This window comes from Pseudomonas sp. B424 (assembly GCF_055408345.1).
The window spans coordinates 1-57,398 of record NZ_JBUZTL010000013.1; the positions used below are offsets into that span (position 1 = coordinate 1).

A 57,398-nucleotide genomic window follows, 5' to 3' on the forward strand; every position below is an offset into this window, starting at 1 on the left:
TACGGGTTCCGCCCTTACGGCGGCTCACTTTTGTCAAACAGCCACAAAAGTAAGCAAAAAGGCCTTGCCCCGGCGTACGGCCTTCGCTGCGCTCAGGTGCCCCTCGTTCCGGTCCCGCTCCGTGGGCACGCCGTGACGGGCCATCCTTGGCCCAACACGGCTCTCCCGGCATCCATGCCGGGAGACCCACTGCGCAGAACCTCCACTCGGCCTCCCGAAGGGGCGGGCAGGTCAAAAGCAATGCCCGCCGAGGCGGCCGACCGGCCGGCCTGTTTGTCGGCGAGGTCTGCGAGACTCACACATCTCCTCTGTGGGAGCGGGCTTGCTCGCGATGCAAGCGGCGCGGTATTTGAGTTGAATCGCGCCGATGCCATCGCGAGCAAGCCCGCTCCCACATGGGGTTGTGCAGTTTCAAGCCTTAACCTTTGCTTTTGCTGTAGCCACGGGATTAATCAAGCGACGCGAATGCCCCTCACAGAAGGCTGAACGCAGGTGCTGTTCTGGGGGTGGCGCGGCAGGACGCCGCGCCAGCCGCGATGGGCCATGGATGGCCCGTCGCGGCGTGCCCCCATAACAGTGCCGGAGTGAGGGCACCGGGGAGCCTGGGCGACCTCGGCCGTATGGCAGGGCAAGGACTTTTTGGTTCCTTTTGGGTCCTTCCAAAAGGGACTCGCTGTAAGAGCGAAACCTGTATTTCAGTTAAACGCGAATGCCGGATATGTACCCGGTATCGCAGTTACTGACACGGCGTACATGTCCATTCGATGTGCCACGGCTATCTACGGGTTTCGCCCTTACGGCGAGGCACTTTTTTGTGACCCGTGTGGGTGACCCGTACAGCGGTTTGCCAGGATGACCGCGGTGCTGCCATCGCCAGCAAACCAGCTGCCACAGTCATCATGCTGTCGAACTTGTCTGTCAGCGCTCGGCCCGCCGCGACAGGCTGTTGATGACCTGGCTGAGTACATCATTCGATACCGGCACTTCACTTCGGCGCAGCAGTCGATAATCACTGGGCGTGCAGCCCGAATATTGTTTGAACGCACGTGCGAAGTAGGAAGGGTCTTTGAAACCGACCTCGTAGCCGATGCTGGTGATGGGCATCTGGCTGTTGTCGAGCAGGTCCTTGGCGCTGTCCATGCGTTTGCGCAATACGTAGTCCATGAACCCCAGCCCGTACACTTCCTTGAACAGGCGGCTGAAGCGGAAGGTGGTCATGCCGCAGCGCTTGGCCAGGTCTTTTTGGTCGATGCTTTCGCAATAGTTTTGATCGATAAACTGCAACACGTTATGCAGCGCCTTGTGCTTCTGGTGGTCAGTGGTCAGGCGGATGCTGTCAGGCAACGAAGGGCCATGCTCGATCGGCGCTGACTTGCTGCTGAACCCCGCGTTTCGTCGCAGCTCGCACAGTTGCTCCAGAGCGTGCAGGTATCGCTGGATTTCGCCGGCACACAGGGGGAGCACCACATACTCCCAGACCCGCGAACGCATGGCCCAGATCGCAAGCTCTTCTGAGTGCTGGACCGTGAACATGGTGACCGGGATGGAGGGGAACCGCAGTTTGATCTCCTGCAACAGGGTGAGCCCCGGCAAGTCGGGGCAGTCATAGTGAATGCAGATCATGTCCGGCATCGGCTCGCGCTGGGCTGCAAGCCATTCAGCGGGCGATTGCAGCAGGCAGCGGCAGGCGGTGTTGAAAGGCAGGATAAGTGCTTCAGTCGCGTGATTGCGCGTGAGATCGAACCATAAAAGCAGGGGCCTGTGGGCAGCTGCGGATTTCATTCCGTTAATCCTTTCTTCTGCCGTAAGCGGCTTCTTTATCGGATCCAAAATGCGTAACTGCGCAATACTCATTCCAGTGTATTTGTAAGTGCTTCTTGTTTGGATTGGTCATTGCAAAAAAGTCCTGCTGGTCGGCAATAAACTCCTAACGGCTCTTGTGAGGGCTGGCTAGTATTCAATCAAGCGGTGCCCCAAGTAGATCGCTCTGGATCCAACACTCAAGCGAGGTGATTAATATGAACTTTCAAGCTATTAAGACTTCTATTCGTACATTTATCAAAGATGAGGATGGTCTCACTATTGTCGAGTACGCGGTGGCCGGAGGTCTGATTACACTAGGGGCCGTTGCAGCGTTCATAACCCTGGGCGGAAACGTCAGTACCGCCATCACCAGTCTTGGGTGTGCGGTTCAGGGCAAAACGTGCTAGCGGGTTAATAAACACTGGGGGTTTTACTCCTCACATGCAGTTTTTGCTGGCCAGTATGCAGCGCTTTCGACACGATCCTGCAGAGAAGTATCGTCGCTGTATTATCGGCGTGCAGAATAAATCCTGATATGCAAACCCCGGCTTAGTCTGTTGCGCTATAAGTCCCCTCTAGCCAACACACTAAGCCGGTTTTTTATTGGCTTTTTAAATACTTTTCTTTCCTGGGGAGTGAGTTGGTGAGTGTGCTTTCTATATAGGCGGTGTTCTTTTTTTGGCGCCGTTATTTATTTGTTTTTGCACCGCGTAGCACCACTGTTTTTAGCCTTGGCAATAAAGTCCTAACAGTCGGCAAAAAACTCCTAACCCTCACATTCCATACTCGCTAACCTCTAATCAAGCCGTGCAACTAGCCCGGCTCCGGGAAGTTAAATATTGAATGAGGTGGACAACATGAACATGCAATCATTTAAGACTTCGGTGCTGAAGTTCATCAACGATGAAGACGGTCTGACCATCGTGGAATATGCAGTGGCGGGTGGCCTGATCACGCTGGGTGCTGTCGCGGCATTTATCACCTTGGGTACCAATGTGAAAACCGCCATCACCAGCCTGGGCTGCGCTGTACAGGGCAAAACCTGCTAGCACGACCATTCCTGTCGAGGGTGCAGCCATGAGCGAGGTACAGATTTCAGCTGTTGCGTTGCTGTTGGGGCTGCTGGGAATTGCGGTGGTGAGCGATCTGCGTAATCACCGCATTCCCAACCTTCTTGTTTTGTTGGGGCTGGTGCTGGGGGTGGTCGGCCAGACCTATGCCTTGGGCTGGGTCGGTTTGGGCCACGCACTGCTGGGCATGTTGATCGGTTTCGCGATTTTCCTGCCCATGTACGTGGTCGGTGGCATGGCTGCCGGCGACGTCAAGCTAATGGCCATGGCAGGCGCTTTTCTCACACCGCACGATGCACTCTGGGCCGCTTTTTTTAGCCTGATCGCCGGTGGTGTATGTGGATTATTGATAGTGCTCGTACGGGGTCAGGCACTGCAGACCATAGGCCGTTACTGGTTGATGCTCAGAGCCAGGGCCTATTTTTCACCGGCGGATGATGAAGTGGCCGGCAAGCCTTTCCCTTATTCGATCGCTGTTTTACTCGGTACGTTAATCAGCGTCTTCTGGCTGCCCCTTGGCCATTAGTTCAGGAGAGCAGCATGTACGCCATCAGCAACAAGCGTGTTTCTCCCCATGAGCGCGAAGGGGTGCAGCAACTGGCTCCACAGCCGCGCACGATTCTTGAAACCGGTCTGGCAGACAACTTTATCGGCGATCTGCTGTGCAAACATTTATACGACGCCGGTGTGCTGGACATGGTGCAGCTGGTCGCGCGACTGGCGTTGACCGGTGCCGTGCTGGAAGAAGTGCTGACGTTTTTGCGCAAGGACCGCCGTGTCGAGGTTCTCGGTCAGGCAGGTGGGCAAGCCCTGCGTTATGGCTTGACGGAGCGCGGCCGCAATAGCGCCCGCGAGGCGCTGGCCCGCAGTGGCTATATAGGCGCGGCCCCTTATCCGGTGAGCGCTTACCGCACTTTGCTCAAGTTGCAGACCATTCACCATGGCCGCATCAGCGCCCATGACATGCATAGCTCTTTCGGTTCGATGGTGCTCGCGCCAAGCATGCTCGATCAATTGGGCGTGGCGCTGAACTCAGGCCGCGCCATCATGATTTACGGGCCGGCGGGTACCGGCAAGACCTATGTCAGCAGCCGCTTGATCCGCCTGTTTGGCGAGGCGATCTGGGTGCCCCATGCCATCGCGATCAACGACGCGGTAATCGAGATTTTCGACCCACAGGTACACAAACGCCTGGACGATGGCGAGCAGCAGAACGGGTTGCTGCTCAACGAAGGTATCGACCGGCGGCTGTTGTGCTGTGAGCGTCCCATTGTCATCACCGGCGGTGAGTTGACGATGGAGCAGCTGGATGTGCGGTATGACCCTTTCATGCGTCAGTACCAGGCGCCGCTGCAGCTCAAGGCCAGCAACGGGCTGCTGATCATCGATGACCTGGGGCGCCAGCGCATGACGCCGGGCGAGTTGCTCAACCGCTGGATTGTGCCGATGGAGGAGCGGCACGACTTTCTCAACCTGGGCGGTGGCCGCCACTGTGAGCTGCCGTTTGACATGATTCTGGTGTTTTCCACCAACCTCAACCCGCTGGAGCTGGCCGATGAAGCGTTTTTGCGGCGCATTGGCTACAAGCTGCAATTTGGCTATCTGAAGCCTGGCGAATACGAACGCATCTGGATCCAGGAGACGCAGCGCCTGGGCATCCATTACGACCCGATGTTGCTCAGTTATGTGCTGCGAGAGCTTTACGACGCTGAAAATATGCCCCTGGTGCCTTGCCATCCTCGCGATCTGCTGAATATGGCGTGTGACCGTCAGCGTTATCTGGAGGGGTCAGGACCGCTAACGGCTCAAGAACTTGAGTGGGCGTGGCGCAACTATTTCGTCCAACTCGATTTTCTTGGGTAAGGAGATACTGACATGAACTCGCGCACGATTACGCTGATTGTCCTGTCCGTGATTTTGGGGCTGGGCGCAACATGGATGGCCAATAACTGGCTCACGGCCCGGCTCAATACCAGCCCCGACGATAACCAGCAAAGCGTGGTGATCGCCACGGTGGAAATTGGCTTCGGGCAGATGATTGAACCCCAGCAAGTGACCGTGGTGCGCATGCCCAAGGATGCCGCACCGGATGACGCATTTGCTTCCACTGACCAGGTGGTGGGCAAGATCGCGACCTTCTCCATGCTGCGCGGCGACATCCTGCGCGGTGCCCGTCTGGCCGAACATCTGGGTGGCAGCACCCTGGCCTCCCTGATCGAACCCAGCAAACGTGCCATTTCGGTACGTGTCGATGATGTGGTCGGCGTTGGCGGGTTCCTGCTGCCGGGCAATCGGGTCGATGTTCTGGCCACCCGCCAGACAGGCAACGACGGTAACGCCGAGTCCAAAACCATTCTGGAAGACCTGCGGGTGCTGGCCGTCGACCAGACCGCCAGTACTGACAAGACACAACCGGTGGTTGTACGCGCTGTCACCCTGGAAATGACCCCCGCTCAGGCGGAAGTCCTGGTCAAGGGGATGGCCGCCGGCAAGCTGCAGCTGGCCCTGCGCAACCCGCTGGATAACAACAAAACGCCGGTGATGGCAGAGGCGGTGGCCGAGGCTGCGCCCGTGCCGGCGCCAGTCATGCCAAGACCGGTGGTACGCCATCGCGCGCCTGCCAACGACGGTAGCGTGACCGTGATCCGCGGTGTCGCGGTGACGGTAGAGAAAGGGATGTAAGCAGTCAGGCGTCGGCAACATATGAAGGTGGAACTCCATGAACGCGCGTATCCAACAGCCCCGCACCGCGTTTGCTCAGAAACAGCGCGGATCAATGATCGTCCTGGTGGTGATTGCCATGGCCTCGCTCTTGCTGATGGGCGCCCTGGCGCTGGACGGCAGCCATATGCTGCTGAACAAGACCCGCCTGCAAAATGCAGTGGATGCGGCGGCATTGAGCGGGGCCAAGACGCTCAGCATGGTTACGGGGGCGACCGGTGCCGCTGGCCTGACCCAAACCGCTGCACTCAATACCATGACCCTTAACGCCAACGCGGCGGGCAATAAGGAACTGGCCACGGCCATCGCCGCCAATGCTTCAGGTTTTGCCAAGGTGGAGCTGGCGAGCAGTGTGTACGGGCCGTTTTCGTTCCCGGGGCCAGCCAATGCGACCTTTGTTCGGGTCACGGTGGCGAATTACCCCCTGAGCAGTTTTTTCTGGGGCGTATTCCAGGCGCTGGATAACGGCAACGCCACCACCAAGGCCGTGGCCGCTGTCGCCACCGCCGGGCCGAGCCCGAGCAGCGCACCCTGTGATCTGACGCCGTTGCTGGTGTGCGGAGATCCGACCCAGAACAACCCGTCTGCCGGGATGTTCTGGGGCTTCCGGTTCGGTGATCTGCAGGTGCTCAAAACTGCAGCCAATAACAGTTCTGCCATTGGCCCGGGGAATTTTCAGCTGCTGGACTTTGGCTCGGGCGGCAAAACCGTCAGGGAAGGGCTGGCAGGCGGGATCAACCAGTGCAACGTGGTCGGCTCGACCGTCCAGACCAAACCGGGCAACACCGTGGGGCCGTCGGCTCAGGGGCTTAATACGCGCTTCAACGATTACAAGGGTGGCCTTAGCGCTTCGGACTACCCGCCGGACCTGGTCACAACAGTCAATGCCAAGTCGTTTACGTACGCCGGGGCGCCGGCGCCGGTTCAGTACGACGGCAAGACGGTGACCTTCTCCAACGGCAACCTGTCCACGTCCAGCGGTGCCTTGTATGACTACAACAACTGGGTACAGGACTCCGCGGCTTGCGTGGGTGGCGGGACGGGCTGCCAGAGCAACGGCGTGTTTGAACGGCGCATCATCAAAATCGTGATCGGCGATTGCTCGGGCAAGAACGATGGCACCTCCGCGATTCCGGTACTGGGCTTTGGCTGCTATTTCGTGTTGCAGCCTGAGTCTCAGCAGGGCAACCAGGCGCAAATTTTCGGTCAGTTCGTGAGTGTGTGCGAAGGCGACAACGTCCCCGGGCCCAACCCGTCAGGTAACGCCGGCCCACAGATTATCCAGCTGTACAAAACCTATATCGACAACAACCAGACGCCCAGTACCGATTCCTAGGAGGTCCCATGAGACGCTGTGGATTCAAGTCGGCACGCGCCCAGCGCGGCCTGGCGATGGTTGAGCTGGCATTGACCCTGCCGCTGCTGGTGTTGCTGATGTTCGCCTTCGCCGAGTTCGGTCGCATGCTGTTCCAGTACAACAGCTTGCAGCAGGCCAGCCGCGATGCCGGGCGTTATGTGGCCGGCAAGGCCTGGAACTCAACCCTGGGCACGGTCCAGCTCAGCTCTGCGCTGATCTCCCAGACCCAGAACGTTGCAGTTTACGGAATACCGGCCAACCCCAATGGTTACCCCGCCGTCGCACCGGGGCTTACCACCGGGAATGTCACGGTGACTGCGGTAGGTACCGATCATGTGCAGGTCAGCATTGCGTACACCTTTATCCCTGTAGTCGGCAGCTCACTGCCAGCACTCTATGGCAGTAGCGTGCCGCTGGGTCTGTCGTTGACCTCAACTGTCGTGATGAGGGCCTTGTGATGAACAGCAAGCGCATGCGCGGTGTGTATATCGTCGAGTTCGCCATCACGGCCCTGGTGCTGTTCACCTTGCTATTTGGCGCGCTGGAAATGGGCCGGCTGTATTTCACGGTCAACGTGCTGACGGAGTCGGTGCGCCGGGGCGCGCGCCTGGCGGCGGTGTGCGATATCCAGGACCCGGTCATCCTGCGCCGTGCGATGTTCAATACGGCCACCAATACCGGGCCGAGCAGCCTGATCGCCAGCCTGAACAACGCCAACCTGAACCTGGTGTATCTGGACGCCAACGGTGCCGTGGTCGCCAGCCCCAATGACCTGGTCAATACCACCGGCTTTCTGGCCATTCGATATGTTCAGTTGCAGCTGACGAATTTCAGTTTCAACCTGTTGATCCCCGGTTTTCGCGGGGTGTTTATTCTGCCGACGTTCAGGTCTACCGCGCCCCGTGAAAGCCTTGGGCGTCAACCTGATGCAACGGTTACACCGGGGATAACGCCATGTTGAGTGTCCGAGAAGCTACTGCGTCGGCGTCAACTGACCGCCAGGGCATGCGCCTGTTGATCAGTTCACGTGATGCAACCGCCTTGACCCATCTCAAAACCTTGAGTCAGGGCATACCCAACCTGCAGGTCAGTACGCGGCTGGTTAGCAATGGCCATACCGACCCGTTGTTCGGGCTGGAACAGATGCCTGATTTTCTGTTGTTGCGGGTCAGCCATTTATGGCGTGAAGAACTGGCGGCCCTGTTGCAGCATCCGGTGAAGGAGCGCCCGCCACTGCTGGTGTGCGGCCCACTGGACGAACACGAAGGCATGCGCCTGGCCATGCAGGCCGGCGCCCGGGATTTTTTGCCGGAGCCGGTAGCGGCAGAGGAGCTGCAGTCGGCCATCAACCGGATGCAGATGGAGCTTCATACCGATAAAGGGGCGACGGGCAAACTGATTGCGGTCATGAATGCCAAGGGCGGGTCCGGGGCTTCAATGCTCGCCTGTAACCTGGCCCATCAGCTGAGTGTGCATGGCGGCACAACCCTGTTGCTGGATCTGGACCTGCAGTTCGGCAGCCTGGCCCATAGCCTGGATGTGCTGCCGACCCACAGCCACACGGATGTGTTGCAACAGATCGACTCGCTGGACAGCGTGGCGTTGCGCGGTTTTTGCAGCCACTTCAGCCCGACCCTGCATGTTTTGGGCGGTCGCACCGATGAGCTGTGCCTGTCCCAGGACATACGCCTGGAGCAACTGGACAGCCTGTTGCGTCTGGCCCGCAACACCTATGACTGGGTGGTGGTGGATTTGCCGCGGCACATCGATCACCTCACGGGCATCACCCTGGAGCAGTCGGACCGGGTCTATATCGTGCTGCAACAGAGCCTGAGCCATTTGCAGGACGCCAATCGGCTGGTGCGCATTCTGCGTGACGACCTGGGCGTGCAGAGCAACCGTTTGCACGTGGTGATCAACCGCTTTGACAAAGCTTCACCCTTCAAGCCCAAGGACATCAGCGATGCCTTGCGCTGCAACGACCTGCAAAAGTTGCCCAATGACTATGCCGTGGTCAGTGAAAGCCAGAACACCGGGGTGCCGCTGGAGCTTCATGCGCCGCGTGCCGCCATCACCTTGAGTTTGCGCGAGCTGAGCCAGAACCTGATCGGTGTCGAGGCCAGTGAAGCAGGCTTGTTCAAACGTACTTTCAACCGTCTGTTCGGAGGATAAGCCATGCTCAGCGACTTTCGTAATCGTCTGCGTCAGCAGGTCGGCAAACTGGCTCCGGTAGAGGGTCTGGGAGTGCCTGTCGAGGGTGCCGACTGCTCCAGCGTCATGATGGCCTGGGAAGCCAGCGTGCCGGATGTCGTCTATGAAACCCGAACCAAGCTCAGCTCCATGGAGGCCGAGTGGCGGGAGAAGATCTACCAGCAATTGCTCAAGGTCATGGACCTGTCACTGCTGGACACCCTGGAGCTGGCCGATGCCGGGCGCCAGATCCGCGAGATCAGCCTGCGCCTGCTGGATGAGTATTCGGCGCCGGTCAGTGCCAGCAGCCGCCAGTTGATCATTAAGCAGATCACTGACGAAGTGCTGGGCCTTGGCCCGCTTGAGCCGCTGCTGACGGACAACAGCGTGTCCGACATTCTGGTCAACGGCTATGCCTCGGTGTACGTCGAGCGCTATGGCAAGTTGCAGAAAACGGATGTGCATTTTCGCGACGATCAGCATTTGCTCAATATCATCGACCGCATCGTTTCCAGCCTGGGGCGGCGCATCGATGAGTCCTCGCCTCTGGTGGACGCACGGCTCAAGGACGGCTCGCGGGTCAACGCGATCATCCCGCCGCTGGCTATCGACGGGCCGAGCATGTCGATCCGGCGCTTTGCCGTGGACCTGCTCAATACCCAGAGCCTGGTGCAGATGGGCACCCTCACGCCGGCGATCGCCCTGATGCTCAAGGCCATCGTGCGCGGGCGGCTCAATGTGCTGATCTCCGGCGGTACGGGCAGTGGCAAGACCACCATGCTCAACGTGCTGTCCAGTTTCATTCCGCACAATGAACGCATCGTCACCATCGAAGACTCTGCCGAGCTGCAGTTGCAGCAGCCCCATGTGGTACGCCTCGAAACGCGCCCGGCCAATATCGAGGGCCGTGGCGAGGTGGGCCAGCGTGAGCTGGTGCGCAACAGCCTGCGGATGCGCCCCGACCGGATCGTGATCGGCGAAGTGCGTGGCGCTGAAGCGCTGGACATGCTGACGGCGATGAACACCGGCCACGACGGTTCCCTGACCACCATCCACGCCAACACGGCGCGCGATGCGCTGGGGCGGATCGAGAACATGGTTTCGATGAGCGGCGCCACGTTTCCGATCAAGGCCATGCGCCAGCAAATTGCCTCGGCCATTGGCGTGGTGATCCAGCTGGAGCGTAATGAGGATGGCACGCGGCGGTTGGTCAGCGTGCAGGAGATTAATGGCATGGAAGGTGATGTCATCACCATGACCGAGATCTTCGCGTTTGTGCGCAGCGGCATGGGCGAGAAAGGGGAGGTGCTGGGCGAGTTTCGCCCAACCGGTATGGTGCCGGCATTTCGTGATGTGCTGGCCAAACGGGGTATTGAGCTGCCGCTCAGCCTGTTCCGGCCGGAATGGATGGAGGGGCAGTCATGAACCAGATCCCTGGTGAGTTTATTCTGGCGTTTCTGGGCATGGTGTTCACCGCCATGTTTCTGCTCAGCCAGGGGCTGACGATACCGGTGTTCGGTGAGGCCAAGCAGGTGCGCAAACGCATTCGCGGTCGCCTCAACCTGCTGGAGCGGGCCAACAATTTGCCGAACATGCAGTCGATCTTGCGCCAGAAATACCTGCGTCGCCTGCCACCGCTCGAGGCGCGCCTGGAGCAGTTGCCGATGATGGAAACCCTGGCCCAGATGATCGAGCAGGCGGGGCATGAATACCGCGCCTATCGGGTGCTGTTGCTGGGGCTGGTGCTGGCCACTGCGGTGGGGCTGGTGTTGTGGTCGTTTCTGCAACTCTGGTGGGTGGCGATCCCGGCCGCAGCGGTGGTTTTCTGGCTGCCGGTCTGGAAGATCGCCCATGACCGTGCCAAGCGCTTCGCCCAGTTCGAGGAAGGGCTGCCGGATGCCCTGGATGGCATGTGCCGCGCGCTGCGTGCGGGGCACCCGTTCAACGAGACCCTGCAACTGGTTGCCGAGGAGCACCAGGGGCCGGTGGCTTACGAGTTCGGCCTGGTCTTCGCCGATATCAACTATGGCAATGACGTGCGCCGGGCCATGTTGGGTCTGCTGGAGCGCGTGCCGAGCATGACGGTGATGATGCTGGTGACCACGGTGCTGATCCACCGCGAAACGGGGGGCAACCTGACCGAGGTGCTGACCCGCCTGAGCAGTTTGATTCGCGGGCGCTTCCGCTTCCAACGCAAGGTCAAGACCCTCTCGGCCGAAGGGCGGATGTCCGGCTGGATACTGGTGTCGATGCCCTTTGTACTGGCGGCGGCCATTTTGATATCGAGCCCGACCTACATGCCTTTGCTGTTCAAGGAACCCTTGGGGCAGAAGCTGATCATGGGGGCTTTTGTGGCGATGCTGATCGGGATCTTCTGGATACGCAAAATCATCCGGATTCAGGTTTGAACACGGGTCGCCCTGGAGGGCAGGAACATGAACTATTTACTAAGTCTGCTCAATCGGATGGTGGGGGACGAGCAGATGACCCGCGAACTGTTCGCCGGTGTCATCGGTCTGAGTGTGGTGTTGCTGGTGGTGGCGCTGGCGGTGCTGGCCAAGGGGTTGCAAAGCCCGGTACAGCGCCGTCTGTTGTCGATCAAACGCGGCCATGCCGGCGAGCACCGGGCGCCGGTAAGCAATCTGCAAATGATGCTGGAGCAGGTGGGTCAACGCTTCAGCTCCGGTGAAAGGGGGCAGGCATCGAAGACCCGGACCCTGCTGATCCATGCCGGTTATCGCTCGGCGGCGGCGGTGCAGGTGTACTGGGCGATTCGCCTGTTACTGCCGCTGCTGCTGACCGGCATTGCGGTCGTGGCGCTGCCGTTCATTCCCAATCTGTCGCTGCTGTTGGGGGCCGGGCTGTTGATGCTGGTGTTCGGTGTGGGCTGGCTGTTACCGGCGATCTATGTCGGCGCACGCAAGGAGGCGAGGATGTCCCGGCTGCTGATTGCTTTCCCGGATGCCCTGGACCTGATGGTGGTGTGCGTGGAGTCCGGGCTTGCCTTGCCCCAGGCCATCGAGCGGGTTGCCGAGGAAATGTCGGTCAGCCAGCCTGATCTTGCGCTGGAGCTGGCGCTGGTCAATGCCGAGGTGCGTGCGGGGATCCCCAGTACCGAAGCGCTCAAGCACCTGGCCGAGCGGACCGGGCTGGATGACATTCGCGGGTTGGTGAGCTTGCTGGCGCAAAGCATTCGCTTTGGTACCAGTGTCGGGACGACGCTGCGTATCTATGCAGAAGAGTTTCGTGACCGGCGTACGCAAATGGCTGAAGAGAAAGCCGCAAAAGTGGGCACAAAGCTGGTTTTTCCGCTGATCTTTTGCCTGTGGCCCAGCTTTTTTCTGGTGGCTATCGGGCCTGCGATCATCAGCGTGTTTAAAGTGTTCGGCAAGATTTGACGGCAGGGGGCGCCGGCCCCACTGGCTAACTCATTGAAAAATTTATGATAAATACCGATCAACAGGTATTCTGTGCGGTCGCAGGCAAAGCCCTGCGCCCGCTGTAGCGCTCCCCCGCGGTTTACCCCTCGCTTTTTTTAGCGCCCGACTTTTTTGGGTGCTGCGAATTTTTTTTAGCCAGAAAACGGAAAAGTAACAATGACTTCAAGCTTGAATCCTCGCAGTTTCTGCGCGCTGGCTATTGCCTGTACGTTACCGCTACAGAGCCATGCCGCCGGTTTTGTCGATGATTCCAGTGTCAATTTGACCCTGCGTAATTTTTTTATTAACCGCGATTTCAGCAACTCTGCCAATCCACAAGACCAGGCCCGGGAATGGACCCAGAGTTTTATTTTTGATGCCAGGTCCGGCTTTACCCAGGGCACTGTCGGCTTCGGCGTCGATGCTTTGGGCATGTACTCGATCAAGCTCGATGGCGGTAAAGGCAGCAGCGGTACTCAGTTGTTGCCGGTGGGCAGCGACGGTCGCCCGGCCGATGATTACGGGCGCCTGGCCGTGGCCGGCAAAATGAAAATCAGCAAAACCGTGCTCAAGGTGGGTGAGTGGATGCCGGTGCTGCCGATTCTGCGCGCCGATGACGGTCGCTCACTGCCGCAAACCTTTGAGGGCGGGCAAATCACGTCGCAGGAAATCGACGGCCTGAGCCTGTATGGCGGCCAGTTCCGCAAGAACAGCCAGCGTAACGATTCGAATCTGGAAGACATGTACATGCAGGGCAAAGGGACGATCACTTCTGATCGCTTCAATTTTGTCGGCGGCGAATACAGCTTCAACGAAAAGCGCACGATGATCGGCTTGTGGAATGCCGAGCTCAAAGACATCTACCAGCAGCAATACCTGCAACTGGTGCACAGCCAGCCGCTGGGCGCCTGGACCCTGGGGGCGAACCTGGGCTACTTCCAGGGCAAGGAAGACGGCAGCGCCAAGGCCGGCGATCTGGATAACCGCGTTTACTCGGCGCTGCTCTCGGCCCGTCATGGCGCCAGCACGTTCTATGCGGGCCTGCAAAAAGTCACCGGCGACAATGCCTGGATGCGGGTCAATGGCACCAGTGGCGGCACCCTGGCCAATGACTCTTACAACTCCAGCTACGACAACGCCCGGGAAAAATCCTGGCAGCTGCGCCACGACTACAACTTCACCGGCCTCGGCGCTCCCGGCCTGACGTTGATGAACCGCTATATCAGCGGCCACAACGTGCACACGGGCAGTGTGACCGACGGCAAGGAGTGGGGGCGTGAAACCGAACTGGCTTACACCCTGCAGAGCGGCACGTTCAAGGACCTCACGATGCGGATCCGCAACTCCACGATCCGCCGCGACTACAGCACCAACTCGTTTGATGAAAACCGCGTAATCGTCAGTTACCCGCTGAATATCTTCTAAGGCCGCAAGGCTGCTGGAGCATGGGGATCGCCTGCCCATGTTCCGGGGCCGGTGCGCACGCCGTCGCAAGCGCAACATTAAACTTTTGAATCCCAAGGATATTCTGTAGCCTTACCGCGCTTCAGTGCTTGTCCGTGCCTGATCACAAACATTCTCCCAGCGGGGCTTGATGTCCGGAGCTGGTGGTACACTCGACTTTCGCGCAGCAGCGCTTGCAGGTCTTGCGAACATGACGCAAATTTCTGAACGACTTCTGGTCCAAGCCCACCTCGATGCCAGGCAACCCAAGGCGTTGACCGAGGCCCAATCCCTCAGCTTGCGCGAGCAGATCGCGGCTGAACTCAAAGCCCGCGACGCGGTGCTGGTGGCGCACTTTTACTGTGATCCGGTGATTCAGGCCCTGGCCGAAGAAACCGGTGGCTGTGTGTCCGACTCACTGGAAATGGCCCGCTTTGGCGCGGCCCACCCGGCCAAAACCATTCTGGTCGCCGGTGTGCGCTTTATGGGCGAGACGGCAAAAATCCTGACCCCTGAAAAACGCGTGCTGATGCCCACGCTGGAGGCCACCTGTTCTCTTGATCTGGGTTGCCCGGTTGAGGAGTTCTCGGCGTTTTGCGACAAGCACCCCGAGCGCACGGTGGTGGTGTATGCCAACACCTCGGCGGCGGTCAAGGCCCGGGCTGACTGGGTGGTGACGTCAAGCTGCGCGCTGGAGATCGTTGAAAGCCTGATGGACAACGGCGAGACGATTATCTGGGGCCCGGACAAGCATCTGGGTCGTTACATCCAGCGCCAGACCGGTGCCGACATGCTGCTGTGGGACGGTGCCTGCATCGTCCATGAGGAGTTCAAGTCCAAGCAGCTTGAAGACATGAAGGCTTTGTATCCGGATGCAGCGATTCTGGTTCACCCTGAGTCGCCCGAGGCGGTGATTGATCTGGCGGATGCGGTGGGGTCCACCAGCCAGTTGATCGCTGCAGCGCAGAACTTGCCGAACAAGACGTTTATCGTGGCCACCGATCGCGGCATCTTCTACAAGATGCAGCAGCTGTGCCCGGACAAGGTCTTTATCGAGGCGCCAACCGCAGGTAATGGTGCGGCGTGCCGCAGTTGCGCCCATTGCCCGTGGATGGCCATGAACACCCTGGAGCGCACCCTTGAGTGTCTGCAACAGGGCACCAACGAAATATTCGTCGACCCGGCCCTGGTGCCCCACGCCATTCGCCCGCTCAAGCGCATGCTGGATTTCACCCAGGCTGCGCGGTTGAAGCTGGCGGGCAATGCCTGAGTAGTCAGCACTCACTCCTGTGGGGGCGAGCAAGCCCGCTCCCACAGAGGCGGTGAGACTTTTATCAGTTCATCATTTCTTTGAGCGCCCGCTCCTGATCCATCAACTCCCGCTTGCGGGCATCCAGGCGCGATGACAGCTGGAAGTTGTTGGTCAGCTTCTGCGCGAAATCCAGTTGCTGGATGGCCTGATGGTAATCACCCACCAACGCAAAGTACTCCGCACGGGCCTGATGCAGGCCGATGATGTTGCCCGACAAGCCTCGCGTTTCGGCAACCGAGTACCAGACATCCGGATCGTCCGGCCGGCTCTTGAGCAGGGCTTCAAGCGCCTTGTCGGCCTCGGCCGGGCGGTTTTGCTTGAGCAGCAGGTCAACCCGGGCCTGGTTGAGCGGGTAATTGCCCGGATACAGGGTGCGCATCCGGTCGATCCGCTGCTGGGCTTCGGGCAGGCGGTTGCTGTCCATGTCCAGCTCAATCTGCGCCAGGTTGTAGGTGATGTCGTTCGGCGCCTTGTCCAGCAACGGCTTGAGGTTCTCGCGGGCTTCGTTGAACTGGCTGCTTTTGATATGGGCAATCGCCAGCCCATAACGGGCTACGTCGTTTTTCGGGTTTTCATCCAGTTGCTGGCGAAAGCGCTTGGCGGCCAGCCCCGGGGTTTCCTCGTAGTTGAGTTGCACCCGGGCGCGGATCAGTTGATAGCGCAGGCTGTCTTCGGTACCGCCTGCTCGGGATTGCTCGGCGCGGTTACGGGTGTCGGCGATACGTGATTCGGTGACCGGGTGAGTCAGCAGGAACTCCGGTGGCCTGCCGTCGAAGCGGTATTGACGCATCAGGCGCTCAAACATGGTGGGCATGGAGCGCGGGTCGTAGCCGGCCTTTTCCAGGTTGAGAATGCCGATCCGGTCAGCTTCCTGTTCATTCTGGCGCGAGAAGCGGCGTTGCTCTTGCAGTGCTGCGGCCTGGGTGCCGGCGATGGCGGCGATCCCGGCGTCACCCGCGCCGGACGCTGCAACGATGATCCCGGCCAGCAGGGCGGCCATCATCGGCAGTTGCATGCGTTGCTGGGCTTCCACGCCACGGGCGAAGTGGCGCTGCGACAAGTGGGCCAGTTCGTGGGCCATTACCGAAGCGTACTCGCCTTCAGTCTGCGCGTTGAGGAACAGACCGCCGTTAACCCCGATGATCCCGCCGGGTGCGGCGAAGGCGTTGAGCTGCGGGCTGTTGATCAGGATGAATTCCAGGCGGCGGTCTTGCACCTGGCTGGTTTCGACCAGCTTGTAGACGCTGGTTTCGACGTAATCCTTGAGTTGCGGGTCGTTGAGTTGCGACACCTGACTGCGCAGCATGCTCAACCAGGCACGGCCCAATTGGTACTCTTGCTGCGGCGAGACAATGGACGAACTGGCGTCACCCAGAGACGGTAAATCGTCGGCGAAACTCGGTGAGGCGAGCAGGCAAGCGAGCGTCAACAGGGTAGGGCGCAGAAAAGTCATGCACAAGGCTCTGGTCGGTAAAGCGCTTACTGTAGCTGGACACTCGTCTGACGACCAGTGGCGACTCCGCTTGGGGTATTCTAGCCAGCCTAAAAATGCCGACCCGGCGCGCCAGAGGAATACGTAATGACGAATGCGTTGGCCCATGATGCTGAACTGGATGCCACGGGTCTCAATTGCCCGTTGCCACTGCTCAAGGCCAAGATGGCGCTGAACAAGATGGCCAGCGGTCAGACCCTCAAGGTGATTGCCACGGACGCGGGCTCACAGCGTGATTTTCGTACCTTCGCACGTTTGGCAGGGCATGAGCTGCTGCGTGAAGAGGATGATGCCGGCACTTATCGCTACTGGTTACGCAAGGCCTGAGTCCTCGCGGCGCTTTCTTCTAAGGAATTTCGATGTTCAAAGTGTTACGTGATTGGGTTCAGCGCTACTTTTCTGATGAAGAGGCCGTGGTGCTGGCGGTGTTGCTGGTGTTGGCCTTTACCGCGGTCCTGACCTTGGGCGGCATGCTGGCGCCGGTACTGGCCGGCATGGTGCTGGCGTACCTGATGCAAGGCCTGGTGGTTGCGCTGGAACGCATGCGGGTGCCGGGTGCGGCGGCGGTTGGCCTGGTGTTTGCGCTGTTTATGGGGCTGTTGCTGGTGTTTATCGTGGTGGTGGTGCCGTTGCTGTGGCATCAGTTGATCACGCTGTTCAATGAGTTGCCGGGCATGCTCGCCAAATGGCAATCGTTGCTGCTGCTGTTGCCCGAGCGTTACCCGCATCTGGTGTCGGATGAGCAGGTGCTGCAAGCCATTGAAGTGGCACGCGGTGAGATCGGCAAGTTCGGGCAGCTTGCACTGACCTTTTCGCTGTCCAGTTTGCCGTTGCTGGTCAACATCATGATCTATCTGGTGCTGGTGCCGATTCTGGTGTTTTTCTTCCTCAAGGACCGTGCGGTGATTGGCCGCTGGGTGCGTGGCTATCTGCCTCGCGAGCGGGCGCTGATTACCCGTGTGGCCGAGGAAATGAACCGCCAGATCGCCAACTACATCCGTGGCAAAGTCATCGAGATCATTATTTGTGGCGGCGTAACCTACATCGCCTTCGTCACCATGGGCCTTAACTACGCGGCGCTGCTGGCACTGCTGGTGGGTATTTCGGTGGTGGTGCCCTATGTGGGCGCCGTGGTGGTGACCGTGCCTGTGCTGTTGATTGCGTTGTTCCAGTGGGGCTGGAGCGACCAGTTCATCTACCTGATGGCAGTGTACGGAATCATCCAGACCCTCGATGGCAATGTGCTGGTGCCGCTGCTGTTTTCGGAGGCTGTGAGCTTGCACCCGGTGGCCATCATTTGCGCGGTACTGTTGTTTGGCGGGTTGTGGGGCTTCTGGGGGATATTCTTTGCGATACCGCTGGCGACCCTGTTCAAGGCCGTACTCGATGCCTGGCCGCGCGAGCAGCAAGTCGTCTCGCCGCTGCTTTGAATCGCTGAACTGCAGACATGAAAAAGCCCCGGCTCTTGAGAACAAGCCGGGGCTTTTTCGTTACTGCATCAGCTTACGCTTGAATAACCGGGATATTGGCATTTGCAGCCGCTTCACGGAATTCGGCGATCTGATCAAAGCTCAGGTAGCGGTACACGTCCGCTGCCATGGTGTTGATCTCTGCCGCGTAGACCATGTATTCCTCTACGGTTGGCAGGCGACCCAGGATCGAGGCAACCGACGCCAGCTCGGCCGAAGCCAGGTAAACGTTGGCGCCGTCACCCAGACGGTTCGGGAAGTTACGGGTCGAAGTCGACACAACAGTCGAGTTCGGCTCTACACGTGCCTGGTTACCCATGCACAGCGAGCAGCCCGGCATTTCCATGCGTGCGCCAGCTTTGCCGAAGATGCCGTAGTAGCCTTCTTCGGTCAGTTGGTGAGCGTCCATTTTGGTCGGCGGCGACAGCCACAGACGGGTTGGCAGCTGACCTTTGACCTTGTCCAGCAACTTGCCCGCAGCGCGGAAGTGGCCGATGTTGGTCATGCACGAACCGATGAACACTTCGTCGATCTTCTCACCGGCAACGGTGGACAGCAGACGGGCGTCATCCGGGTCGTTTGGCGCGCAGAGCACAGGCTCCTTGATGTCAGCCAGATCGATTTCGATGATTTCAGCGTATTCGGCGTCAGCATCGGCTTCCATCAGCTCAGGGTTGGCTACCCAGGCTTCCATCGCTTGAGCACGACGCTCAAGGGTACGAGCGTCGCCGTAACCTTCACCGATCATCCAGCGCAGCAGGGTGATGTTGGAGTTCAGGTATTCGGTGATCGACTCTTTGGACAGCTTGATGGTGCAGCCAGCAGCCGAACGCTCTGCCGAGGCGTCGGACAGTTCGAATGCTTGCTCGATGCTCAGGTTGTCCAGACCTTCGATTTCCAGGATGCGACCCGAGAATTCGTTGATCTTGCCTTTCTTCTCTACGGTCAGCAGGCCTTTCTGGATTGCGACGTAAGGAATGGCGTGAACCAGGTCACGCAGGGTGATGCCTGGCTGCATTTCGCCTTTGAAACGAACCAGAATCGATTCCGGCATGTCCAGTGGCATTACGCCAGTGGCTGCGGCGAACGCGACCAGACCCGAACCAGCAGGGAACGAAATGCCCATTGGGAAGCGGGTGTGGGAGTCACCGCCAGTGCCGACGGTATCCGGCAGCAGCATACGGTTCAGCCAGCTGTGGATGATGCCGTCGCCCGGACGCAGGGACACGCCGCCACGGGTCATGATGAAGTCTGGCAGGGTGTGGTGGGTGGTTACGTCGATCGGCTTTGGATAAGCCGCGGTGTGGCAGAAGGACTGCATGACCAGATCGGCGGAGAAGCCCAGGCACGCCAGGTCTTTCAGTTCGTCACGGGTCATGGGACCGGTGGTGTCCTGGGAACCTACGGTGGTCATCTTCGGTTCGCAGTAAGTGCCCGGACGAACGCCGGTCACGCCGCATGCCTTGCCGACCATTTTTTGCGCCAGGGTGAAACCCTTGGTGCTTTCAATCGGGGCTTCAGGCTTTTTGAACAGGTCGGATGGACCCAGGCCCAGCTCGGCGCGAGCCTTCTCGGTCAGGCCACGGCCGATGATCAGCGGGATACGGCCGCCAGCGCGAACTTCGTCCAGCAGCACCGGGGTCTTCATTTCGAAGGTGGTGATGACTTCGTCGGTACCGTGCTTGCAGACTTTGCCTGCGTGCGGGTACAGGTCGATCACGTCGCCCATGTTGATGTTGGAAACATCGAATTCGATTGGCAGTGCGCCGGCATCTTCCATGGTGTTGTAGAAGATCGGAGCGATTTTGCTGCCGAAGCAGAAGCCGCCGGCACGCTTGTTCGGTACATAAGGAACGTCGTCGCCGAAGAACCACAGTACGGAGTTGGTTGCCGACTTGCGCGACGAACCGGTACCGACCACGTCACCGACGTAGGCAATCGGGAAACCGGCATTGCGCATTTCTTCGATCTGCTTCATCGGACCGATGGAGCCTTGAACGTCCGGCACGATACCTTCGCGAGCCATTTTCAGCATGGCCAGGGCGTGCAGCGGGATATCAGGGCGCGACCAGGCATCTGGTGCAGGGGACAGGTCGTCGGTGTTGGTTTCGCCGGTGACCTTGAACACGCGCAGGCTGATCTTGTCGGCCAGGGTAGGGCGGTTCTTGAACCACTCGCCGTCAGCCCAGGACTGCACCACGGCTTTTGCGTGGGCATTGCCGTTCTTGGCTTTTTCAGCGACGTCGTGGAAAGCGTCAAACATCAGCAGGGTGTGCTTGAGTTGCTCGGCGGCAACCGGAGCCAGCTCAGCGTCGTCCAGCATCTCGACCAGAGTCACGATGTTGTAGCCGCCTTGCATGGTGCCAAGCAGTTCTACAGCGCGCTTTTTGTCGATCAGGGGAGAAGTCGCTTCACCTTTGGCGATGGCGGACAGGAAACCGGCTTTTACATAAGCCGCTTCGTCAACACCCGGTGGAATGCGATTGGTGATCAGATCAACGAGGAATTCTTCTTCGCCGGCTGGCGGGTTTTTCAGCAGCTCAATCAGGCCTGCAGTTTGTTCGGCGTTAAGCGGCTGGGGAACGATACCCAGTGCTGCGCGCTCTTCGATATGTTTGCGGTAGGCTTCAAGCACAGTTATTACCCTCATCATTGGTCCCAAATGGGTGTCCGGGACGCTCATCCAGGAATGCCAGGCACTCATGCGCTGCGGGGCTTCTTGAGCCGCTTAGCCAGAATTGCAAGGATTCCCAACAGAAGCTGTTTTCAAAGTTTTACGCCTTCCGAACGGGGGGCATGATGAATGTTGGTGCGGGTATCTGCAGTGCAAACACCCCTCACCAACACCGTTCTTCGGGATCAACTGTGCTCGTGACGCTTTGAAAACAGCTTCTAACGGACATTGGCGCCTTAAAAGGCAGGCCGATTCTACGGTAAAAACTTGTTAAAGGTAAGTTAGCCCCTGAAGGTTGAGGGGTGATCTGCGTTAGACAAAGGGCTAACATAGCCACCTGTTTCGTTCTGTAGTGCTCTATTGCGCCATGTCCAATCAAACCATCAAGACCCCCTGCATAGGCCTTTGCTCAACGGTTTACGGCGACCTCGTGTGCCGTGGTTGCAAGCGTTTCCACCATGAAGTGATCAATTGGAACGGTTACGACGAAGAGGCAAAACGTGCGGTGTGGCTGCGCCTGGAGCAGCTTTTGGTGCAGGTGATGACGGGCAAGGTCGAGGTGTTCGACCGCGCCACGCTGCGTGATCAGCTGGTGGCGCGCAAAATCCGCTTTGTGCCCAGCCAGTCCGAATATTGCTGGGCCTACCAGCTGATTGCCCGCGGTGCGCGGGTGATCAATCAGCTGGAGCTCTATGGCATGGTGCTATTGCCGGAGTTTCGCGGCTGGGCCCTGCCCGAATTACGTGATGCCATTGATCGGGAATTTTTCCTGCTGTCTGAAGCGCACTATCAGCGCTATATCGCGCCAGGCTTTCTAAAAGAGGCCTTTGGCGAGTAGGTCGCCAGCCGTTCAGTTCTGGCTCGCCAACTTTTCCAGGTGCTCAATCATCTCATCGGGTTTGAGCACCAGGATGTCGCTTTCCAGCTTGTCGATCACCACCTCGGCGGTATTGCCGATCAGCGCCCCGGAAAAACCGGTGCGGGCCACAGTGCCCATCACCGTCACAACCGCGCCCAGGGCTTTGGCAACCCGTGGAATGATCACGTCTGCCGGGCCTTCCTCTATATGCAGGCGGCTATCGTCGATTTCACATTGTTGCTGGAACACCTTGCATTCGGCCCGGTAGCTCTCCTCCAGCTGGGTGTCCAGCGGGTAGACGGCGTCGACAGCAGCCAGCATCGGGGCAGGGTGGGCGCTGACGACATGCAACTGCGCATGGGCCATGCTGGCGATGCGAAAACCATGGTCGACAATGCTTGAGTGCAAGGCCATATGCTCGGGATCGTTGTTGCCCACGTCTACGGCCGCGAGGATGACGGCGTGTTCCCAGGGCAGCGCGGTCTTGGCCAGCAGTACCGGGCTTGGGCAATAACGCAGCAGCTTCCAGTCTTCGGGGGTCAGCAGCACTTTTTTCAGCGGATTGTCCGGCACGTGCTGTTTGATCACCAGCCCGCAGTTTTGCGCTTGTTGGACCTTGATGATGGTGGCGTGCTGGCTTTCGTGCCAGGCCTGCTCGGTTGTCACGTTGTAGGCTTCGCTTTTGAGGGCGCTCTCAAGCACGCTCAGCAGGGCCGAATGGTCGTGCTTTTTATCGCAGATCAATAGATGCAGGTGCGCCTTGGTGTGGCAGGCGATGTGTTTGGCGCGCTTGAGTGCGAGGCTTTCCATCAAATGGGGCTCGATGACGACCAACAGGCTGTTGATGCTGTGCATGACCGGTGACTCCACAAGTAATAAAGGCGGCGTGTAATCACTATAGTTGCATGGCAGTTGCGCACGTGTTGATGCATATCAAGTTGCGCCGTTGGTGCTGCGCTCCGAGGCCCGTATAATCCCTGGCTCGCCTCAATTCAGTCTTTGTGAGCCTCATGTCAGCGATTCTTCAAAACACTGCCGGTCTGCCGTGCAACCCTCAACGGTCGGGAGCACGCGCGTGATTCTTCCTGAAATCCATGAGTTCCTTGGCTGCCGTACCCCTGACGGCTGGATCGCGGCAGCACTGGCCGATCAGGAGACCTTGCTGATCGATCACAAAAACTGTGAATTCAAGGCAGCCAGCACGGCGTTGAGCCTGATCGCCAAGTACCACTCCCATGTTGACCTGATCAACATGATGTCGCGTCTGGCCCGCGAAGAGCTGGTGCATCACGAGCAAGTCATGCGTTTGATGAAAAAGCGCAAGATCGAGCTGCGCCAGCTGTCGGCCGGGCGCTATGCGTCGGCGCTGCGCAAGGTGGTACGCAATCACGAACCGGTCAAGCTGGTGGACACGCTGGTGGTGGGTGCGTTTATCGAGGCCCGCAGTTGCGAGCGTTTCGAAGCGCTGGTGCCGCATTTGGACGAAGAACTCGGCAAGTTTTACTTCGGTCTGCTCAAAAGCGAGGCCCGGCATTTCCAGGGTTATTTGAAGCTGGCCTATCAGTACGGCGATGCCAAGGATATTGCTCAGGTGATTGAGCGGGTGAGGGCGGCTGAGCAGGAACTGATCGAAAGCCCGGATGTAGAGTTCCGCTTCCACAGCGGCGTACCAGTACTTTCTTGAGACTTCCATAAGTCCCCTGTGGGAGCGGGCTTGCTCGCGATGGCATCGCCTTGGCTTGCCTGACAGAGCGCAGCGTCTGCCTCGCGAGCAAACCCGTTCCCACAAGAATCCCGCCATCATCAAGACAGTCGCTCTCGCAGACACGGATTTGCGTGACCGTTCAACAGCCAGATAGATAGCCACCTAATAATCGGCTTGACATTAGCTGCCTAGACAGTAATATTTTGAAACATTACTGCCTAGGCAGCTTCCTGGTGCCCTGATGAAACACTTCCATCCCGATAATTTCCAAAACTGCACCCTGGGATTGCTCCTGGGGCGTACGGCCATGCTCAAAGATCGCATCATTGACCGCCACATGGAGCCTTACGGCATCACGGCGGCCCAGTTCAAAGTGCTGATTATCATGGCCCAGTTCGACGTTGATACCCCGGCCGAGCTCTGCCGCCATCTGTGCCTGGACAGTGGTTCTATGACCCGCATGCTCGACCGTCTCGAGCAGAAAAGCCTGCTGGCCCGTCAGCGCTCCGAGGCGGATCGACGCCAGATCCGGCTGGTGCTGACCGACGACGGGCAGGCGCTGGCCAGCCTGTTGCCACAGATTGGCGCCGACGCCATGAATCAGCTGGCGGGTGCCATTAGCCCGCAAGAGCTGCAAAGCCTGGAACAGATCCTCAAGAAAATACTGCTGGCAGCGGGTGATCCGATCACTGTCATGCGCTTAGGTGAAAAATGAGCCACAAAACGCTGCGTACAGGCCTGGGCCTGGTATTTACGTCGATGATGCTGGCCGGCTGCGCGAGCTATAGCGGTCTGAATACCGTGGGCGTGAGCCAGGAAGCCAACAACCTCAAAGCTGCCCGATCGCTCGAGGGCATCACGCTTACCCCCGCCGCCTGGCCTGAAAAGGACTGGTGGAAGCGTCTGGGTGACGGGCAACTGGATGGCCTGATTCAGGAAGCGTTGCGCGACAGCCCGGATATGCAAATTGCCAGTGCCCGTGCGCACCAGGCCACTGCTGCGGCCGGTGCCGCCGATGCTGCCCGCATGCCTACCCTGGATGCCGAAGCCGATGTGACACGTTCGCGGTTGTCACGTTCCCAGGATCCGAGCGGCCAGGGTGGTCGCTATGACACGCTGCGTGATGTTGGCCTGACCTTTAATTACACCTTCGATCTGTGGGGCGGTCAGCGTGATGCCTGGGAAGCTGCACTGGGCCAGGCCCGTGCTGCCGAGGTCGATAGCCAGGCCGCGAGCCTGACTCTGGCTGCCGATGTGGCCCGGGGCTACAGCAGCCTGGGGCATGCCTTTATTGTGCGGGACCTGGCCAAGGATGACCTTGAACGCACGGGCAAGTTGCTCGACCTGAGCAAGCGTCGTCTGCAAGCCGGCATCGACAGCCACTATCAATACCAGCAAACCGAAAGCCTTGAGGCCAGTTCCCGGGAGCAACTGATCAATGCTGAAAAACAACTCAAGAGCGCGCGTATCGCGCTGGCGGTGTTGTTAGGCAAGGGGCCTGATCGCGGGGGTGACATTGCCCGTCCCGACATCCTGGCACCAGGTGCTGTGGCTTTGCCGAGCACCTTGCCGGCCGAGTTGCTCGGTCGCCGTCCCGATGTGGTGGCGGCCCGCTGGAGAGTGGAGGCGGCGAGCAAGAATATTGCGGCGGCCAAGACGCGCTTTTATCCCAATCTGAACCTGAGTGCAGCGGCTGGGACTCAGTCGTTGCTGGGCGATGCGCTGTTCGGCTCTGCCAGCCGCTTCCTCAATATTGCCCCGGCCATTTCGTTGCCGATCTTCGATGGCGGGCGTCTGCGTGCAGGTCTGGATGCCGAGGATGCCAATTACGATCTGGCTGTGGCGCAGTACAACAAGGTCCTGGTGGGTGCGCTCGGCGACGTCAGTGACACCCTCTCGCAGCTAGGTGCTGTGGGGCAGCAAATCAATGCCCAGCAGCGGGCAACGGACATCGCCCAGGAATCGTTCAACACCGTATTGCAGCGCTACGGCTCGGGCGTCGGCAACTACCTGGACGTGCTCAGTATTGAGCAGCAATTGCTTCAGGCCCAGCGTCAGCTGGCGGACCTGAATGCCGAGCAGATCGATCTTTCGATTCAACTGATGCAAGCCCTGGGCGGTGGCTTTGAGCCCGGTAGCACGGCTGCGGCCGTTCCCACTGAAGTCCTCGCTGGCAGAATAATTTAGGTACTCGTCATGTCCACTGCACAAACACCGAATGAAGCGCAACAAGCCCAGGACGCTGGCAGCCAGCGTAAACGCAAGCTCTGGCTGAGCGGCCTGGCCATTCTGGTCATCCTGATGGGGCTGGGCGTCTGGGCCTGGCATGAGTTGTATGGCCGCTGGAGCGAAAGCACCGACGATGCCTACGTCAATGGCAACGTGGTTGAAATCACGCCGCTGGTTACCGGTACGGTGGTCAGCATCGGTGCCGATGATGGCGATCTGGTGCATGAAGGCCAGGTACTGCTGAATTTCGACCCGAGCGATGCGCTGGTTGGCTTGCAAAGCGCCGAGGCCAATCTGGCCCGTACCGTGCGTCAGGTTCGTGGTTTGTTCAGCGACGTGAACGGTATGAAGGCCCAGGTGGCGGCGCAGAAAGTCGAAGTGCAAAAAAACCAGGACAACTACAACCGTCGTAAGAGTCTGGCGGCGGGCGGGGCTATTTCCCAGGAAGAGTTGGCCCATGCACGGGATGATCTGGCCTCGGCGCAAAGTGCCTTGCGCAATGCCGAGCAAAAGCTCGATACCACCCGGGCGCTGGTGGATAACACCAATGTCGCCAACCACCCGGATGTGATGGCCGCTGCCGCGCAGTTGCGCCAGGCGTACCTGGCCAATGCCCGCTCCACGTTGATTGCACCGGTCACCGGTTATGTGGCCAAGCGCACTGTGCAACTGGGCCAGCGGGTTCAGCCGGGCACGGCCTTGATGGCTGTGATCCCGCTCAATCAGTTGTGGATTGATGCCAACTTCAAGGAAACCCAGCTGCACAAGATGCGCATCGGTCAGCCGGTGGACATCGAGTCGGATATCTACGGCAACAGCGTGAAATACAGCGGCACCATCGACAGCATTGGCGCCGGTACCGGCAGCGCGTTCGCCCTGTTGCCTGCGCAGAATGCGACGGGTAACTGGATCAAGATCGTGCAGCGGGTGCCGGTGCGCATTCATATCAACGCCGACGAGCTGGCTCAGCACCCGTTGCGTGTGGGTCTGTCGACGACCGTGGATGTGAACCTGCGTGACCAAAGTGGTCCGGTACTGGCCCAGCAGCCGCCGCAGCAGGCGTCGTTCACCACCCATGTGTACGCGCAGCAATTGGCGGATGCCGAAGCCATGATCACGCGTTTGATTGACAGCAACAGCGCTGTGCCAGGCAATATCGCCGCCCAACGCTGATTCGCCAATCCATAAGCCCCGCTGCACAGGCGGGGCTGCATACCCGGTTTTAAAGGATTTGCGATGAGTACAAACGCGTCTTTTACCCCTCCCAGCCTGGTAATGGCCACTATTGGCCTGTCGCTGGCGACTTTCATGCAGGTGCTCGACACCACCATCGCCAACGTCGCCTTGCCCACCATCTCTGGGAACCTTGGGGTGAGTTCGGAGCAGGGCACGTGGGTTATCACCTCATTTGCTGTGAGTAACGCGATTGCCTTGCCTTTGACTGGCTGGTTGAGCCGGCGCTTTGGTGAAGTGAAGCTGTTTTTGTGGGCCACGGTTCTGTTCGTGCTGGCTTCTTTTTTGTGCGGTATTTCGACCTCCATGCCCGAGCTGGTGGGGTTTCGGGTGCTGCAAGGCCTGGTGGCCGGGCCGCTGTATCCCATGACGCAAACTCTGCTGATCGCGGTGTACCCCCCTGCCAAACGGGGGATGGCATTGGCATTGCTGGCGATGGTCACGGTGGTCGCGCCCATTGCGGGCCCCATTCTGGGTGGCTGGATCACGGACAGTTACAGCTGGCCGTGGATCTTCTTTATTAACATCCCGATTGGCATCTTTGCGGTGATGGTGGTTCGCCAGCAACTGAAGGCGCGCCCGGTGGTGATTACCCGTCAGCCGATGGATTACGTGGGGTTGATTACCCTGATTATCGGTGTGGGTGCGTTGCAGATTGTGCTCGACAAGGGCAACGACCTGGACTGGTTCGAGTCCAGCTTCATCTTGCTGGGTACCGCATTGTCCGTCGTGGCGCTGGCAGCCTTTATCATCTGGGAAATGACTGACAAGCATCCGATCGTCAACTTGCGCCTGTTTGCCCACCGCAACTTCCGTATCGGCACCATCGTGCTGGTGCTGGGGTATGCAGGTTTCTTCGGGATCAACCTGATCCTGCCGCAGTGGTTGCAGACGCAGATGGGGTACACCGCCACCTGGGCAGGGCTGGCTGTGGCGCCGATCGGGATCTTGCCGGTCTTGATGTCGCCGTTTGTGGGCAAATACGCAAATAAATTCGATTTGCGCTTGCTGGCCGGGCTGGCCTTTCTGGCGATTGGCCTGAGCTGCTTTATGCGAGCCGACTTCACCAATCAGGTGGATTTCCAGCACGTTGCGCTGGTACAGCTGTTTATGGGGATTGGTGTGGCATTGTTCTTCATGCCGACCTTGACCATTTTGATGTCGGATTTACCGCCGCATCAAATCGCCGATGGTGCGGGGCTGGCGACGTTCTTGCGAACCCTGGGGGGGAGTTTTGCTGCATCCCTGACTACCTGGATCTGGATTCGCCGGGCAGATCAGCATCATGCCTACATGAGTGAAAGCATCAGCGCCTATGATCCGGTAACCCGGCATGCCCTGGAAAGTCTGGGCGGTGCCAGTACGCCAGCCTACGCGCAGATGGACCAGATACTGACCAGTCAGGCTTATATGCTCTCCACCGTGGACTACTTCACGATGATGGGCTGGCTGTTTATGGGCTTGATCTTGCTGGTTTGGCTGGCCAAACCGCCGTTTGCAGCGAAGGCGGGGCCGGCGACCAGCGGGCATTAAAGCTGGAGCCCTGCAAACCCCTTGTTGGAGCGCGCCTGCTCGCGAAAGTATCTGACTGCGCCGATACCTTCGCGAGCAGGCGCGCTCCCACGGTTTTACTGCGAGGCGGGCTGCAAGAAATCAAACGGCTCAAGTCGCATGCCGTGCTCATCCACTTGCAGTACCCAGCCTTGACGGTCCCAGTCACCGAGCACAATGCGCTTGGCGGCGTGTTCGCCGATCTGCAATTGATGAATCGCGGGGCGGTGGGTATGGCCGTGAATCAGGGTCTGTACACCGAAGTGCGCCATGATCCGGGGGACTTCCTCGGGGGTCACGTCGACGATGTCGCTGGCTTTCATGCGGGTCTGGGCGCGGCTTTCGCTGCGCAGCTTGCGCGCCAGTTTATGGCGTGTGCTCAGTGGCAGGTGGCGCAAGATCCATAGCGTGACGGGGTTGCGCAGGTAGCGGCGCAGACGCATATAGGCTTCATCGCGGGTGCACAGGCTGTCGCCGTGCATCAGCAGTACCGGCTCGCCGTAGAAGTCGACGACGCTGGGGTCTTTGATCAGGGTGCAGCCAGCCGCTTTACAAAAGGCCTGGCCAAGCAAAAAGTCGCGGTTGCCGTGCATCAGGAAAATCCGGGTGCCGGTATCGCTCAGTGTTCGCAGCGCTTCACAGATCGAGCGCTGGTAGGGCGTCATCGCATCGTCGCCAATCCAGGCTTCAAAAAAATCGCCCAAAATGTATAGCGCCTGAGCCGAGCGTGCACGCCCGGTCAGGAAATCCAGAAACGCCCGGGTTATGTCCGGGCGCTCCTCTTCCAGATGCAAATCTGAAATCAGCAGTATCACTCAATGATCTCTGCTTTCTCGACGATTACGTCTTCTTTCGGCACGTCTTGATGACCGGCTTTGGAAGTAGTGGCAACGCCTTTGATCTTGTCTACCACGTCCTGGCCTTCAACGACTTTGCCGAATACGGCGTAGCCCCAGCCCTGAGCGGTTTTGCCGCTGTGGTTGAGGAAGCTGTTGTCAGCCACGTTGATGAAGAACTGGGCGGAAGCCGAATGCGGCTCCATGGTGCGAGCCATGGCCACGGTGTACTTCTCGTTTGGCAGGCCGTTGTCAGCTTCGTTCTGGATGCTTGGGCGCTTGTCTTTCTTTTCTTTCATGCCTGGCTCGAAACCGCCGCCCTGGACCATGAAGTTGCCGATTACACGGTGGAAAACAGTGTTTTCGTAGTGGCCGGCTTTTACGTATTCGATGAAGTTGGCAACGGTGATCGGTGCTTTTTCAGCGTTCAGCTCGATCACGATGTCGCCGTGGTTGGTGCTCAGTTTTACTTTGGTCATGGTCGTTATCGCTCTATCAGAGAATTCGTCGGGCCTGGGCGCGGGGTGAACACACCTCAATCCCCCAGGCTGGCTGGGTAGATACAGCCGCGGGCGGAGTTTAGCGTGCCCGCACGGCATTTCGATGGTGTTTTTCCCATATGGGGACTAAAAGCCGGCATTTCAATCGGTTTGATTGAGCACCTGCTCTGTCAGGGACTTGACGGCATCGGCTATGATAGGCGCTTTGATTTAGTCGGCCGACCCAGGCCGCGCACCCTGTTACGTTCAAGGATCCTATGAGCAAGCCCACTGTCGACCCCACTCTGAATCCAAAGGCTGGCCCTGCTGTCCCGGCTAACTTCCTGCGTCCAATCGTTCAGGCGGACCTAGACTCGGGCAAATGCACACAGATCGTGACCCGCTTTCCGCCGGAGCCCAACGGTTACCTGCACATCGGCCACGCCAAATCCATTTGTGTGAACTTTGGGCTCGCTCAGGAGTTCGGCGGCGTAACGCATCTGCGTTTTGACGACACCAACCCGGCCAAAGAAGACCAGGAATACATCGACGCGATCGAAAGCGACGTGAAATGGCTGGGCTTTGAGTGGTCTGGCGAAGTGCGCTATGCCTCGCAGTATTTCGACCAGTTGCACAAATGGGCGATTTACTTGATCAAGGAAGGCAAGGCCTACGTCTGCGACCTGACGCCGGAACAGGCCAAGGAATACCGCGGCAGCCTGACCGAACCAGGCAAGAACAGCCCGTTCCGCGACCGCAGTGTCGAAGAGAACCTGGACCTGTTCGCCCGCATGACGGCCGGTGAGTTCGAGGACGGCAAGTGCGTACTGCGGGCCAAGATCGACATGGCTTCGCCGAACATGAACCTGCGCGACCCGATCATGTACCGCATCCGCCACGCCCATCACCACCAGACCGGTGATAAGTGGTGCATCTACCCGAACTATGACTTCACCCATGGTCAGTCGGATGCGATCGAGGGTATTACCCATTCGATCTGCACCCTGGAATTCGAAAGCCATCGCCCGCTGTATGAATGGTTCCTCGACAGCCTGCCGGTACCGGCGCGCCCGCGTCAGTACGAATTCAGCCGCCTGAACCTGAACTACACCATCACCAGCAAGCGCAAGCTCAAGCAACTGGTCGATGAAAAGCACGTCAATGGCTGGGATGACCCGCGCATGTCGACCCTGTCGGGTTTCCGTCGCCGTGGTTACACGCCCAAGTCGATCCGCAACTTTTGCGACATGGTCGGCACCAATCGTTCTGACGGTGTAGTTGACTTCGGCATGCTGGAATTCAGCATCCGTGACGATCTGGACCACAGCGCACCGCGCGCCATGTGCGTGCTGCGTCCGTTGAAAGTTGTGATCACCAACTACGCCGAAGACAAGGTCGAGAACCTTCAGCTGCCTTGCCACCCGAAAGAAGACATGGGTGTGCGCGTGCTGCCGTTCGCTCGTGAGATCTACATCGATCGTGACGATTTCATGGAAGAGCCGCCAAAAGGTTACAAGCGTCTTGAGCCCGGCGGCGAAGTGCGCCTGCGTGGCAGCTATGTGATTCGTGCTGATGAAGCGATCAAGGATGCTGACGGCAATATCGTTGAGCTGCGTTGCTCGTATGACCCTGAAACCCTGGGCAAAAACCCGGAAGGTCGCAAGGTCAAAGGCGTTGTGCACTGGGTGCCGGCTGCTGCCAGCGTTGAATGCGAAGTGCGTTTGTATGATCGTCTGTTCCGCTCGCCAAACCCTGAAAAGGCTGAGGATGGCGCAGGCTTCCTGGAAAACATCAACCCTGACTCGCTGCAGGTCCTGAGCGGTTGTCGTGCTGAGCCTTCGCTGGGCAATGCACAGCCGGAAGACCGTTTCCAGTTCGAGCGCGAAGGTTACTTCTGCGCGGATATCAAGGACTCGAAGCCCGGTCGTCCGGTATTCAACCGTACCGTGACCCTGCGTGACTCGTGGGGCCAGTGATCAAGTTTTGAAGGAACAAGCCGTGCTTACGATCTACAACACGCTCACCAAGAGCAAAGAAGTTTTCAAGCCGCTGGACGGCAACAATGTGCGGATGTACGTCTGCGGCATGACCGTGTACGACTACTGCCACATTGGCCATGGTCGCAGCATGATTGCTTTTGACCTGGTAACCCGCTGGTTGCGTTTCAGCGGTTACAACCTGACCTATGTGCGCAACATTACCGATATTGAAGACAAGATCATCAATCGTGCCCGCGAGAACGGCGAGCCTTTTGAGGCGCTGACCGAGCGCATGATCGCGGCGATGCATGAAGACGAGGCGCGGCTCAATATCCTCAAGCCGGATATGGAGCCCCGTGCCACGGATCACATCCCCGGCATGCACGCGATGATCCAGACCTTGATCGACAAGGGTTACGCCTATGCTCCGGGCAACGGTGACGTGTATTACCGCGTCGCCAAGTTCATGGGTTACGGCAAGCTGTCGCGCAAGAAAATCGAAGATCTGCGCATCGGTGCGCGTATCGAAGTCGACGAAGCCAAGAACGATCCGCTGGATTTCGTACTGTGGAAAGGCGTCAAGCCTGGCGAGCCGAGCTGGGAATCGCCGTGGGGGCCGGGTCGTCCGGGCTGGCACATCGAGTGCTCGGTGATGTCCACCTGCTGCCTGGGTGAGACTTTTGATATTCATGGCGGCGGCAGCGATCTTGAGTTTCCGCACCATGAAAACGAAATCGCCCAAAGCGAAGCGGCAACCGGTAAAACCTACGCCAATGCCTGGATGCACTGCGGGATGATTCGCATCAATGGCGAGAAGATGTCCAAGTCCTTGAACAACTTCTTCACCATTCGCGACGTTCTGGAGAAGTATCACCCGGAAGTGGTGCGTTACTTGTTGGTATCGAGCCACTATCGCAGCTCGATCAACTACTCCGAAGATAACCTCAAGGACGCGAAAGCGGCTCTGGACCGGTTCTATAACGCCCTTAAAGGTCTGCCGAAAGTGGCTCCTGCCGGTGGCGAGGCGTTCGTTGAGCGCTTTACCCAGGTGATGAACGACGACTTCGGTACGCCGGAAGCCTGTGCGGTGCTGTTCGAGATGGTTCGCGAGATCAACCGTCTGCGTGAAACCGATCTGCAGGCGGCTGCCGGTTTGGCGGCGCGCCTCAAGCAACTGGCTGATGTGCTGGGTGTTTTGCAGCTCGAAGCTGACGACTTCCTGCAGGCAGGTGCTGAAGGCAAGATCGATGCGGCCCAGGTGGATGCCTTGATCCAGGCGCGTTTGGCGGCCCGTGCCGGCAAGGACTGGGCAGAGTCGGATCGCATTCGTGATCAGCTCGCTGCGATGGGTGTTGTGCTTGAAGACAGTAAAGGCGGGACGACCTGGCGCTTGGCTGACTAGGTTGCTCGTTAAGTAAGCAAAAACCCGCCAAGTGCGGGTTTTTGTTTGTTCGGGTTTTATCGGCGCAAATAACAACGGCACCCGAAGGTGCCGTTGTCGTGTGTGCGGGTTGACACTCAGCCGTGCAGGGTTTCTGCAGCGTACAGGGTGTTTTCCAGCAGGCACGCACGTGTCATGGGGCCAACGCCGCCAGGAACCGGGGTTATCCAGCCGGCGCGGGGCAGGGCGGTCTCGTAAACCACGTCGCCAACCAGTTTGCCGTCTGCCTGGCGGTTGATGCCAACGTCGATCACGATGGCGCCTTCCTTGATCCACTCGCCTTTGACCAGGCCCGGCTTGCCGGCGGCCACGACTACCAGGTCGGCGCGGCCAACGTGGCCAGCCAGATCCTTGGTGAAGCGGTGAGTGACGGTCACGGTGCAGCCAGCCAGCAGCAGCTCCATGGCCATTGGGCGGCCAACGATGTTGGATGCGCCGACAATCACTGCGTCCATCCCGTACAGATCCTGGCCGGTGCTTTCCAGCAGGGCCATGATGCCTTTGGGGGTGCAAGGGCGCAGCAGCGGGATGCGCTGGGCCAGACGGCCGACGTTATAAGGATGGAAACCGTCGACATCTTTGTCCGGGCGAATGCGTTCCAGCAGTTTGGAGGCGTCCAGATGAGCCGGCAGAGGCAGTTGCAGCAGGATGCCATCGATGTTCGCGTCGTCATTAAGACGGTCGATCAGGTCGGTCAGCTCTTGCTGGGCAGTGTCTGAGGGCAGGTCATACGCTTGGGAAAGAAAGCCTACCTCTTCGCAGTCTTTACGCTTGTGCGAAACATAAACCTGGGAGGCAGGATCGCTGCCTACCAGAATCACTGCCAGACCAGGGGTGCGCAGGCCTTGCTCGTGACGCTCGGCGACACGTTTGGCAATCTGCTGGCGCAGGCTGGCGGCGATCGCTTTGCCGTCGATTAGTTGTGCAGTCATTACGCGTGATTAACCATCGTAAAGGGTGGAAAAAGGACGTGCATTCTCGCATGCCGTGGCGTGAGGGCAAAGGCGCCTGGTCTGTTTATTCCCCTAACTCCTTTATATTTCTAAACTTTTTATAAAAAAGAGTTGACGACTTTCAGGCTCACCTATAACATTCGTCGCACTTGTCGGGCACAGCCTAGCACTGGTTAAGAAGGTAGAGCGAAGTTGTTGTCCAGCTTGGTGATACTGAAAGCACTTGGTTTGTAGTCGTCAAAGAATACAGGCTAAAAATGCGCCCGTAGCTCAGCTGGATAGAGCATCCGCCTTCTAAGCGGATGGTCGCAGGTTCGAGTCCTGCCGGGTGCGCCATTAGGCAGCTTTGGCACAAGTAAAGAAGCACAGGCAATATGGTGGGCGTAGCTCAGTTGGTAGAGCACGGGATTGTGACTCCCGTTGTCGAGGGTTCGATCCCCTTCGTCCACCCCATATTTAGAAAGCCGCCAGATTAATAATCTGGCGTCTTTGCTTCAAAAGTTTGAAATGCGGATGTGGTGGAATTGGTAGACACACTGGATTTAGGTTCCAGCGCCGCAAGGTGTGAGAGTTCGAGTCTCTCCGTCCGCACCAAATTTGAACAAAGCCGCTTGTAGCGGCTTTTTTCTTTTGTTTTAACTGTCTGTTCCATGTAGTACGGGGCTGGCGGGGTTGTAAACGCGCTATGGTGGGCGTAGCTCAGTTGGTAGAGCACGGGATTGTGACTCCCGTTGTCGAGGGTTCGATCCCCTTCGTCCACCCCATATTTAAAGAAAACGCCAGATTAACCATCTGGCGTTTTTTTGTATCTGCAGTTTGAGGAGCGGGTATCTGGGTACCGCGCAGCGCCTCATTTCCCGCATACTTAGCGTCCTCTGCGATTTGTGTGACAATGCGCGCAGATTGGGATGGCTTGAAAGACTGTCCGATATCGCCAGTCAATCAGCAAGGGTTGTGTGTGTCGGTTTGGTGCCCGGCTTTGCTGGCAGTGCGGTTGTCTGCGAAAAGTGCCTTCGGTGAGGTTTCAGGCTGTGCCTGGTACTCGCTTCTATCTATATAGAAGGCGAAGCAGATGGCTGTTTTTACTTAATTTCTGTCGGCTGTTTCATGCGTGTTTGCGGTAGGGTGACTTCTTGAGTTTGACCCACTAGAATGCATGCCCTTGATTATGGGGTCGGAAACGGCCGGCTAACGTCTGTGCAACGAGGAATATCCATGCAAGTTTCTGTTGAAAATACTTCCGCTCTTGAGCGTCGCATGACCATTGGCGTGCCAGCTGAGCGTATTGAGGCTGAAGTCAACAAGCGTCTGCAACAGACTGCCCAAAAGGCCAAGATCCCGGGCTTCCGTCCAGGCAAGGTGCCAATGAGCGTAATCCGTCAGCGCTACGAAGCTGACGCGCGTCAAGAAGCACTGGGCAATGTGATCCAGGCTTCGTTCTACGAAGCAGTGGTTGAGCAGAAGCTGAACCCGGCTGGCGCACCTTCGGTTGAGCCTAAAGTCTTCGAAAAAGGCAAGGATCTGGAATACGTAGCTACTTTCGAAGTATTCCCTGAATTCGAAGTAACCGGTCTGGACACCATCGCTATCGAGCGCCTGAGCGCCGAAGTTGCTGATGCCGACCTGGACAAAATGCTGGACGTGCTGCGCAAGCAGAACACCCGTTTTGAAGTGACTGATCGTGCAGCTCAGAACGATGATCAACTGAACATTGATTTCGTTGGCAAGGTTGATGGCGAAGTATTCGCTGGCGGTTCCGCCACCGGTACTCAGCTGGTTCTGGGTTCGGGCCGCATGATTCCTGGCTTCGAAGAAGGCCTGGTGGGTGCAAAGGCTGGCGAAGAACGCGTTCTGAAGCTGACTTTCCCTGCTGACTACCAGAACCTGGATCTGGCTGGCAAAGAAGCCGAGTTCACCGTAACGGTCAACACTGTTTCCGAGCCTAAACTGCCAGAATTGAACGAAGAGTTCTTCGCTCAGTTCGGTATCAAGGAAACAGGTCTGGAAGGTTTTCGTGCCGAAGTTCGCAAGAACATGGAGCGTGAGCTGCGTCAGGCCATCAAGTCCAAGGTCAAGAATCAGGTAATGGACGGTCTGTTGGCTGCCAACCCGATCGAAGTGCCGAAGTCCCTGTTGTCCAACGAAGTTGACCGTTTGCGTGTGCAGGCTGTTCAGCAATTCGGTGGCAACATCAAGCCAGACCAACTGCCGGCTGAGCTGTTTGAAGAGCAAGCCCAGCGTCGCGTAGTGCTGGGTTTGATCGTGGCTGAAGTGGTCAAGCAGTTCGACCTCAAGCCTGACGAAGATCGCGTTCGCGAAATGATTCAGGAAATGGCTTCCGCTTACCAGGAGCCAGAGCAGGTTGTAGCTTGGTACTACAAAAATGACACGCAATTGAACGAGGTTCGTTCGGTTGTGCTGGAAGAGCAAGTTGTGGATACTGTTCTGCAGAAGGCTAAGGTGACCGATAAAGCGGTCTCTTACGAAGAAGCTGTCAAGCCGGTGGAAGCTCCACAAGCCGACTGATTTCTGACTCGTTAGAAAACACAACCATAAGCCAGCCTCGAGCTGGCTTATGCGTATCCAGACAAGACTATTTGGGAGTGACTGCCGGACATGTCCCGCAATTCTTATATTCAGCAGAACTCTGATATCCACGCCGCTGGCGGCCTGGTCCCGATGGTTGTCGAGCAGTCCGCCCGTGGCGAGCGCGCTTACGACATCTACTCGCGCCTCCTTAAGGAGCGAATCATCTTCCTGGTAGGCCCTGTAGAAGATTACATGGCCAACCTGGTGGCGGCACAGTTGCTGTTCCTTGAAGCCGAGAACCCGGACAAGGACATCCACCTGTACATCAACTCCCCGGGTGGTTCGGTGACTGCAGGCATGTCGATCTACGACACCATGCAATTCATCAAGCCAGACGTGTCGACCATCTGCATCGGCCAGGCCTGCAGCATGGGCGCCTTCCTGTTGGCCGGTGGCGCACCGGGCAAGCGTCACTGCCTGCCGAACTCGCGCATGATGATTCACCAGCCACTGGGTGGTTTCCAGGGGCAGGCGTCGGATATCGACATTCATGCCAAGGAAATCCTCAACATTCGTCATCGTTTGAACTCGCTGCTGGCTCACCATACTGGCCAGACTCTCGAAACCATCGAGCGCGATACCGAGCGTGACAACTTCATGAGCGCCGAGCGTGCAACCGAATATGGTTTGATCGACTCTGTGTTCAGCAAGCGTCAAATGCCCGCTTAAGCAGCTCAAATGGGGGTGGTTGGGCTAACCGACCACCTGCGGGCTTGAAAAAGCCCGCAGTTGCCTTCATCTTGTGTTGCAAGCCTATCGGATTTGGATCGATCGAATGACTGACACCCGCAACGGCGAGGACAACGGCAAATTGCTCTATTGCTCCTTCTGTGGCAAAAGCCAGCATGAAGTGCGCAAATTGATTGCCGGCCCCTCGGTCTTTATCTGCGACGAATGCGTTGACCTGTGCAATGACATCATCCGTGAGGAGGTGCAGGAAGCTCAGGCCGAAAGCAGCGCGCATAAATTACCTTCGCCAAAAGAAATCAGCGGCATCCTTGATCAATACGTCATTGGTCAGGAACGTGCTAAAAAGGTTTTGGCTGTAGCGGTGTACAACCACTACAAGCGCCTGAACCAGCGTGACAAAAAGAACGACGACGTCGAACTCGGCAAAAGCAACATCCTGCTGATCGGCCCGACCGGCTCGGGTAAAACCCTGCTGGCAGAAACCTTGGCTCGTCTGCTGAATGTGCCGTTCACCATCGCTGACGCTACCACGCTGACCGAAGCCGGTTACGTGGGCGAAGATGTTGAAAATATCATTCAGAAGCTGCTGCAGAAATGCGATTACGATGTAGAAAAAGCCCAGATGGGTATTGTTTACATCGATGAAATCGACAAGATTTCGCGCAAGTCTGACAACCCTTCGATTACCCGTGATGTTTCCGGTGAAGGCGTGCAACAGGCCCTGCTCAAGCTGATTGAAGGCACCGTGGCTTCCGTACCGCCTCAAGGTGGTCGCAAGCACCCGCAGCAAGAATTCCTGCAAGTTGATACTCGCAATATTCTGTTTATCTGTGGTGGTGCGTTCTCGGGTCTGGAGAAGGTTGTACAGGCTCGCTCGACGCGTGGCGGCATCGGCTTCAGTGCCGAAGTACGCAGCAAGGAAGAGGGCAAGAAGGTTGGCGAATCCCTGCGTGAAGTCGAGCCTGATGATTTGGTCAAGTTTGGCCTGATCCCGGAGTTCGTGGGCCGTTTGCCTGTTCTGGCAACGCTGGATGAGCTGGACGAAGCTGCATTGATGCAGATTCTGACCGAGCCAAAGAACGCGTTGACCAAGCAGTATGGCAAGTTGTTCGAGATGGAAGGTGTTGATCTCGAGTTCCGTGCTGATGCTTTGAAAGCCATCGCCAAGCGTGCGCTTGAGCGCAAGACTGGCGCCCGTGGCTTGCGTTCGATTCTTGAAGGCGTGCTACTCGACACCATGTATGAAATCCCCTCGCAGTCCGAGGTGAGTAAAGTGGTGATCGACGAAAGCGTTATAGAAGGGAAGTCCAAGCCGTTGTTGATTTATGAAAACAACGAAGCGACTGCCAAGGTAGCACCTGACGCGTAAATGTAGTGCTGGGCACTGCACTTGACGTGTTAAAGAAGGGGCCTTCGGGCCCCTTTGCTTTTCCTGTCGTTCAATGCTTGTTTTTTTTCAAGGCAGCCCCCATCTTGGCTTCAAGCTTACTTCCATCTGATTACGGCCTTATGGCCGCCGTAGAGGCGAAATCATGAAGACAACCATCGAATTGCCTCTCCTGCCATTGCGTGATGTTGTGGTTTATCCGCACATGGTGATCCCACTGTTCGTGGGACGCGAGAAATCGATCGAGGCCCTTGAGGCTGCGATGACGGGCGACAAGCAGATTCTGCTGTTGGCTCAAAAAAATCCTGCAGACGATGATCCGAGTGAAGACGCACTCTATCGTGTAGGTACCATTGCTACTGTCCTGCAGCTGCTCAAGCTCCCGGATGGCACTGTCAAGGTGCTGGTCGAAGGTGAACAGCGCGGTGCAGTTGAGCATTTTGGTCAGGCAGATGGCTATCTGAGTGCTGAAGTCTCCCTGATTGATGAAGTGGCTGCCCCGGATCGCGAATCCGAGGTCTTTGTTCGCAGCCTGCTTTCGCAGTTCGAGCAATATGTGCAGCTGGGCAAAAAAGTCCCGGCTGAGGTTCTGTCATCGCTTAACAGCATTGATGAGCCAAGCCGTCTGGTCGATACCATGGCTGCCCATATGGCACTCAAGATCGAGCAGAAGCAGGAAATTCTCGAAATCATCGATTTGCAGTCCCGGGTCGAACACGTCCTGGCGCTGCTGGATGCCGAAATTGATCTGCTGCAAGTTGAAAAGCGTATTCGCGGCCGTGTCAAAAAGCAGATGGAGCGCAGCCAGCGCGAGTACTATCTGAATGAGCAGATGAAGGCCATTCAGAAAGAACTGGGTGACGGTGACGAAGGTCACAATGAAATCGAAGAGCTGAAAAAGCGCATCGACGCTGCAGGCTTGCCTAAAGATGCAATGGCCAAGGCCCAGGCCGAGCTGAACAAGCTCAAGCAAATGTCGCCAATGTCCGCAGAAGCCACTGTCGTGCGCTCTTACATCGACTGGCTGGTTCAGGTGCCGTGGAAGGCTCAGAGCAAGGTGCGTCTGGACCTCAAGCGTGCAGAGGACATCCTGGACGCAGATCACTATGGCCTGGATGAAGTCAAAGAGCGGATTCTCGAATATCTCGCAGTGCAAAAACGCGTGAAGAAAATTCGTGGTCCGGTGCTGTGTCTGGTCGGCCCGCCGGGTGTGGGTAAAACTTCGCTTGCAGAGTCCATTGCTCACGCGACAAACCGTAAGTTTGTGCGTATGGCTTTGGGTGGCGTACGTGACGAAGCGGAAATTCGTGGCCATCGCCGTACTTATATCGGTTCGATGCCAGGTAGATTGATTCAAAAGATGACCAAGGTTGGGGTGCGTAACCCGCTGTTCTTGCTCGATGAGATCGACAAGATGGGCAGCGATATGCGCGGCGATCCTGCTTCGGCATTGCTTGAAGTGCTTGATCCTGAGCAAAACCACAATTTTAACGACCATTACCTCGAGGTTGATTACGATCTGTCCGACGTAATGTTCCTGTGTACCTCCAACTCGATGAATATCCCGCCAGCCTTGCTGGACCGGATGGAAGTCATTCGTCTGCCGGGCTACACCGAAGACGAAAAAATCAATATCGCTGTCAAATACCTGGCCCCGAAACAGATTGAAGCAAATGGCTTGAAGAAGGGCGAGCTGGCGTTTGATAACGAAGCAATCCGCGACATCATTCGTTACTACACGCGTGAAGCCGGTGTGCGGGGCCTTGAGCGTCAAATTGCTAAGATTTGCCGCAAGGCCGTCAAAGAGCATGCGATGGAAAAACGCTTTGCAGTTACCGTGACGCCAGAGCTGCTTGAACACTTCCTCGGTGTAAGAAAATTCAGCTACGGTTTGGCTGAAGTGCAGGACCAGATCGGGCAGGTGACAGGTTTGGCCTGGACTCAGGTCGGTGGTGAGCTGCTGACCATTGAAGCGGCAGTTGTTCCTGGCAAGGGCCAGTTGATCAAGACCGGTTCGCTGGGTGATGTGATGGTCGAGTCGATAACTGCTGCTCTGACGGTCGTTCGCAGCCGCGCCAAGAGCCTGGGTATCCCTTTGGATTTCCACGAAAAACGTGATGTTCACATCCATATGCCAGAAGGGGCGACGCCCAAAGATGGTCCTAGTGCGGGTGTAGGGATGTGTACTGCTCTGGTTTCCGCCTTGACGTTGATTCCAGTGCGTGCAGATGTTGCAATGACCGGCGAAATTACCTTGCGTGGCCAAGTATTGGCGATTGGTGGTCTGAAGGAAAAACTACTGGCGGCTCACCGAGGTGGGATCAAAACTGTAATTATTCCTGAAGAGAATGTTCGCGATCTGAAGGAAATTCCTGACAACATCAAACAGGATCTTCAGATTAAACCGGTTAAATGGATTGACGAGGTCCTGCAAATTGCGCTGCAATACGCGCCGGAGCCCTTGCCGGATGTGGCTCCCGAGATTGTTGCGAAGGACGACAAGCGAGAGTCTGACTCTAAGGAAAGAATTAGCACGCATTAATACGGATTCGCCTGATGGGCTTTCTTGACGCTTTTTAGAGCCCTTGTTATAAAGCGGCTCTATAAGTGTCCGTAAGTGCTTCAGCAGTCGTTTTGCTTTTACCAAAAAACTTTAGAAACATACTCAGATAGATATAAGGGGACTTAGAGTGAACAAGTCGGAACTGATTGATGCTATCGCTGCATCTGCTGATATCCCGAAAGCTGCAGCTGGCCGTGCGCTGGACGCAGTAATCGAATCCGTCACTGGCGCTCTTAAGGCTGGCGACTCTGTGGTACTGGTTGGTTTTGGTACTTTCTCTGTAACCGATCGTCCTGCTCGCACTGGTCGTAACCCACAGACCGGTAAAACGCTGGAAATTCCTGCTGCTAAAAAACCAGGCTTCAAGGCCGGTAAAGCACTGAAAGAAGCGGTTAACTAAGTTTCTGCAACACTTTTTACCCAACCGGGTCAGGCGCACGCCAGGCTTGGCAGCGGAGCGGTAGTGCTGGCGATGGTTACATCGTCGTGTCACGCCGGGGGTCGCGGGTTCGAGCCCGGTCCGCTCCGCCAGTTACGAGAAGGCGCATCCTCGGATGCGCCTTTCTTCTATCCGGACTCTACCCACGCTCCACGGTTGCTCATTATGCAAGACCGTTTCTGGGGGAAGCATGCTGCAAAATATCAGGGACAATTCACAAGGCTGGATTGCCAAGACCATCATCGGTGTCATCGTCGCGTTAATGGCGTTGACGGGTTTCGATGCTATTTTTCAAGCCACCTCTACCAGCCAGGATGCCGCCAAGGTCAATGGTGAAGAAATCACTCAAGTTGAACTGAGTCAGGCAGTCGACATGCAACGTCGCCAGCTGCTGCAGCAACTGGGCAAGGATTTCGACGCTTCCTTGCTGGATGAAAAAATGCTGCGTGAAGCGGCCCTCAAAGGGTTGATCGATCGCAAGCTGTTGCTGCAAGGCGCCAAAGACGCGAAGTTTTCGTTCTCTGAAGCTGCCCTGGATCAAGTCATTCTGCAGACTCCCGAGTTTCAGGAAGATGGCAAATTCAGCCCTGAGCGTTTCGATCAGGTAATTCGTCAGCTGGGTTACGGCCGTCTGCAGTTCCGCGACATGCTGGGCCAGGAAATGCTGATTGGTCAGTTGCGTGCCGGTTTGGCAGGCAGTGGTTTCGTGACCGATGAGCAAGTGAACGCTTTTGCCCGTCTTGAAAAACAAACCCGTGATTTCGCTTCTCTGAACATCAAGGCCGATCCGGCTGCGGTGAAACTGAGCGACGACGAAATCAAGGCTTATTACGACGAGCATGCCAAAGAATTCATGACGCCTGATCAGGTCGTGATCGACTACATCGAGTTGAAGAAATCTTCTTTCTTTGACCAGGTAGCCGTGAAGGACGATGAACTGCAAGCGTTGTATCAGAAAGAAATCGCTAATCTGGCTGAACAGCGCCGGGCGGCGCATATCCTGATTGAGGTCAACGACAAGGTTAGCGACGAGCAGGCCAAGGCCAAGGTCGCCGAGATCCAGCAGCGTCTGGCCAAGGGTGAAAGCTTCGAGGCTCTGGCCAAGGAGTTCTCGCAGGATCCGGGCTCGGCTGCCAATGGTGGTGATCTGGGCTTTGCAGGCCCGGGCGTTTACGACCCTGTATTCGAAACGGCTGTTTATGCGTTGAAACAGGATCAGGTTTCGGAGCCGGTGCGCACCAGCTTTGGTTATCACCTGATCAAGCTGTTGGGCGTTGAAGCACCTGAAGTTCCGAGCTTTGCCAGCCTGAAAGACAAGCTGACCCATGACCTGAAAACCCAACAGGTTGAGCGCCGCTTTGTGGATGCGACCAAGGAATTGGAAGACTCTGCGTTTGAAGCGTCCGATCTGGTGCAGCCTGCTCAAGACTTGAAGCTGACTGTGCACACCTCCGCGCCATTTGGACGTGAGGGTGGTGAGGGTATTGCGGCCAATCGCGCTGTGATCCAGGCGGCATTCAGCACTGAAGTAATGGATGAGGGTGCGAACAGCACGGCAATCGAGCTCGATCCTGAGACCGTAGTTGTGTTGCGCGTCAAGGAGCACCTCAAGCCTGAGCAGTTGCCTCTGCAAGCTGTTGCCGCGAGCATTCGTGCGCAATTGGTTAAAGAGCACGCCAGCGCTGCGGCTAAAACCAAGGCTGAAGATATCATCAAGGAACTGCGCGATGGCAAACTGCCGTTGAACCAGCCAGTTGATGGTCAGTCCTGGAAGGTTCAGGAAGCGGTCGCCCGTACCCAGGAAGGTATTGATCCTGCGGTGCTGCAAGCGGTGTTCCGTATGCCCAAGCCTGCGTCCAAGGACAAGCCTACCTTCGGTAGCGTGACCTTGGCCGATGGTACTGTGGTTGTGTTGCGCCTTAACGGTGTCAACGATGGTGCCAAGCCGACTGAGGAAGAGAAGGCGTCGTACCGTCGCTTCCTGGCTTCGCGTGTTGGCCAGCAAGACTTCACGGCCTACCGCAAGCAGTTGGAAAGCGAAGCCAAGGTGGAGCGCTACTAAGCGTTCTTGCCGCTTCACTAAAAATGGCCGCTCATTGAGCGGCCATTTTTTATGGGCGGGCTTTGCTGTCGGCGATGGCGTCGCCGCGACCCACCTGAATCGCGGCAACCCGACTCATGTGCAGTCAATCCTTAAACGCAAAACGCCCGATGCAATCAATGCACCGGGCGTTTTGAGTAGCGCTTGAAGCGAAGTGTTTACTCTTCGAGGCTGCCCATTGCGGTGGTGTTGAAGCCGCCGTCTACGTACATGATTTCGCCGCTGATGCCCGACGCCAGGTCGGAGCACAGGAAGGCGCCGGCATTGCCGACTTCGTCGATGGTGACGTTACGACGCAGTGGAGTCTGCGCTTCATTGGCCGCCAGCATTTTACGGAAGTTCTTGATACCCGACGCTGCCAGGGTACGGATCGGGCCGGCGGATACGCAGTTAACGCGTGTGCCTTCCGGGCCCAGGCTACCTGCCAGGTAACGTACGCCCGCTTCCAGGCTGGCCTTGGCCATACCCATCACGTTGTAGTTAGGCATGGTGCGCTCGGCGCCCAGGTAAGACAGGGTCAGCAGGCTGCCATTGCGGCCTTTCATCATCGGGCGACCGGCTTTGGCCAGGGCCACAAAGCTGTAGGCGCTGATGTCGTGAGCAATGCGGAAGCCTTCGCGGGTGGTAGCGTCGGTGAAGTCGCCATCCAGTTGGTCGCCAGGAGCGAAACCTACGGAATGAACGATGCAGTCCAGACCGTCCCACTTCTTGCTCAGGTCTTCGAAGACCTTGGCGATTTCTTCATCGCTGGCAACGTCGCAAGGGAAGCACAGTTCAGGGCTGGAGCCCCAACCTGCAGCGAACTCTTCAACGCGGCCTTTAAGCTTTTCGTTCTGATAAGTGAAAGCAAGTTCAGCGCCTTCACGGTGCATGGCGGCAGCAATGCCAGAAGCGATGGACAATTTGCTAGCGACACCGACGATCAGGACGCGCTTACCGGCGAGAAAACCCATGTGTTGTTCCTCTATCAGATTAATCGACAGCCACTGGTGCCAAAAAGGCGGCTTCCAGCAGCTGCTGTGTATATGGATGTTGCGGTGAGGCAAAGATACTTTGCGCATCACCCTGTTCGACCACTTGGCCATGCTTGACCACCATCAGCTGGTGGCTAAGCGCTTTGACGACAGCCAGGTCATGGCTGATAAACAAATACGTCAGGTTGTACTTGGCTTGCAGTGAGCGCAGCAGCTCAACTACCTGGCGTTGTACAGTCCGGTCCAACGCTGACGTTGGCTCGTCCAGCAGAATCAGCGCCGGTTTTAAAACAAGTGCCCGGGCAATGGCGATTCTTTGCCGTTGTCCGCCTGAAAACTCGTGAGGGTAACGGTGCCGGGTTTCCGGATCCAGACCTACTTCTCGCAAAGCTTCAATAATTGCGATTTCCTGCTCTGCGGCGGTGCCCATACGGTGAATGCGCAAACCTTCACCGACAATCTCGCTGACGCTCATGCGTGGGCTGAGACTGCCATACGGGTCCTGGAACACCACCTGCATTTGCCGTCGCAGCGGCCTGACTTCTTGCTGCGACAGACAGTCTAGTCGTTTGTCTTCAAAACGGATTAAACCCCGGCTGGCAATCAGACGCAAAATTGCCAGGCCCAGTGTCGACTTGCCCGATCCGCTTTCTCCCACAATTCCCAGGGTTTGTCCCTGTGGCAGGCTGAAGTTGATTCCGTCGACCGCTTTCACGTAGTCGACGGTCTTGCGCAACAGCCCCTTTTTGATCGGGAACCAGACTTTCAGGTCCTCGACTTCCAGCAATGGCGCTCCGGCGACGGTGCTGGCCGGGCCTCCGCTGGGCTCTGCACGGAGCAGTTCCCGGGTGTATGGATGCTGCGGCGAACGGAACAGCTGCTCGCACGATGCTTGTTCGACGATGCAACCGCGTTGCATGACACATACTCGGTGAGCAATTCTTCGAACCAGGTTCAAATCGTGACTGATCAGTAACAGCGACATGCCCAGGCGGGCTTGCAGATCCTTGAGCAGGTCAAGAATCTTCAACTGCACCGTGACGTCCAGGGCGGTGGTGGGTTCGTCGGCGATCAGCAGCTCAGGTTCGTTCGCCAGGGCCATGGCGATCATGACGCGCTGTCTCTGGCCGCCTGAGAGCTCGTGTGGCAGCGCCTTCAGGCGCTTGTGAGGCTCGGTGATGCCTACCAGCTCAAGAAGCTCCAGTGTGCGCTGTGTGGCGGCCTTGCCTGTGATCCCTTTGTGAATGCCCAGCACCTCATTGATTTGTTTTTCAATGTTATGCAGCGGGTTCAGCGAGGTCATGGGCTCCTGAAAAATCATCGCAATGCGGTTGCCACGTATATGCCGCAGTTTTTTCTCGTCCAGGCTCAGCAAGTCTTGCCCGGAATACTCGATGCTGCCGCTTGGGTGGCGTGCGATCGGGTAGGGCAGCAGCCGCAGGATCGAGTGTGCAGTGACCGACTTTCCCGAGCCGCTTTCGCCGACCAGTGCCAGGGTTTCACCGCGCCGGATATCAAAACTGATGCCTTGCACCACACGCTGCGGCTGTTCACCGGCGACGAACTCGACGGAGAGATCGCGCACTTCGATCAGATTGTCCTTCGTCATCTCATTTCCTCGGGTCGAAGGCATCGCGAGCGGACTCACCGATAAACACCAGCAGGCTGAGCATGATTGCCAGCACCGCGAATGCACTGATGCCCAGCCACGGGGCTTGCAGGTTGGACTTGCCCTGGGCGACCAGTTCACCCAGTGATGGCGCGCCCGGTGGCAGGCCGAAGCCCAAAAAATCCAGCGCGGTGAGGGTGCCAATGGCGCCAGTCAGGATAAATGGCATAAAGGTCATCGTGGAAACCATCGCGTTGGGCAAGATATGGCGATACATGATGGCCATGTCCTGCATGCCCAGGGCGCGGGCAGCACGGACATATTCCAGGTTTCGCCCGCGCAGGAACTCTGCGCGCACCACATCTACCAGGCTCATCCACGAGAACAGCAGCATGATCCCCAGCAACCACCAGAAATTGGGCTGCACGAAGCTGGCAAGAATGATCAGCAGATAGAGCACCGGCAAACCGGACCAAATTTCCAGAAATCGCTGACCGGCAAGGTCGACCCAGCCGCCATAAAAGCCCTGAAGTGCTCCGGCGATAACGCCAATGATTGAACTCAATATGGTCAGCGTCAGCGCAAACAGCACCGATATCCGAAAACCATAAATCACCCGCGCAAGCACATCGCGCCCCTGGTCGTCCGTGCCCAGCCAGTTCTCGGCGGAAGGCGGTGCGGGTGCGGGGACTTTCAGGTCGTAGTTGATGCTCTGATAGCTGTAAGGGATGGGCGGCCACACGACCCAGGCATCTTTCTTGGCCAGTAGTTCGCGGATGTACGGGCTCTTGTAGTTGGCTTCGAGCGGGAATTCACCGCCAAAGTCGGTCTCCGGGTAGCGTTTGAGTGCCGGGAAAAACCATTGGCCGTCGTAATTGATCACCAGCGGTTTGTCGTTGGCGATCAATTCGGCGTTCAGGCTTAGCCCGAACAGCACCAGGAAAATCCACAGTGACCACCAGCCACGCTTGTTGGCTTTGAAACGTTCAAAGCGTCGTCGATTGAGAGGCGATAATTTCATCTCAATGCTCCCGGCTTTCAAAGTCGATACGCGGATCAACCAGGGTGTATGAGAGGTCGCCGATCAGTTTTACTACCAGCCCGACCAGCGTAAAAATGAACAGGGTGCCGAACACCACGGGATAATCGCGGTTGATCGCGGCCTCGAAGCTCATCAGGCCCAGACCGTCCAGGGAGAAGATCACTTCAACCAGCAATGAGCCGGTGAAGAAAATCCCGATAAAGGCCGATGGAAACCCGGCAATCACCAGCAGCATCGCATTGCGAAATACATGGCCGTACAGCACGCGGTGGTTGGTCAGCCCTTTGGCTTTGGCGGTCACCACATACTGTTTGTTGATCTCGTCCAGAAAGCTGTTTTTGGTCAGCAAGGTCATGGTCGCGAAGTTGCCGATCACCAGCGCGGTGACCGGTAACGCCAGATGCCAGAAATAATCGAGGATCTTGCCGCCCACACTCAGTTCATCGAAGTTGTTGGAGGTCAGGCCGCGTAACGGGAACCAGTCAAAATAGCTGCCCCCGGCAAACAGCACGATCAGCAGGATGGCAAACAGGAAGGCCGGAATCGCATAGCCCACGATGATCAATGAACTGGTCCAGACGTCAAACTGGCTGCCGTGTCGCGTAGCCTTGGCGATCCCCAGCGGGATCGACACCAGGTACATGATCAGGGTGCTCCACAATCCCAGAGAGATGGAGACCGGCATCTTCTCCTTGATCAGGTCTATGACTTTGGCATCACGAAAGAAACTCTCGCCGAAATCCAGTCGGGCGTAGTTCTTGATCATGATCCACAAGCGTTCCGGCGCCGATTTGTCGAAGCCGTACATCTTTTCGATTTCCTTGATCAGCTCCGGGTCCAGCCCCTGTGCGCCGCGATAGTTGGAACCTGCCACCGAGACCTCGGAACCCCCGCCGGCAATACGGCTGGTGGCGCCATCAAAGCCTTCGAGCTTGGCAATCATCTGTTCGACCGGGCCGCCAGGGGCGGCCTGGATGATGATGAAGTTGATCAGCAAAATCCCGAATAACGTCGGAATAATCAGCAGCAGTCGCCTGAATATATAAGCCAGCATTTAAGGCTCCAGGCTCGCGCTTGCGGGTTTAGTGGGAGTTGCAGGCTTGGTGTCGGGTTTTGCCCACCATGTAGAGGTACCGATGTCGTATTTCGGGGTGACTTCGGGATGGCCGATATGACTCGAGTAGGCCACGCGCCAGGTTTTGATATGCCAGTTTGGAATCACATAGAAGCCCCACTGCAACACACGGTCCAGCGCCCTGGCATGGTTGATCAGGCTTTGCCGTGACTCGGCGTTGATCAGGCCTTCAGTCAGCTGGTCGATAGCCGGGTCCTTGAGGCCGATAAAGTTGCGGCTGCCGGGTTTGTCGATGCTTTGCGACTCCCAGTATTCGCGCTGTTCACTGCCGGGTGAACTCGATTGCGGGAAGCTGCCGACGATCATGTCGTAATCCCGTGAGCGCAGACGGTTCAGGTACTGGGAGGTGTCGACACGACGAATCTGCAAGTCGATGCCCAGGTCGCTGAGGTTGCGTTTGTAGGGCAGCAGGATTCGCTCAAAGTCGGTTTGCGCCAGCAAAAACTCGATTTTCACCGGTTTGCCCTGTGCGTCGACCATCTTGTCGTCGACGATGCGCCAGCCGGCGTCTTGCAGCAATTGATAGGCGCGGCGCTGTTGGTCGCGAATCATGCCGCTGGCGTCGGTGACATTCGGTTTGAAGACTTCTGTGAATACCTGATCGGGGATCTGGCCGCGCAAGGGTTCCAAAATAGCCCGTTCCTCTTCGGTCGGCGGCGCTTTGGCAGCCATCTCCGAGTTTTCGAAGTAGCTGCCGGTACGTGCGTAGGCGCCGCTGAACAGCTGCTTGTTGGCCCATTCAAAGTCGAACAGCAGGCTTAGCGCCTCGCGCACGCGCACATCCTGGAACATGGGTTTGCGCAGATTGAAGACGAAACCCTGCATGCCCGTCGGGTTGTGGTTACGGATTTCTTCTTTTATCAAGCGGCCCTGGGTGAATGCCGGGGCGTTGTAGGCGCCGGCCCAGTTTTTGGCGCTGATCTCCAGCCAGTAATCAAACTGCCCGGCCTTGAGCGCTTCGAACGCGACGCTGTTGTCACGAAAGTAATCGACGGTAATCGCGTCGAAGTTGTACAGCCCCTTGTTGATCGGCAGGTCCTTGCCCCAGTAGTCCTTGTTGCGCTCGTAACGAATTGAGCGCCCGGGTTTGATCTCGGTGATGGTGTAGGGGCCGCTGCCTGGCGGGACTTCCAGGTTGCCTTTGCCAAATTCCCGTGTTTCCCACCAATGCTTGGGCAGGACCGGGAGCTGGCCAAGAATCATCGGCAATTCGCGATTCTTGTTGTGCTTGAAGGTGAATTTCACCTGCAACGGGTTTTCCGCGATGGCCTGGTCCACGTCGCTGTAATAACCCTTGTAGAGCGGTGAGCCGTTCTTCATAAGGGTATCGAAGCTGAATACGACGTCTTCGGCGCGAATCGGATGACCGTCACTGAACTTTGCCTGGGGGCGCAGGTAAAAACGCACCCAGCTGTTATCGGGGGCCTTTTCGATTTTTTCGGCAATCAGGCCGTAGGAAGTAAAGGGCTCATCGAGGGTCTGCCGGGCCAGGGTGTCGAAGGTCAGATCAATATCGTCGGCCGGCACACCTTTATTGATAAAGGGGTTGAGGCTGTCGAAGCTTCCCAGCGCGGATTTGCGAAACGTCCCGCCCTTGGGGGCGTCCGGGTTCACGTAGTCGACATGCTTGAAGTTGGCCGGGTATTTCGGCGGTTCGTCGTAGAGGGTCAAGGCATGTTGAGGGGCGGCCAGTACCGCGCTGGCAAAACCGGCCAACAGCAAGCCGGCAAGGGGCTTGAGCAACGTACGCAAAGGCATCATTGTTTTTTCTCCGTAGGCTTAAGCCACCACGCGCTAAGGCCCAGGGTGTAGGGCGGCGTAGTCACAAAGGCGAACCGGTTGCGGTACGCCAGGCGGTGATAATTCAGATACCAGTTAGGAATGATGTAGTGCTGCCATAGCAGCACGCGGTCAAGGGCTCGTCCGGCGGACAATTGTTCTTCACGGGTCTGGGCTGCCAGCAATCGCTCCAGCAAGTGGTCGACAATCGGGTTGGACACGCCGGCATAGTTTTTACTGCCCTTGACCCCGGCCTGGCTGGAGTGGAAGTACTGCCACTGCTCTAGACCGGGGCTCAGGGTCTGGTCGAGGGTCATCAGGATCATGTCGAAATCGAACTGATCCAGCCGCTGCTTGTATTGGGCACGGTCTACGGTACGCAGGCGGGCGTCGATGCCGATGCTCGCCAGGTTCTCCACGTAGGGTTGCAGGATGCGCTCAAGGTTCGGATTTACCAGCAATATTTCGAAACGTAGCGGCTTGCCTTCGCTGTTTAGCAGTCGTTGCCCCGACAGCGTCCACCCGCCCTCAGCCAAAAGGCCCAGCGCCTGACGCAGGGTTTGCCGGGGAATGCCCTGGCCCTTGGTTTTCGACAGGGCGAAGGGCTGGCTGAACATCTCGGGGGGCAGCTGGTTGCGGTAAGGCGACAGCATCAGCCACTCATGCCCCTGGGGAATGCCTGTGGCCGAGAACTCACTGTTGGGGTAATAGCTTGCAGCGCGCTGGTAGGCGCTGTTGAACAGGGCGCGATTGGTCCATTCAAAGTCGAACATCAAACCCAGAGCCTCGCGGACTTTGGTTTGCTCAAAGGTCGTGCGGCGGCTGTTCATGAACAGCCCTTGGGTTTGAGTCGGGATCCGGTGGGTGATTTCGGCTTTGATCACGTCGCCACGGCGTACTGCGGGGAAGTTATAGCCATTGGCCCAGTTCTTGGCCTGGTGTTCGATATAGATGTCGAACTCGCCGGCTTTAAACGCTTCGAATGCGACATCGCTGTCGCGGTAGAACTCCACTTCCACTCGGTCAAAGTTGTATTTGCCACGGTTGACCGGCAGGTTGGCGCCCCACCAGTTTTTGACATGCTCAAAGATCACTTGTCGACCGGGGGTGACCCTGGTGATGCGATACGGTCCGCTGCCCAGTGGGGGTTCAAAGGTGGTGGCCTTGAAGTCGCGCTTTGCCCAGTAGTGCTGGGGCAGCACGGGCAATTCGCCCAGGCGCAGAATCAGCAAGGGGTTGCCCGCGCGCTTGAACACAAAGCGGATGCGCTTGGGTCCCAGAATATCCACCCGCTGAACTTCCTGGAGGTTGGTCCTGTATTGCGGATGGCCTTCTTTGAGCAGCAGGTTGTATGAGAACGCTACGTCGTAGGCAGTAATCGGGGCCCCGTCGTGAAATCGGGCTTCGGGGCGCAGGTAAAAGACCACCCAGCTACGGTCTTCGTTGTACTCCACCGACTGCGCGATCAATCCATAGCTGGAGGTGGGCTCGTCGCCGGAGGGGGCGTACTGGCCAGTGCCGGCCATCAGGGTTTCGTTGAGCTCATTGACCCCGTATTGCAGGAAGTTGGGGGTCGATACCGGGCTGGTGCCTTTGAAGGTGTAAGGGTTGAGCGTGTCGAAGGTGCCGAACGCCATGACCTTCAAGGTCCCGCCTTTGGGCGCGTCGGGGTTGACCCAGTCAAAATGGGTGAACGTGGCCGGGTATTTGAGTGTACCGAACTGCGCATAACCGTGGCTTTCGCTCAGGGTTGCGCCTGCAGGGGAGCTCAAGGCCAGGCTGATAAATAGCGTAAGGAGGGGACGCATCAAGTCAGAGATCCGATCCAGGCATTGGGCTTAGGGTTTCCGTACAGTAACAGCTTGTATCTGTAGGAAAAAGGCCACTCTGGAAAGCACTGCGGGCAAGTTGTTTCCTACTTAGATGTAGGACTCAACTTGCCCGCAAACGTCTCGGTGTTGTGTTTAACGTGGACTGGAGACGGTCAGCATCTGCCCGGGTTTAAGGGCTTTGGCGCTGTTCGGGTTCCAGCGCTTGAGATGTTGCATCTCAACGTTGAACCGCTTGGCCACGATGTACAGCGAATCGCCTTTCTTGACCTTGTACTGGGTCGGCTTTTTGCCTGTTGGCTTGCGCGTGTCCTGCATGACCAGGATTTGACCGGCCTTCAGGTTGTTGCCGCTGAGCTTGTTCCAGTGCTGCAGGTCTTTGACATCGACCTTGTTTGCCTTGGCGATCAGGGTCAGGTTGTCGCCGCTTTTAACCCGGTACTTGCGGTTGAGGCGGGCGGGCTGAGTGCTTGCGATGTTGTCAAATACCGGCTTTTTAGGGCGCAGGCTAACCAGCTCTTGCGGATTGAGGCTGGACAGACTGGCGGTCAGCAGTTGCGCTTTGGAGGTGGGTACCAGCAAGTGCTGCGGGCCATCAATGGTGGCGCGCTGCTTGTAGGCGGGGTTCAACTGGAACATCTCGTCTTCGTCGATCTCGGCCAGCGCTGCCACGCGAGACAAGTCCATGGACTGCTTGATCTCGACCATTTCGAAGTAGGGTTCGTTGGCGATCGGGTTCAGGTTGATGCCGTAGGCCTCAGGGGCCAGAACCACTTGGGACAGGGCCAGGAGTTTCGGAACGTAGTCTTTGGTTTCCTGCGGCAGCGGCAGGTTCCAGTAGTCAGTGGGCAGGCCGAGCTTTTCATTGCGTTCGATGGCCCTGCTTACAGTGCCTTCGCCCGCGTTGTATGCGGCCAGGGCCAGCAGCCAGTCACCGTTGAACATGTCGTGCAGACGGTTCAGGTAATTGAGGGCTGCCAGGGTCGAGGCCGTAATGTCACGACGTCCGTCGTAGGCCCGGGTTTGACGCAAATTGAAGTAGCGGCCCGTCGAGGGAATGAACTGCCAGAGCCCGACCGCATTGGCGTGGGAATACGCCATTGGGTTGTAGGCGCTTTCGATGGCTGGCAGCAGGGCCAGTTCCAGCGGCATGTTGCGCTCTTCGAGGCGCTCCACGATGTAGTGGATGTAAAGGCTGCCGCGCTCGCCCGCGTTTTCGAGAAACGACGGGTTGCTGGCAAACCACAAGCGCTGTTGTTCAATGCGGGGGTTAACGTTCTGGCCGTCTTGTAGCTTGAAACCCTGGCGCATCCGTTCCCACACATCTTGCGGGGCGACGGGGCTAGGCTTTTCGCTGAGCCACAAAGGTTGCTGCGGAGTACGTTTGGCTACTTTAAGGCTGGGTCTTTCGGCGGTTTGTGCCGAATGATCCATGGATTGGCAGCCCGCGAGAGTGGCGGACACAGCCACCGCGATGGCTTTAACCAAGCGCGTCAATGCGTCTGAGTTGATGGAGTAACCTTTAAATGACGACATTGTCTGGAGGGTATGTTCAGGCAAAAATGTCGGGGGATTCTAGAAAGCAGGTGGGGCGCGGTCAACTGTTCAGAATTTTTGTGCCAACCGCGACCCGGTTTAGAACTTATCTTTCCAGCTGCGCAAGCTGGCAAAGACAGCGCTGGGCGAGGCATTGTCGAGGCTGTTCCACTCGTCAGCTTTTTCTTTAACAGATGTTTCATTGACCCGTAGAAAGGGATTTGTGCGTAATTCGAGGGCAATGGTTGAGGGCAAACTGATGCGACCTTCGGCGCGCCATTGCGTCACCTGATCGACCCGCGCTGCAATATCCGGGTTGTTGGGCTCTACCGCCCGGGCAAAGCGCAAGTTGCTCAAGGTGTATTCGTGGGTGCAGTACACGCCGGTGTGGGCGGGCAGGGCCGCGAGCCGGTTCAGCGAATGGTGCATCTGTTCGGGAGTGCCCTCGAACAGCCGGCCACACCCTGCGGCGAACAGGGTATCGCCACAAAACAGCAAGGGGGCCGCCGGGTCGTCGTGATAGTAGGCAATGTGCCCCAGGGTGTGGCCCGGGACGAGAATGACCTTGAACTCAAGGCCCAGCACTTCGATCCGGTCGCCGTCGTTGAGTGCCGCTTGTCGGGCCGGGATGGTCTCCAGCGCCGGGCCCCAGACCTTCGCGCTAGTGTGTTCGTGAAGTTGTGCAACACCGCCCACATGATCGAAGTGGTGATGGGTGATCAGAATGTCACTCAGTACCCAGTCCGGGTGCAGGGCCAGCCAGGCCAGCACAGGTTCGGCGTCCCCCGGGTCGACTACAGCGCAGCGCTTGTGGGTCGTGTCCTGTAACAACCAGATGTAGTTGTCATTAAAGGCGGGCAGGGCGTCGATCTGTAACATGGTGCAATTCCCAAGTGCGAAACAATGGCGCATCTTAGGGCTTGTTATAGGTAGATGGCGAGTTGGAGGAGCAATGACCGATAAAGCATTGGCTCAGGCGGACCCTGAGTGGCTGGCACTGATCAGTTCGGCGCGCGAATGGCTGTCCGGCCCCCATGGGCAGTTGCTGCTTGAAGAGGAGCAGCGGGTGCTCGAGGACGAGCTGGGGCGCTTTTTCGGCGGTTATCTGGTGCATTACGGGCCGGGTGCCGAGCCTCCCCCGAAGGCGCCTCAAGTGCGGCGCAATGTGCGCCTTGGTGCGCCTCTGCCGGGTGTCGAGATCATTTGTGAAGAGCAGGCCTGGCCGCTGTGCGAGCACGCAGCCGATGTGGTGGTGTTGCAGCATGGCCTGGATTTCTGCCTGTCGCCCCATGGTTTGCTGCGCGAAGCGGCCAGCAGCGTGCGCCCCGGCGGGCACTTGCTGATTGTGGGGATAAACCCGTGGAGCAGTTGGGGGTTGCGCCATGTTTTTACCAATGATGCCCTGCGCAAGGCCCGTTGCATTTCACCTTCACGGGTTGCCGACTGGCTGAACCTGCTGGGCTTTGCGCTGGAGAAACGCCGCTTCGGGTGCTATCGTCCGCCGCTTGCATCCAAGGCGTGGCAAAGCCGTTTGGCAGGCTGGGAGCGCAAGGCAGGCAACTGGCAATTGGCCGGTGGCGGCTTCTATGTATTGGTCGCGCGCAAAATGGTGGTGGGCTTGCGGCCCGTCAATCCGTTACGCCGGGAACCGATGGGCAAGCTGATCCCCTTGCAGATGGCCAAGGTCAATCGGCGCCACACTGAATCTTAATTCCATGTCGGGCCGGTTTTACCCGGCTCAGGTACTGTCCATTCTTGTTGGGCAGGCCATAAGCAGCCTTTTCTGGATAGTTTGTAATGAGCGATAGCGTTGAAATGTTCACCGATGGTGCCTGCAAGGGCAATCCAGGCCCGGGTGGCTGGGGTGCCTTGCTGGTTTGCCAGGGCGTAGAGAAAGAGCTCTGGGGTGGCGAAGCCAATACCACCAACAATCGTATGGAACTCATGGCCGCCATTCGCGGCCTTGAGGAGCTCAAGCGCCCGTGTGAAGTATTGCTGGTGACCGACTCGCAGTACGTGATGAAAGGCATCACCGAGTGGATGGTCAACTGGAAAAAACGCGGCTGGAAAACGGCTGCCAAAGAACCGGTGAAAAATGCCGACCTGTGGAAGCTGCTCGATGAGCAGGTCAGTCGCCATACCGTGAAATGGCAGTGGGTGCGCGGGCACATTGGCCACTACGGTAACGAGCGTGCGGACCAGCTGGCCAACCGCGGAGTGGATGAAATGAGGGGCATCAAGCATGCGTAGTGTTGTACTCGATACTGAAACCACCGGTATGCCGGTCACCGATGGCCACCGGGTGATCGAGATCGGTTGCGTCGAGTTGATGGGCCGTCGTTTGACTGGCCGGCATTTTCACGTGTACCTGCAACCCGACCGTGAAAGTGACGAAGGCGCCATTGGCGTCCACGGCATTACCAACGAATTTCTGGTGGGCAAGCCCCGCTTTGCTGAAGTGGCCGATGAGTTCTTTGACTTCATCAAAGGCGCTCAGCTGATCATTCATAACGCCGCGTTCGACGTGGGCTTCCTGAATAACGAATTTGCCCTGATCGGGCAGACGGACCGGGCCGACCTCACCGCGCACTGCACCATCCTCGATACCCTGGCGATGGCGCGTGCGCGTCACCCGGGGCAGCGCAACAGCCTTGATGCCTTGTGCAAGCGCTATGGCGTCGACAACTCGGGCCGTGAACTTCACGGCGCATTGCTCGACTCCGAGATCCTGGCAGACGTTTACCTGACCATGACCGGCGGGCAGACCAGCCTGTCGTTGGCCGGTAATGCTTCTGACGGTAATGGGTCAGGCGAAGGTTCGGGCAATCAGGCCAGCGAAATTCGCCGCCTGTCGGCCGACCGCCAGCCGGGCCGGATTATTCGTGCAAGTGAAAGCGACTTGGCTGAGCATGCCGCACGGCTTGAAGCTATTGCCAAATCGGCGGGTGGTCCGTCGCTCTGGGCTCAGCTTCTCGATGCGAAGGGGCAGGCCTTGTAGTCGCTGCGAGGCCTGCGATGGGTTGTGGCTGCAGCCCGTTGCCCGCATCGACGACAGGAAAGAAGGATTTTTCATGCACCTGGTTATGAACCCCCAAGACCCTCAAGTCTCGGTACGTCTGGCTGACGAAGGTTTTGCCCCCTATGTGTGGTGCAACGATTTCAGTTTTGAAGTGCGCGCCTATGCCCGTGCCGACCGTCATAAAAAGGTCGAGCACTGGCCGCTCGATCTGATCACGCCTTACCGCAAATGCTACGGCATCGACCCGGATGAATTTGCCAGCTATCGCGGGGGCAAGGACAGCGACATTTTCATGGCCTATCTGGACAACCAGCCGGTCGGGCATGTGGTGGTGAGCACCAACTGGAATGGTTTTGCCCATGTTGACGAGCTGGCGGTGGTGGCCAGTGCCCGTCGCCATGGTGTCGCCAGGTCGTTGCTGGAAGTGGTCAAGTTCTGGAGCCACAAGAAGAACCTGCCAGGGATCATGCTTGAAACCCAGAACAACAATC

The 57,398-nt window shown here is 57.7% G+C and carries 49 protein-coding genes and 4 tRNA genes (1 of these 53 running past the window's edge); 38 read left to right on the top strand and 15 right to left on the bottom strand.

The features are described 5' to 3' along the window. Positions 1 to 918: 918 nt before the first annotated feature. Positions 919 to 1,782, bottom strand: a complete 864-nt coding sequence (locus ACZRMS_RS15790) for a response regulator transcription factor (RefSeq protein ID WP_463995996.1) — start codon at positions 1,780 to 1,782, stop codon at positions 919 to 921. Between the two features lie 236 nt (positions 1,783 to 2,018). Between ACZRMS_RS15790 and ACZRMS_RS15795 the strand changes: the two genes are divergently transcribed. The 14 genes from ACZRMS_RS15795 (at position 2,019) to nadA (ending at position 15,273) form a co-directional block, all read left to right on the top strand. After that, entirely contained in the window at positions 2,019 to 2,210 is a 192-nt protein-coding gene (locus tag ACZRMS_RS15795; protein ID WP_463995997.1) for a Flp family type IVb pilin, read from the top strand. A 450-nt stretch (positions 2,211 to 2,660) separates the two neighbouring features. After that, positions 2,661 to 2,852, top strand: a complete 192-nt coding sequence (locus tag ACZRMS_RS15800; RefSeq protein ID WP_463995998.1) for a Flp family type IVb pilin — start codon at positions 2,661 to 2,663, stop codon at positions 2,850 to 2,852. 28 nt (positions 2,853 to 2,880) lie between these two features. Beyond that, a complete protein-coding gene (locus tag ACZRMS_RS15805) occupies positions 2,881 to 3,399 on the top strand; it encodes an A24 family peptidase (protein ID WP_463995999.1) in 519 nt (172 codons plus the stop codon). Between the two features lie 14 nt (positions 3,400 to 3,413). After that, complete coding sequence (locus ACZRMS_RS15810) at positions 3,414 to 4,736, top strand: AAA family ATPase (protein WP_463996000.1); 1,323 nt, start codon at positions 3,414 to 3,416, stop codon at positions 4,734 to 4,736. Positions 4,737 to 4,748: 12 nt separating this feature from the next. Then, positions 4,749 to 5,555 (top strand): Flp pilus assembly protein CpaB, encoded by an 807-nt coding sequence (gene cpaB / locus ACZRMS_RS15815; protein WP_463996001.1) that lies wholly within the window; start codon positions 4,749 to 4,751, stop codon positions 5,553 to 5,555. Positions 5,556 to 5,592: 37 nt separating this feature from the next. After that, positions 5,593 to 6,930, top strand: coding sequence for a TadE/TadG family type IV pilus assembly protein (locus ACZRMS_RS15820; protein ID WP_463996002.1), 1,338 nt, complete (start codon positions 5,593 to 5,595; stop codon positions 6,928 to 6,930). Positions 6,931 to 6,938: 8 nt separating this feature from the next. After that, a complete protein-coding gene (locus tag ACZRMS_RS15825; protein ID WP_463996003.1) occupies positions 6,939 to 7,409 on the top strand; it encodes a TadE/TadG family type IV pilus assembly protein in 471 nt (156 codons plus the stop codon). Further along, on the top strand, positions 7,409 to 7,912 hold the full coding sequence (locus ACZRMS_RS15830; RefSeq protein ID WP_463996004.1) for a TadE/TadG family type IV pilus assembly protein: 504 nt from the start codon (positions 7,409 to 7,411) through the stop codon (positions 7,910 to 7,912). The genes ACZRMS_RS15825 and ACZRMS_RS15830 overlap by 1 nt, the downstream gene beginning before the upstream one ends. Next, the gene (locus ACZRMS_RS15835) at positions 7,906 to 9,123 is read left to right on the top strand and encodes an AAA family ATPase (protein ID WP_463996005.1); all 1,218 of its coding nucleotides are present in this window, start codon (positions 7,906 to 7,908) and stop codon (positions 9,121 to 9,123) included. Before ACZRMS_RS15830 ends, ACZRMS_RS15835 begins: the two co-directional genes overlap by 7 nt. Before the next feature lie 3 nt (positions 9,124 to 9,126). Then, the gene (locus tag ACZRMS_RS15840; RefSeq protein ID WP_463996006.1) at positions 9,127 to 10,566 is read left to right on the top strand and encodes a CpaF family protein; all 1,440 of its coding nucleotides are present in this window, start codon (positions 9,127 to 9,129) and stop codon (positions 10,564 to 10,566) included. After that, positions 10,563 to 11,549, top strand: a complete 987-nt coding sequence (locus ACZRMS_RS15845) for a type II secretion system F family protein (protein ID WP_463996007.1) — start codon at positions 10,563 to 10,565, stop codon at positions 11,547 to 11,549. The genes ACZRMS_RS15840 and ACZRMS_RS15845 overlap by 4 nt, the downstream gene beginning before the upstream one ends. A gap of 27 nt (positions 11,550 to 11,576) precedes the next feature. Further along, the gene (locus ACZRMS_RS15850) at positions 11,577 to 12,539 is read left to right on the top strand and encodes a type II secretion system F family protein (protein ID WP_463996008.1); all 963 of its coding nucleotides are present in this window, start codon (positions 11,577 to 11,579) and stop codon (positions 12,537 to 12,539) included. A 198-nt stretch (positions 12,540 to 12,737) separates the two neighbouring features. Then, the gene (locus ACZRMS_RS15855; protein WP_463996009.1) at positions 12,738 to 13,985 is read left to right on the top strand and encodes an OprD family porin; all 1,248 of its coding nucleotides are present in this window, start codon (positions 12,738 to 12,740) and stop codon (positions 13,983 to 13,985) included. A gap of 229 nt (positions 13,986 to 14,214) precedes the next feature. Continuing rightward, a complete protein-coding gene (gene nadA, locus ACZRMS_RS15860) occupies positions 14,215 to 15,273 on the top strand; it encodes a quinolinate synthase NadA (protein ID WP_048359650.1) in 1,059 nt (352 codons plus the stop codon). Between the two features lie 64 nt (positions 15,274 to 15,337). On the opposite strand, the gene ACZRMS_RS15865 is transcribed toward nadA, so the two are convergent. Further along, positions 15,338 to 16,768 (bottom strand): M48 family metalloprotease, encoded by a 1,431-nt coding sequence (locus ACZRMS_RS15865; RefSeq protein ID WP_463996010.1) that lies wholly within the window; start codon positions 16,766 to 16,768, stop codon positions 15,338 to 15,340. 126 nt (positions 16,769 to 16,894) lie between these two features. Here ACZRMS_RS15865 and ACZRMS_RS15870 point away from each other — a divergent pair, with 126 nt between their 5' ends. Continuing rightward, the gene (locus ACZRMS_RS15870; protein ID WP_463996011.1) at positions 16,895 to 17,134 is read left to right on the top strand and encodes a sulfurtransferase TusA family protein; all 240 of its coding nucleotides are present in this window, start codon (positions 16,895 to 16,897) and stop codon (positions 17,132 to 17,134) included. A 32-nt stretch (positions 17,135 to 17,166) separates the two neighbouring features. Further along, on the top strand, positions 17,167 to 18,237 hold the full coding sequence (locus ACZRMS_RS15875; protein WP_048359647.1) for an AI-2E family transporter: 1,071 nt from the start codon (positions 17,167 to 17,169) through the stop codon (positions 18,235 to 18,237). Positions 18,238 to 18,310: 73 nt separating this feature from the next. Here ACZRMS_RS15875 and acnB read toward each other — a convergent pair whose 3' ends face one another. Beyond that, positions 18,311 to 20,911: a bifunctional aconitate hydratase 2/2-methylisocitrate dehydratase gene (gene acnB / locus ACZRMS_RS15880; protein ID WP_463996097.1), complete on the bottom strand. Its 2,601-nt coding sequence runs from the start codon at positions 20,909 to 20,911 to the stop codon at positions 18,311 to 18,313. A 406-nt stretch (positions 20,912 to 21,317) separates the two neighbouring features. Here acnB and ACZRMS_RS15885 point away from each other — a divergent pair, with 406 nt between their 5' ends. Then, positions 21,318 to 21,788 (top strand): DUF1289 domain-containing protein, encoded by a 471-nt coding sequence (locus ACZRMS_RS15885; protein WP_463996012.1) that lies wholly within the window; start codon positions 21,318 to 21,320, stop codon positions 21,786 to 21,788. 12 nt (positions 21,789 to 21,800) lie between these two features. Here the strand turns inward: ACZRMS_RS15885 and ACZRMS_RS15890 are convergent, their stop codons facing one another. Beyond that, the gene (locus ACZRMS_RS15890) at positions 21,801 to 22,664 is read right to left on the bottom strand and encodes a universal stress protein (RefSeq protein WP_463996013.1); all 864 of its coding nucleotides are present in this window, start codon (positions 22,662 to 22,664) and stop codon (positions 21,801 to 21,803) included. A 220-nt stretch (positions 22,665 to 22,884) separates the two neighbouring features. Between ACZRMS_RS15890 and ACZRMS_RS15895 the strand changes: the two genes are divergently transcribed. From ACZRMS_RS15895 to ACZRMS_RS15915, 5 genes are all read left to right on the top strand, one after another. Further along, complete coding sequence (locus tag ACZRMS_RS15895) at positions 22,885 to 23,493, top strand: MiaE family protein (RefSeq protein WP_463996014.1); 609 nt, start codon at positions 22,885 to 22,887, stop codon at positions 23,491 to 23,493. A gap of 262 nt (positions 23,494 to 23,755) precedes the next feature. After that, complete coding sequence (locus ACZRMS_RS15900; RefSeq protein WP_463996015.1) at positions 23,756 to 24,229, top strand: MarR family winged helix-turn-helix transcriptional regulator; 474 nt, start codon at positions 23,756 to 23,758, stop codon at positions 24,227 to 24,229. Further along, on the top strand, positions 24,226 to 25,701 hold the full coding sequence (locus ACZRMS_RS15905; protein ID WP_463996016.1) for an efflux transporter outer membrane subunit: 1,476 nt from the start codon (positions 24,226 to 24,228) through the stop codon (positions 25,699 to 25,701). The genes ACZRMS_RS15900 and ACZRMS_RS15905 overlap by 4 nt, the downstream gene beginning before the upstream one ends. Positions 25,702 to 25,710: 9 nt before the next feature. Further along, positions 25,711 to 26,916, top strand: coding sequence for an EmrA/EmrK family multidrug efflux transporter periplasmic adaptor subunit (locus tag ACZRMS_RS15910; protein ID WP_463996017.1), 1,206 nt, complete (start codon positions 25,711 to 25,713; stop codon positions 26,914 to 26,916). 63 nt (positions 26,917 to 26,979) lie between these two features. Beyond that, the gene (locus ACZRMS_RS15915) at positions 26,980 to 28,509 is read left to right on the top strand and encodes a DHA2 family efflux MFS transporter permease subunit (RefSeq protein WP_463996018.1); all 1,530 of its coding nucleotides are present in this window, start codon (positions 26,980 to 26,982) and stop codon (positions 28,507 to 28,509) included. 95 nt (positions 28,510 to 28,604) lie between these two features. On the opposite strand, the gene lpxH is transcribed toward ACZRMS_RS15915, so the two are convergent. Continuing rightward, positions 28,605 to 29,342: a UDP-2,3-diacylglucosamine diphosphatase gene (gene lpxH / locus ACZRMS_RS15920; RefSeq protein ID WP_463996019.1), complete on the bottom strand. Its 738-nt coding sequence runs from the start codon at positions 29,340 to 29,342 to the stop codon at positions 28,605 to 28,607. Then, the gene (locus ACZRMS_RS15925; RefSeq protein WP_019823171.1) at positions 29,339 to 29,842 is read right to left on the bottom strand and encodes a peptidylprolyl isomerase; all 504 of its coding nucleotides are present in this window, start codon (positions 29,840 to 29,842) and stop codon (positions 29,339 to 29,341) included. Before ACZRMS_RS15925 ends, lpxH begins: the two co-directional genes overlap by 4 nt. A gap of 278 nt (positions 29,843 to 30,120) precedes the next feature. On the opposite strand from ACZRMS_RS15925, the gene ACZRMS_RS15930 reads away from it, so the two are divergent. Beyond that, positions 30,121 to 31,818: a glutamine--tRNA ligase/YqeY domain fusion protein gene (locus ACZRMS_RS15930; RefSeq protein WP_463996020.1), complete on the top strand. Its 1,698-nt coding sequence runs from the start codon at positions 30,121 to 30,123 to the stop codon at positions 31,816 to 31,818. Positions 31,819 to 31,840: 22 nt separating this feature from the next. After that, on the top strand, positions 31,841 to 33,223 hold the full coding sequence (gene cysS, locus ACZRMS_RS15935; protein WP_463996021.1) for a cysteine--tRNA ligase: 1,383 nt from the start codon (positions 31,841 to 31,843) through the stop codon (positions 33,221 to 33,223). 116 nt (positions 33,224 to 33,339) lie between these two features. Here the strand turns inward: cysS and folD are convergent, their stop codons facing one another. Beyond that, positions 33,340 to 34,194 (bottom strand): bifunctional methylenetetrahydrofolate dehydrogenase/methenyltetrahydrofolate cyclohydrolase FolD, encoded by an 855-nt coding sequence (gene folD / locus ACZRMS_RS15940; protein WP_463996022.1) that lies wholly within the window; start codon positions 34,192 to 34,194, stop codon positions 33,340 to 33,342. A gap of 280 nt (positions 34,195 to 34,474) precedes the next feature. On the opposite strand from folD, the gene ACZRMS_RS15945 reads away from it, so the two are divergent. The 10 genes from ACZRMS_RS15945 (at position 34,475) to ACZRMS_RS15990 (ending at position 43,945) form a co-directional block, all read left to right on the top strand. Next, a tRNA-Arg gene (locus ACZRMS_RS15945) sits at positions 34,475 to 34,551 on the top strand. Between the two features lie 41 nt (positions 34,552 to 34,592). Further along, a tRNA-His gene (locus tag ACZRMS_RS15950) sits at positions 34,593 to 34,668 on the top strand. A gap of 56 nt (positions 34,669 to 34,724) precedes the next feature. Beyond that, positions 34,725 to 34,809 (top strand) — tRNA-Leu (locus ACZRMS_RS15955). Positions 34,810 to 34,903: 94 nt separating this feature from the next. Continuing rightward, a tRNA-His gene (locus ACZRMS_RS15960) sits at positions 34,904 to 34,979 on the top strand. A 451-nt stretch (positions 34,980 to 35,430) separates the two neighbouring features. Beyond that, a complete protein-coding gene (gene tig, locus ACZRMS_RS15965; RefSeq protein WP_463996023.1) occupies positions 35,431 to 36,741 on the top strand; it encodes a trigger factor in 1,311 nt (436 codons plus the stop codon). A gap of 90 nt (positions 36,742 to 36,831) precedes the next feature. After that, positions 36,832 to 37,473 carry an ATP-dependent Clp endopeptidase proteolytic subunit ClpP gene (gene clpP, locus ACZRMS_RS15970; protein ID WP_016782312.1) on the top strand — a complete coding sequence of 214 codons (642 nt, stop codon included), beginning with the start codon at positions 36,832 to 36,834 and terminating at the stop codon, positions 37,471 to 37,473. 106 nt (positions 37,474 to 37,579) lie between these two features. Next, on the top strand, positions 37,580 to 38,863 hold the full coding sequence (gene clpX, locus ACZRMS_RS15975; RefSeq protein WP_463996024.1) for an ATP-dependent Clp protease ATP-binding subunit ClpX: 1,284 nt from the start codon (positions 37,580 to 37,582) through the stop codon (positions 38,861 to 38,863). A gap of 163 nt (positions 38,864 to 39,026) precedes the next feature. After that, a complete protein-coding gene (lon, locus tag ACZRMS_RS15980; RefSeq protein ID WP_463996025.1) occupies positions 39,027 to 41,423 on the top strand; it encodes an endopeptidase La in 2,397 nt (798 codons plus the stop codon). 148 nt (positions 41,424 to 41,571) lie between these two features. Next, the gene (locus ACZRMS_RS15985; protein WP_003183171.1) at positions 41,572 to 41,844 is read left to right on the top strand and encodes an HU family DNA-binding protein; all 273 of its coding nucleotides are present in this window, start codon (positions 41,572 to 41,574) and stop codon (positions 41,842 to 41,844) included. Positions 41,845 to 42,073: 229 nt separating this feature from the next. Further along, on the top strand, positions 42,074 to 43,945 hold the full coding sequence (locus ACZRMS_RS15990; RefSeq protein ID WP_463996026.1) for a SurA N-terminal domain-containing protein: 1,872 nt from the start codon (positions 42,074 to 42,076) through the stop codon (positions 43,943 to 43,945). Positions 43,946 to 44,142: 197 nt separating this feature from the next. Here the strand turns inward: ACZRMS_RS15990 and fabI are convergent, their stop codons facing one another. The 8 genes from fabI to gloB all read right to left on the bottom strand — a co-directional run bounded on the left by fabI (position 44,143) and on the right by gloB (position 54,767). Continuing rightward, positions 44,143 to 44,937: an enoyl-ACP reductase FabI gene (gene fabI, locus ACZRMS_RS15995; protein WP_048359630.1), complete on the bottom strand. Its 795-nt coding sequence runs from the start codon at positions 44,935 to 44,937 to the stop codon at positions 44,143 to 44,145. A gap of 19 nt (positions 44,938 to 44,956) precedes the next feature. Further along, entirely contained in the window at positions 44,957 to 46,567 is a 1,611-nt protein-coding gene (locus tag ACZRMS_RS16000) for an ABC transporter ATP-binding protein (protein ID WP_463996027.1), read from the bottom strand. Position 46,568: 1 nt separating this feature from the next. After that, complete coding sequence (locus ACZRMS_RS16005; protein WP_463996028.1) at positions 46,569 to 47,588, bottom strand: ABC transporter permease; 1,020 nt, start codon at positions 47,586 to 47,588, stop codon at positions 46,569 to 46,571. 1 nt (position 47,589) lies between these two features. Beyond that, positions 47,590 to 48,663: a microcin C ABC transporter permease YejB gene (locus ACZRMS_RS16010; RefSeq protein WP_463996029.1), complete on the bottom strand. Its 1,074-nt coding sequence runs from the start codon at positions 48,661 to 48,663 to the stop codon at positions 47,590 to 47,592. After that, on the bottom strand, positions 48,664 to 50,505 hold the full coding sequence (locus ACZRMS_RS16015) for an extracellular solute-binding protein (protein ID WP_463996030.1): 1,842 nt from the start codon (positions 50,503 to 50,505) through the stop codon (positions 48,664 to 48,666). Continuing rightward, positions 50,502 to 52,331, bottom strand: coding sequence for an extracellular solute-binding protein (locus ACZRMS_RS16020; protein ID WP_463996031.1), 1,830 nt, complete (start codon positions 52,329 to 52,331; stop codon positions 50,502 to 50,504). Before ACZRMS_RS16020 ends, ACZRMS_RS16015 begins: the two co-directional genes overlap by 4 nt. A gap of 156 nt (positions 52,332 to 52,487) precedes the next feature. After that, entirely contained in the window at positions 52,488 to 53,888 is a 1,401-nt protein-coding gene (locus tag ACZRMS_RS16025; RefSeq protein WP_463996032.1) for a lytic transglycosylase domain-containing protein, read from the bottom strand. A gap of 99 nt (positions 53,889 to 53,987) precedes the next feature. Beyond that, positions 53,988 to 54,767, bottom strand: coding sequence for a hydroxyacylglutathione hydrolase (gene gloB / locus ACZRMS_RS16030; protein ID WP_463996033.1), 780 nt, complete (start codon positions 54,765 to 54,767; stop codon positions 53,988 to 53,990). A gap of 73 nt (positions 54,768 to 54,840) precedes the next feature. Between gloB and ACZRMS_RS16035 the strand changes: the two genes are divergently transcribed. From ACZRMS_RS16035 to ACZRMS_RS16050, 4 genes are all read left to right on the top strand, one after another. Beyond that, positions 54,841 to 55,599, top strand: coding sequence for a methyltransferase domain-containing protein (locus tag ACZRMS_RS16035; protein ID WP_048359622.1), 759 nt, complete (start codon positions 54,841 to 54,843; stop codon positions 55,597 to 55,599). Between the two features lie 86 nt (positions 55,600 to 55,685). Further along, positions 55,686 to 56,138, top strand: coding sequence for a ribonuclease HI (gene rnhA, locus ACZRMS_RS16040; RefSeq protein ID WP_463996034.1), 453 nt, complete (start codon positions 55,686 to 55,688; stop codon positions 56,136 to 56,138). Next, positions 56,131 to 56,886, top strand: a complete 756-nt coding sequence (gene dnaQ, locus ACZRMS_RS16045) for a DNA polymerase III subunit epsilon (protein ID WP_463996035.1) — start codon at positions 56,131 to 56,133, stop codon at positions 56,884 to 56,886. The genes rnhA and dnaQ overlap by 8 nt, the downstream gene beginning before the upstream one ends. A gap of 73 nt (positions 56,887 to 56,959) precedes the next feature. Continuing rightward, positions 56,960 to 57,398, top strand: the 5' portion of a protein-coding gene (locus ACZRMS_RS16050) for a GNAT family N-acetyltransferase (protein WP_463996036.1). The gene runs 134 nt beyond the window's last position; 439 of the gene's 573 nt are visible here — the first part of the coding sequence; it begins with the start codon at positions 56,960 to 56,962; its stop codon lies off the right edge, out of view.

Excerpts from the sequence above, each read along its gene's own strand:
- ACZRMS_RS15790 (WP_463995996.1), bottom strand. The coding sequence starts at position 1,782 with ATGAAATCCGCAGCTGCCCACAGGCCCCTGCTTTTATGGTTCGATCTC.
- ACZRMS_RS15795 (WP_463995997.1), top strand. The coding sequence starts at position 2,019 with ATGAACTTTCAAGCTATTAAGACTTCTATTCGTACATTTATCAAAGAT.
- ACZRMS_RS15800 (WP_463995998.1), top strand. The coding sequence starts at position 2,661 with ATGAACATGCAATCATTTAAGACTTCGGTGCTGAAGTTCATCAACGAT.
- ACZRMS_RS15805 (WP_463995999.1), top strand. The coding sequence starts at position 2,881 with ATGAGCGAGGTACAGATTTCAGCTGTTGCGTTGCTGTTGGGGCTGCTG.
- ACZRMS_RS15810 (WP_463996000.1), top strand. The coding sequence starts at position 3,414 with ATGTACGCCATCAGCAACAAGCGTGTTTCTCCCCATGAGCGCGAAGGG.
- cpaB (WP_463996001.1), top strand. The coding sequence starts at position 4,749 with ATGAACTCGCGCACGATTACGCTGATTGTCCTGTCCGTGATTTTGGGG.
- ACZRMS_RS15820 (WP_463996002.1), top strand. The coding sequence starts at position 5,593 with ATGAACGCGCGTATCCAACAGCCCCGCACCGCGTTTGCTCAGAAACAG.
- ACZRMS_RS15825 (WP_463996003.1), top strand. The coding sequence starts at position 6,939 with ATGAGACGCTGTGGATTCAAGTCGGCACGCGCCCAGCGCGGCCTGGCG.
- ACZRMS_RS15830 (WP_463996004.1), top strand. The coding sequence starts at position 7,409 with ATGAACAGCAAGCGCATGCGCGGTGTGTATATCGTCGAGTTCGCCATC.
- ACZRMS_RS15835 (WP_463996005.1), top strand. The coding sequence starts at position 7,906 with ATGTTGAGTGTCCGAGAAGCTACTGCGTCGGCGTCAACTGACCGCCAG.
- ACZRMS_RS15840 (WP_463996006.1), top strand. The coding sequence starts at position 9,127 with ATGCTCAGCGACTTTCGTAATCGTCTGCGTCAGCAGGTCGGCAAACTG.
- ACZRMS_RS15845 (WP_463996007.1), top strand. The coding sequence starts at position 10,563 with ATGAACCAGATCCCTGGTGAGTTTATTCTGGCGTTTCTGGGCATGGTG.
- ACZRMS_RS15850 (WP_463996008.1), top strand. The coding sequence starts at position 11,577 with ATGAACTATTTACTAAGTCTGCTCAATCGGATGGTGGGGGACGAGCAG.
- ACZRMS_RS15855 (WP_463996009.1), top strand. The coding sequence starts at position 12,738 with ATGACTTCAAGCTTGAATCCTCGCAGTTTCTGCGCGCTGGCTATTGCC.
- nadA (WP_048359650.1), top strand. The coding sequence starts at position 14,215 with ATGACGCAAATTTCTGAACGACTTCTGGTCCAAGCCCACCTCGATGCC.
- ACZRMS_RS15865 (WP_463996010.1), bottom strand. The coding sequence starts at position 16,768 with ATGACTTTTCTGCGCCCTACCCTGTTGACGCTCGCTTGCCTGCTCGCC.
- ACZRMS_RS15870 (WP_463996011.1), top strand. The coding sequence starts at position 16,895 with ATGACGAATGCGTTGGCCCATGATGCTGAACTGGATGCCACGGGTCTC.
- ACZRMS_RS15875 (WP_048359647.1), top strand. The coding sequence starts at position 17,167 with ATGTTCAAAGTGTTACGTGATTGGGTTCAGCGCTACTTTTCTGATGAA.
- ACZRMS_RS15885 (WP_463996012.1), top strand. The coding sequence starts at position 21,318 with ATGTCCAATCAAACCATCAAGACCCCCTGCATAGGCCTTTGCTCAACG.
- ACZRMS_RS15890 (WP_463996013.1), bottom strand. The coding sequence starts at position 22,664 with ATGCACAGCATCAACAGCCTGTTGGTCGTCATCGAGCCCCATTTGATG.
- ACZRMS_RS15900 (WP_463996015.1), top strand. The coding sequence starts at position 23,756 with ATGAAACACTTCCATCCCGATAATTTCCAAAACTGCACCCTGGGATTG.
- ACZRMS_RS15905 (WP_463996016.1), top strand. The coding sequence starts at position 24,226 with ATGAGCCACAAAACGCTGCGTACAGGCCTGGGCCTGGTATTTACGTCG.
- ACZRMS_RS15910 (WP_463996017.1), top strand. The coding sequence starts at position 25,711 with ATGTCCACTGCACAAACACCGAATGAAGCGCAACAAGCCCAGGACGCT.
- ACZRMS_RS15915 (WP_463996018.1), top strand. The coding sequence starts at position 26,980 with ATGAGTACAAACGCGTCTTTTACCCCTCCCAGCCTGGTAATGGCCACT.
- ACZRMS_RS15925 (WP_019823171.1), bottom strand. The coding sequence starts at position 29,842 with ATGACCAAAGTAAAACTGAGCACCAACCACGGCGACATCGTGATCGAG.
- ACZRMS_RS15930 (WP_463996020.1), top strand. The coding sequence starts at position 30,121 with ATGAGCAAGCCCACTGTCGACCCCACTCTGAATCCAAAGGCTGGCCCT.
- folD (WP_463996022.1), bottom strand. The coding sequence starts at position 34,194 with ATGACTGCACAACTAATCGACGGCAAAGCGATCGCCGCCAGCCTGCGC.
- tig (WP_463996023.1), top strand. The coding sequence starts at position 35,431 with ATGCAAGTTTCTGTTGAAAATACTTCCGCTCTTGAGCGTCGCATGACC.
- clpP (WP_016782312.1), top strand. The coding sequence starts at position 36,832 with ATGTCCCGCAATTCTTATATTCAGCAGAACTCTGATATCCACGCCGCT.
- clpX (WP_463996024.1), top strand. The coding sequence starts at position 37,580 with ATGACTGACACCCGCAACGGCGAGGACAACGGCAAATTGCTCTATTGC.
- lon (WP_463996025.1), top strand. The coding sequence starts at position 39,027 with ATGAAGACAACCATCGAATTGCCTCTCCTGCCATTGCGTGATGTTGTG.
- ACZRMS_RS15990 (WP_463996026.1), top strand. The coding sequence starts at position 42,074 with ATGCTGCAAAATATCAGGGACAATTCACAAGGCTGGATTGCCAAGACC.
- fabI (WP_048359630.1), bottom strand. The coding sequence starts at position 44,937 with ATGGGTTTTCTCGCCGGTAAGCGCGTCCTGATCGTCGGTGTCGCTAGC.
- ACZRMS_RS16000 (WP_463996027.1), bottom strand. The coding sequence starts at position 46,567 with ATGACGAAGGACAATCTGATCGAAGTGCGCGATCTCTCCGTCGAGTTC.
- ACZRMS_RS16005 (WP_463996028.1), bottom strand. The coding sequence starts at position 47,588 with ATGAAATTATCGCCTCTCAATCGACGACGCTTTGAACGTTTCAAAGCC.
- ACZRMS_RS16010 (WP_463996029.1), bottom strand. The coding sequence starts at position 48,663 with ATGCTGGCTTATATATTCAGGCGACTGCTGCTGATTATTCCGACGTTA.
- ACZRMS_RS16015 (WP_463996030.1), bottom strand. The coding sequence starts at position 50,505 with ATGATGCCTTTGCGTACGTTGCTCAAGCCCCTTGCCGGCTTGCTGTTG.
- ACZRMS_RS16020 (WP_463996031.1), bottom strand. The coding sequence starts at position 52,331 with ATGCGTCCCCTCCTTACGCTATTTATCAGCCTGGCCTTGAGCTCCCCT.
- ACZRMS_RS16025 (WP_463996032.1), bottom strand. The coding sequence starts at position 53,888 with ATGTCGTCATTTAAAGGTTACTCCATCAACTCAGACGCATTGACGCGC.
- gloB (WP_463996033.1), bottom strand. The coding sequence starts at position 54,767 with ATGTTACAGATCGACGCCCTGCCCGCCTTTAATGACAACTACATCTGG.
- ACZRMS_RS16035 (WP_048359622.1), top strand. The coding sequence starts at position 54,841 with ATGACCGATAAAGCATTGGCTCAGGCGGACCCTGAGTGGCTGGCACTG.
- rnhA (WP_463996034.1), top strand. The coding sequence starts at position 55,686 with ATGAGCGATAGCGTTGAAATGTTCACCGATGGTGCCTGCAAGGGCAAT.
- dnaQ (WP_463996035.1), top strand. The coding sequence starts at position 56,131 with ATGCGTAGTGTTGTACTCGATACTGAAACCACCGGTATGCCGGTCACC.